Source organism: Pseudomonas sp. FW306-02-D09B, assembly GCF_058782685.1.
Window position 1 is genome coordinate 230,687 of sequence record NZ_JBYSXY010000004.1, and the last position, 57,671, is coordinate 288,357.

Genomic DNA, 57,671 nt, shown 5'->3' on the forward strand with positions numbered 1-57,671 from the left:
CTGGTGTCACCGACGGAAAAATCCGCGATGCGATCTATGAAGGTTGCTGCAGCTACCGCGAGGTACGCCAAGCTACCGGCGTTGCCGGCCAATGTGGAAAATGCGCCTGCCTTGCCAAACAAGTGGTGCGCGAAACCCTGGCCGAATTGCAATTAAGCCAGGCGGCGATCCCCTACCCTGTAGAATTTTCGGCAGCGTAAATAGAACATTTGAAAGAACCGGACTTAGCGTCCGGTTTTTTTATGCCTGTAATTCAATCGCTTAGCGCTAGGATGCGGAACACAAACATTCTTATTCCGATTAATTTTCATATAGTATTCAATAACTTAGGTTTGACACTAACAACTGCCCGGCTCAAACTTCGCCGCTTAATAGGGTAATTAAAGGGCAGGACCCCACATGAAAGGCGACATCACGGTTATCCAGCACCTCAACAAGATTCTTGGCAATGAGCTGGTCGCAATCAATCAGTATTTCCTGCATGCGCGCATGTATGAAGATTGGGGCCTGAACAAGCTCGGCAAGCACGAGTACCACGAATCCATCGACGAGATGAAACACGCGGACAAGCTGATCAAGCGCATCCTGTTCCTCGAAGGCCTGCCAAACGTCCAGGACCTGGGCAAGCTGCACATCGGCGAGCACACCAAGGAAATGCTTGAGTGCGACCTGAGCATCGAGCGTACCGGCCATGCCGACCTCAAAGTGGCTATCGCTCATTGCGAAACCGTCGGGGACTTCGGCAGCCGTGAACTGCTCGAAGATATTCTCGAATCCGAAGAAGAACATATCGACTGGCTGGAAACTCAACTGAGCCTGATCGATAAAGTCGGTCTTGAGAACTATCTGCAATCGCAGATGGGCGACGAATAACTTCTACAGCGCTAATCTCGACTCAATAAAAAGCCCCGCCCTCTTACGAGAGGCGGGGCTTTTTATTACCAGCAGGAGCGGCCGGACGGCCGCTTCTGCCTATAAATCAGGCTTCGGTCTTGCCAGCAGCAGCTTTGGCCGCAGCGTCTTTGATCAGGGCCTGCAACGAACCGTCAGCGGCCATTTCAGTCATGATGTCGCTACCACCGACCAGCTCACCAGCAACCCACAATTGCGGGAAGGTTGGCCAGTTGGCGTACTTTGGCAGGTTGGCACGGATTTCCGGGTTCTGCAGGATGTCCACGTAAGCGAACTTCTCACCACAGCCCATGACGGCCTGAGCGGCTTTCGCGGAGAAGCCACACTGTGGGGCATTCGGCGAGCCTTTCATGTAAAGCAGAATGGTGTTGTTAGCAATCTGCTCTTTAATAGTTTCGATGATATCCATGAAGCACCTCGGCTGAACTTTCCGACTCAGTTGTCGGCACGGTGACGCATTGTAACGGAAAGCCGAGCGCCATGCTCGGTCTCCCCGACAGACACTTACGCTGCCGCGACGGTCACCGGTACACCATTAAGCGCCGCGTTTCCTGACAACTCATCGAGCTGGCGCTCATCGGTCAGGTCATTGGCGCTGGAGCCTGGTTGGCCCATGGCAATGGTCATCTGCACGCCCGGCCGGGCATGGCCCCAACCGTGCGGCAGGCTGACCACGCCTTTCATCATCTCGACGCTGCTCAGCACTTCGACTTCAATCACCCCGACCCGCGAGCTGACCCGTACCCGCTGCCCATCGCTGAGCCCGCGACTGGAAAGATCGTCCGGGTGCATCAGCAACTGATGACGCGGTTTGCCTTTCACCAGACGGTGGTAGTTATGCATCCACGAGTTATTGCTGCGCACATGGCGGCGGCCGATCATCAATAGCTCATCGGCAACCGGTGCCTGCAATGCGGAAAATCGTGCAAGGTCGGCCAGGATCGCCGGTGGCGCCGCCTGCACGCGCTGGTTGGCGGTTTTCAGACGTGGCGCCAGGTTTGCCTGAAGAGCGCCCAGATCGACCCCGTGAGGATGATCGAACAAGGTCGCCACCGACAGTTTGTGCGGCGATGCATCACCAAAGCGCCCGGCTCGCAAACCGAGGTCGATCATCTTCGCCGGGGGCATCGTCGGCTTCAGCTCTTTGCCGGTTTTCGCCGCAAAGGCCTGGGCCAGGCCGACGAAAATCTCCCAATCGTGCAGCGCACCGTCGGGCTTGGGCAGGATTGCCCGGTTGAAACGGCTGACGTTGCGCACCGCGAACATATTGAACGTGGTGTCGTAGTGATCGTTTTCCAGCGCCGAGGTCGACGGCAGAATCAGGTCGGCATAACGCGTGGTCTCGTTGATATACAGGTCGATGCTGAGCATGAATTCCAGCCCGTCCAGCGCCTGCTCCAGTTGTCGGCCATTGGGTGTAGACAACACCGGGTTACCCGCCACGCTAATCAACGCCCGCACCTGCCCCTCACCTTCAGTGAGCATCTCTTCGGCCAGCGCCGAGACCGGCAACTCACCGGCGTATTCCGGACGGCCAGACACGCGGCTTTGCCAGCGATTGAAATGCCCGCCCGAGGTCGACGCTACCAGATCGACCGCAGGCTCGGTGCACAGCGCGCCGCCGACCCGATCCAGGTTGCCGGTAACCAGATTTAGCAGTTGCACCAGCCAATGACACAAAGTGCCGAACGCCTGGGTCGAAACACCCATACGGCCATAACACACGGCAGTTTTCGCGCTGGCGAAGTCTCGCGCCAACTGACGAATCTGCTCGGCCGGCACGGCGCACAGCGGGCTCATGGCCTCGGCACTAAAGGATGCGACGGCCTGACGAACCTCCTCCAGCCCGTCTACTGGCAAATGACTGTCGCGGCTCAAGCCTTCGGCGAACACGGTATTGAGCAACCCGAATAACAGCGCCGCATCACCGCCTGGACGGACAAATATATGTTGATCGGCAATCGCTGCCGTTTCGCTGCGACGCGGATCGACCACCACCACTTTGCCGCCCCGGGCCTGAATCGCCTTCAAGCGCTTTTCGACATCCGGTACGGTCATGATGCTGCCGTTGGAGGCCAATGGATTAGCGCCCAGGATCAGCATGAAATCGGTGTGATCGATGTCCGGAATCGGCAACAGCAAACCATGGCCGTACATCAAATGGCTGGTGAGATGCTGGGGTAACTGATCGACCGAGGTTGCAGAGAAACGGTTGCGGGTTTTCAGCAAGCCAAGGAAGTAATTGCTGTGGGTCATCAACCCATAGTTGTGCACGCTGGGATTGCCCTGATACACCGCGACGGCGTTCTGGCCATGGCGCTCCTGAATCGCCGACAGGCGCTCGGCCACCAGAGCGAAAGCCTCGTCCCAGGCAATCGCCTGCCACTCGCTGCCGACCCGCAGCATCGGCTGTCGCAGGCGGTCGGGATCGTTCTGGATATCTTGCAGCGCCACGGCCTTGGGGCAGATATGACCGCGACTGAAGCTGTCCTGCGGATCACCCTTGATCGAGGTGATTTGCACGCCAGCGTCTTCGGTTGCAGTGGTTTCGATGGTCAAGCCGCAAATGGCTTCACACAGGTGGCAGGCACGGTGATGAAGAGTCTTGGTCATGGCCATTCTCTGTTTTATTCGAGACAACCGGCATCCGGTTGCGGGAACAAAACTATGGGCTGTGACCGAGCGCTGCGCCAGCGACGTTCGTCTTGTGAATCGAGGCCCATCAGGCCCGCCGATATTAGCCTTGGGGAAGCCTGGAGGGCGCTTGAAGCTGGATTTCCTGGATGGTTTCGATCTGTTCCTGGGCAATGTGCACGCCCGTGAGTTCGCCAATCAGGCGCCAGTGCTCGTCGAGCCCGGCGCTGACGGTGGCCATGCGGTCGATCATCCGTCGACCTGCAGCCTTGGTCACCTCATCCTCGCTGCGCATCAACTCAAAGGACATTGAGGTCATGGAAGCGGTCAGGTGAGTCAGGGTGCGTGCCGTGAGGCCCAGCAGCTCTAACAATTGCTGTTCTTTCGATTCCATTCCATAGGCTTCCTGTGTCACTCGTGACTTAGTTATAACCCAGCACTTTGCATTAGCAAATGTTTCAAGCGGAGGCAGGCTGGATCCTGCCTGCAACTACCCTGTCCGACAGGTCAGAAACCGACCGAGACCGTACTTTGCCCGCCCCGCTTGATTGCCAAGGCGCGCGAGGGCAGTGTACAAAGGGGTTGCTACTGTCAGGAAACAGGCTTCAAAAGCGCTACCGCGGTTATCCCGTAGGCTCTCTTAAATCCCCTAAAAACCGTAGCCCTATTGGTAAGACGCGACATTTAATTATAAGATCGCGCCTTCCCCTATTTCGTCGCCTCGTGCGGCTTACGCCGCAGGTCTCGCCCGTTTTTCAGTTAAACAAGGCTTTGAGTATCTGCGGTCTGTTGCAAAAAGGTAGTCAATGATGAGCGCAAGGCACTTTCTCTCCCTGATGGATTGCACGCCCGAAGAGCTGGTCAGCGTGATCCGTCGAGGCATTGAGCTCAAAGACCTGCGTAACCGCGGCGTACTGTTCGAGCCGTTGAAAAATCGCGTACTCGGGATGATCTTCGAGAAATCCTCGACGCGCACCCGGCTGTCGTTTGAAGCCGGCATGATCCAGCTGGGCGGCCAGGCGATTTTCCTGTCACCCCGTGACACCCAACTGGGTCGCGGCGAACCGATCGGCGACTGCGCCATCGTCATGTCGCGCATGCTCGACGCGGTGATGATCCGTACCTTCGCCCACAGCACCCTGACCGAATTCGCCGCCAACTCGCGCGTGCCCGTCATCAACGGCCTGTCCGATGACCTGCACCCGTGCCAGTTGCTGGCCGACATGCAAACCTTCCTCGAACATCGCGGCTCGATCCAGGGCAAGACCGTGGCCTGGATCGGCGACGGCAACAACATGTGCAACAGCTATATAGAAGCCGCCATCCAGTTCGACTTCCAGTTGCGCATCGCCTGCCCTGAAGGCTATGAGCCAAACCCTGAGTTCGTGGCCAAGGCCGGTGATCGGGTGACTATCGTCCGCGATCCTCGGGAAGCGGTACGCGGCGCTCATCTGGTCAGCACCGACGTCTGGACCTCCATGGGCCAGGAAGAGGAAACCGCCAAGCGCCTCAAGCTGTTCGCACCGTTCCAGGTTAATCGTGCCCTGCTCGATCTGGCCGCCGCGGATGTGTTGTTCATGCACTGCCTGCCCGCGCACCGCGGTGAAGAAATCAGCCTCGATCTGCTCGACGACCCGCGTTCGGTTGCCTGGGATCAGGCCGAGAACCGTCTGCATGCGCAAAAAGCCTTGCTCGAGTTTCTCGTTCCGCCTTCATATCACCACGCATGAGTCATTCATTACTGCTGAACCTGCGTAATCTGGCCTGCGGCTATCAAGACCAGCGGGTCGTCCAGAACCTCAACCTGCACCTCAATGCCGGTGACATCGGTTGCCTGCTCGGCTCGTCCGGCTGCGGCAAGACCACCACTCTGCGGGCGATTGCAGGCTTTGAACCGATTCACGAAGGGGAAATCCAGCTGGCCGGTGAAACCATCTCCAGCGCCGGTTTCACCCTCGCGCCGGAAAAACGCCGAATCGGCATGGTGTTCCAGGACTATGCGCTGTTCCCGCACCTGAGCGTGGCCGAGAACATCGCCTTTGGCATTCGCAAGCATCCACAGAAGGATCGGGTCACCGAAGAGATGCTTGAACTGGTCAACCTGAAGCACCTCGGCAAGCGCTTCCCGCACGAGCTTTCCGGCGGCCAGCAACAGCGCGTGGCACTGGCCCGGGCGTTGGCACCGGAGCCGCAACTGCTGTTGCTCGACGAACCGTTCTCCAACCTCGATGGCGAATTACGCCGCAAGCTCAGCCATGAAGTCCGGGACATCCTCAAGGCTCGCGGCACCAGTGCGATTCTGGTGACTCACGACCAGGAAGAAGCCTTTGCCGTCAGCGATCAGGTTGGCGTGTTCAAGGAGGGTCGACTGGAGCAGTGGGACACGCCTTACAACCTCTACCACGAACCGCAAACACCGTTTGTGGCGAGTTTTATCGGTCAGGGTTATTTCATTCGCGGTCAGTTGCAGACCCCGGAATCAGTGCAGACCGAACTGGGTGTGCTGCGCGGTAATCGCGCGTACACCTGGCCTGCCGGTGGCGCGGTGGATGTGTTGCTGCGCCCCGACGATATCGTTTACGCGCCCAACAGCCCTCTGAAGGCACGGATCGTTGGCAAGACCTTCCTCGGTGCATCGACGTTGTATCGCCTGCAGTTACCGACCGGCTGCCAACTGGAATCGATCTTTCCGAGCCATGCCGATCATCTGGTCGGCGCCGATGTCGGCATTCGCGTGGCCGCCGAACACCTGGTGCTGTTCCAGGCCTCAGGCAGCACGGCAGCGCAGATTCCGGCGGTAGAGTCCGGGGTTCGTCGGTACAGCGCTGCCAGTTGAACACTGCGGACTAATGTGGGAGCGGGCTTGCTCGCGAAGACGGCATACCAGTCAACGATGATGTCGACTGACAGTCAGCTTTCGCGAGCAAGCCCGCTCCCACACTGGATTTTTGTTTAGCCGAGCATCAACGTTCCGCTGGCCACCAGCGTCGCGTGTCCCCCGATCTTCACCCGATCCCCTTCCAGGCGGCAAAACAACTCCCCGCCCCGCGCCGAACACTGATACGCCGTCAGGCTCGATTTATCCAAACGCTGCGCCCAGTACGGAATCAGGCTGCAATGAGTCGAGCCAGTGACCGGGTCTTCGTTGATACCGATGGCCGGTGCGAAGTACCGCGAAACGAAGTCATGCCGCGAACCCGGCGCAGTCACGATCGCGCCAGGCCAAGGCAGCTTCGCCAGCGCGGCCATGTCCGGCTGGCAATCGAGCACCGCCTGCTCCGACTCCAGCACCACGAACAATTCGTTGGAACCCAGCACATCAATTGCCTGCACGCCCAGCGCCCGCTGCACATCGAGGGTCACGCCGACTTCGCGCAGTTCAATCGCCGGAAAGTCCAGCCACAGCCGCTCGCCTTCCCGACGCACACTCAAGGGGCCGGACTTGCTGATGAAGTCCAGGCGCTCGACCGGTTCTTTATAGACCTCGAACAACACATAAGCACTGGCCAGCGTCGCATGGCCGCACAACGGTACTTCGGTGGTCGGCGTGAACCAGCGGATACGCCAGCCTTGCGCCTCACGCACCACAAACGCAGTTTCGGCAAGGTTGTGTTCAGCGGCTATTTTTTGCATCAGCTCATCAGCGAGCCAGGCGTCGAGCCGATAGACCATTGCCGGATTGCCACTGAACGGTTGGTCACTGAACGCGTCGACCTGATGAAACGCTAGCTGCATGAGTGTTCTCCTTCTTGTTAGGGCCTGTACGAAAACTCGCCGAACGGCGATCAGGCAAGGCAAAAACAGGCGAGGAACGGCTGGGGTCGCACGCGACTTTAGGCCCCTAAATGAGCATTCCGAGCCTGTTTTTAACGCAGCCTGGTCGACGTGCAGGCAGTTTTCGTACAGGGCCTAGGCGAAGGCGAGCATGCAGCGGCCATTACCCGGCTACCAGAGACAGAACCTGCCGATTTTCACCATACAGCGCGGTGGTCAGGCCCGACCGATATCGGCGAATTTGGCCTGGGTGTGCTCGGCCAGCACCGTCGCTGCCAACTCGACCTCAAGGCCACGCCGGCCAGCGCTGACGTAAATACTCGCGAAAGGCTGCGCACTGTTATCGATGAACGTGCGCAAACGCTTCTTCTGCCCTAACGGGCTGATGCCCCCCAGCAAGTAACCGGTGGCCCGTTGCGCGGCGGCGGGATCAGCCATTTCGAGTTTCTTCACCCCGGCGGCATGCGCCAGCGCTTTTAAGTCCAGACTTCCGACGACCGGTACGACGGCCACCAGCAACTCCCCCTTCTCACTCGCGGCCAACAGCGTTTTGAACACTTGCGCCGGATCCAGCCCGAGCTTTTCCGCTGCCTCCAGACCGTAGGACGCAGCCTTCGGATCATGTTCATAACTGTGCACGCGATGTTCGGCACGAACTTTTTTCAACAGATCCAATGCGGGGGTCATGGCAGCTCCAAGCCTGGCGATAGCAGAAAAATACTGCGCTGGATTCTAGGCCATCACCGAGCAAAAGGCTCTATTACCGGCCCCTACCCGCTCAGGAATAAGCAAACGCAGGACAAAATCCAGCCATCTCCCGAACCCATCCAAATGATCATTCAGCTGACCAATAGTTTAAATATGACCGATGGTTCACTTTCGACCTTTGACATCAGCATTTCTTGTCTATATTTTTTCGAATCTGAATAATGCATAAACGTTTCTGCGTAGTACCTGGCAGCAGACCGAGACCAGGATGGGGATCCTGCCTCGGTGAAAATCGCGCCCTGACCATTTCGAGAAGAGCGCCCAACAACAACAAAAACGAGGTTTTCAATGACAACTGCATCGCAACAACCATCGCTCTCGAGCCAATGCATGGCCGAGTTCCTGGGTACTGCCTTATTGATTTTTTTTGGTACTGGCTGTGTTGCCGCCCTCAAAGTCGCGGGTGCCAGCTTTGGACTTTGGGAAATCAGCATCATCTGGGGGATCGGCGTCAGCATGGCGATCTACCTGACCGCAGGTGTTTCCGGCGCTCACCTGAACCCGGCCGTCAGCATCGCGCTGTGCATATTCGCTGATTTCGAGAAGCGTAAACTGCCGCTCTACATCTTCTCCCAGGTCGCTGGTGCCTTCTGCGCAGCGTTGTTGGTTTACACGCTTTACAGCAACCTGTTCTTCGATTTCGAACAAACTCACCAGATGGTTCGTGGCACACAAGCCAGCCTCGAACTGGCCTCGGTGTTCTCCACCTTCCCGAACCCTGCCCTGTCGACAGCCCAGGCGTTTCTGGTGGAGGTGATCATCACCGCGATCCTGATGGGCGTGATCATGTCCCTGACCGACGACAACAATGGCCTGCCTAAAGGCCCGTTGGCGCCACTGTTGATCGGCTTGCTGATCGCCGTTATTGGTAGCTCGATGGGCCCGCTGACCGGTTTTGCAATGAACCCCGCGCGAGACTTCGGTCCTAAGCTGATGACTTTCTTCGCTGGCTGGGGTGAAATTTCCTTCACTGGCGGCCGTGATATTCCGTACTTCCTGATTCCGGTTTTTGCACCGATCCTGGGTGCCTGCCTCGGCGCTGCGGCCTATCGCGGGCTGATTGCCCGCCATCTACCGATCGCCATACCTGCTACAAAGGATGCAGAACCTGCCATTGACGGCAAAGCACGAATCTCCTGAAAGCGGCGACGCGCGATCCTGCCCACCATTGATCACGCGCCCCAACCCACTCCCTTATTTCGTCCAAGGCAATCGACATGACCGACATTCAGAATAAGAACTACATCATTGCCCTCGATCAGGGTACGACCAGCTCCCGGGCGATCATTTTCGACCGTGACGCCAACGTGGTCTGCACTGCGCAACGTGAATTCGCCCAGCATTACCCGCAGGCCGGCTGGGTCGAACACGACCCGATGGAAATCTTCGCGACCCAAAGCGCCGTGATGGTCGAAGCCCTGGCGCAAGCCGGCCTGCATCACGATCAGGTAGCGGCCATCGGCATCACCAACCAGCGTGAAACCACTGTGGTCTGGGACAAGACCACTGGCCGGCCGATCTACAACGCAATCGTCTGGCAGTGCCGCCGCAGCACCGAAATCTGCCAGCAACTCAAGCGCGACGGCTTTGAGCAGTACATCAGCGAAACCACTGGCCTGGTCACCGACCCGTACTTCTCCGGCACCAAACTCAAGTGGATCCTCGACAACGTCGAAGGCAGCCGCGAACGCGCACGCAAAGGCGAGCTGCTGTTCGGCACCGTCGACAGCTGGCTGATCTGGAAATTTACCGGCGGCAAGACCCACGTCACCGACTACACCAACGCCTCGCGCACCATGCTCTTCAACATCCACACCCTGGAGTGGGACGCGAAGATGCTCGAAGTGCTGGACATCCCGCGTGAGATGCTCCCGGAGGTCAAGTCGTCATCGGAAATCTATGGCCACACCAAAAGCGGCATCGCCATCGGCGGTATTGCCGGTGACCAACAGGCCGCGCTATTCGGCCAGATGTGCGTTGAACCGGGCCAGGCGAAAAACACCTACGGCACCGGCTGCTTCCTGCTGATGAACACCGGCGACAAAGCGGTTAAATCCCGGCACGGCATGCTCACCACCATCGCCTGCGGCCCACGCGGCGAAGTGGCCTACGCACTGGAAGGCGCGGTGTTCAACGGCGGCTCCACCGTTCAGTGGCTGCGCGACGAGCTGAAGATCATCAACGACGCTCACGACACCGAATACTTCGCCAACAAGGTCAAGGACAGCAACGGCGTGTACCTGGTACCCGCCTTCACCGGCCTCGGCGCCCCGTACTGGGACCCGTATGCCCGTGGCGCACTGTTCGGCCTGACTCGCGGCGTACGCGTCGATCACATCATTCGTGCCGCACTGGAGTCGATTGCCTACCAGACCCGCGACGTACTCGATGCCATGCAACACGACTCCGGCGAACGACTCAAGGCTCTGCGCGTAGACGGCGGTGCGGTCGCCAACAACTTCCTGATGCAATTCCAGGCGGACATCCTCGGCACCAAGGTCGAGCGCCCGCAAATGCGTGAAACTACTGCACTGGGCGCCGCCTACCTGGCCGGCCTGGCCTGCGGCTTCTGGGGCAGCCTGGACGAACTGCGCGGCAAGGCAGTGATCGAGCGTGAGTTCGACCCGCAACTGGACGAAACGGCGAAGGAAAAACTCTACGCCGGCTGGAAAAAAGCCGTCAGCCGCACCCGCGACTGGGAACCGCACGAAGGCGCTGAATAAGCCAAGTAGCGGATTCGTATCGGTATGTAACTGGTAGGGAGGTGATTCGTACGGCATCATGGGCAAATTTTGAACGGCAGCCCAAAGGAAGCCCTATGAATCTGCCTCCCCGTCAGCAGCAAATCCTCGAACTGGTCCGCGAACGCGGCTACGTCAGCATCGAGGAAATGGCTCAGCTATTTGTTGTTACACCACAGACCATCCGCCGCGACATCAATCAATTGGCGGAAGTGAATTTGCTGCGTCGCTATCATGGCGGCGCCGCTTACGATTCAAGTGTCGAAAACACCGCCTACGCCATGCGCGCCGATCAGATGCGCGATGAGAAACAGCGCATCGCCGAAGCCATCGCCGCACAAATCCCCGATCACGCCTCGCTGTTCATCAATATCGGTACCACCACCGAATCCATTGCCCGGGCGCTGCTCAATCACAGCCATCTCAAGGTGATCACCAATAACCTGCACGTCGCCTCGATCCTCAGCGCCAAGGATGACTTCGAAGTCCTGCTGGCCGGTGGCAACGTGCGCCGTGATGGCGGCGTAGTCGGTCAGGCCTGCGTCGACTTCATCAACCAGTTCAAGGTCGACTTTGCGCTGGTCGGCATCAGCGGTATCGATGAAGACGGCAGCCTGCTCGACTTTGACTACCAGGAAGTACGGGTCTCCCAGGCGATCATCGCCAACGCCCGGCAAGTCCTGCTGGCAGCAGACTCCAGCAAGTTCGGCCGCAACGCCATGGTCCGCCTGGGACCGATCAGCCTGATCGACTGCCTGGTGACCGACCACGCGCCGGTTCCGGCATTGGCGCAACTGCTGAGCCAGCACAAGATTCGGCTGGAAGTCGTTTAAACCGCGGAACGCGGTTAAACCACTGTAGGAGCACGGCTTGCCGGCGATGGCCTACTCAAGATCGCCATCGCCGGCAAGCCGTGCTCCTACAATATCTGCGACCCACTCCCCATCGCACCTGCTATCAATGTTCGAAAATTTTCCTTTCCCCTCTCTTCGATCAGAATTTTCAATCGAAGCCGACTGGTTGCGCCTGGATTTATGCGCTACTATTTTCGCAAATGAACATTAATGTTCGAATTCAAATATAGAAAGTACCCCGAGGCCAGCCGATGCCCACTTCAACCTTACCTATGCCCCCTCTTGCCGAGGTCTACGATATCGCCGTCATTGGTGGTGGGATAAACGGTGTGGGGATTGCAGCGGATGCCGCCGGTCGCGGTCTTTCGGTGTTCCTTTGCGAAAAGGACGATCTGGCCAGTCATACCTCGTCCGCCAGCAGCAAGCTGATCCACGGCGGCCTGCGCTACCTCGAACACTACGAATTCCGCCTCGTGCGTGAGGCCTTGGCCGAGCGTGAAGTGCTGTTGGCCAAGGCCCCGCACATCGTCAAGCCAATGCGCTTCGTGTTGCCACACCGTCCGCACCTGCGCCCGGCGTGGATGATCCGTGCAGGCCTGTTCCTTTATGACCATCTTGGCAAGCGGGAAAAACTCGCCGGCTCCAAAAGCCTGAAGTTCGGGGCCGACAGCGCGCTGAAAAGCGAAATCACCAAAGGCTTCGAATACTCCGATTGCTGGGTCGACGACGCCCGTCTGGTGGTGCTCAATGCCATGGCTGCCCGCGAAAAAGGCGCCCATGTTCACACCCAGACCCGCTGTGTCAGCGCCCGTCGCAGCAAAGGCCTGTGGGAGTTGAATCTGGAACGCACCGATGGCCGCCTGTTCTCGATCCGCGCCAAAGCACTGGTGAATGCCGCCGGTCCATGGGTCGCCAAGTTCATTCGTGATGACCTGAAGATGGAATCGCCTTACGGCATCCGTCTGATTCAGGGCAGCCATCTGATCGTGCCGAAGCTGTACGAAGGCGAACACGCGCATATCCTGCAGAACGAAGACCAACGCATCGTGTTCACCATTCCATACCTCAATCAATTCACCCTGATTGGTACCACGGACCGTGAGTACACCGGCGATCCAGCGAAAGTCGCCATCACCGAAGGCGAGACCGATTACCTGCTGAAAGTGGTCAACGCGCACTTCAAGAAACAAATCAGCCGCAGCGACATCCTGCACACCTATTCCGGCGTTCGTCCGCTGTGCAACGACGAATCCGACAATCCTTCGGCCGTGACCCGCGATTACACCCTGGCGCTGTCTGGCAGCGCAGAAGAAGCGCCGCTGCTGTCGGTGTTCGGTGGCAAACTGACCACCTACCGCAAACTGGCCGAGTCGGCCATGGCGCAGCTGGCACCGTACTTCAAGGGCATGAAGCCGAGCTGGACCGCGCAAGAGACCCTGCCAGGCGGCGAAGACATGACCACGCCACAGGCCTTGAGCGCGTTGATTCGCGACAAGTTCGACTGGCTGCCGACGGAAATTGCCCGACGCTGGGCCACCACCTATGGCAGCCGCACCTGGCGCCTGCTTGAAGGTGTACAGAGCCTGAAGGACATGGGCGAACACCTCGGTGGCGGTCTCTACACCCGCGAAGTCGATTACCTGTGCAGCGAAGAATGGGCCACCAGTGCTCAGGACATACTCTGGCGTCGCAGCAAATTGGGTTTGTTCACCACCCAGGCAGAGCAAGAGAACGTCCAGCTGTACTTGAACAAGCTCAAGCAGAACCGCAGCAAGATCGAAGCGGCCTGATCGGTAATCCGGCTAAACAAAAGCCCCTGAATCTCACGATTCAGGGGCTGTTTTTTTTAGAAGATGTCTCGACGACATTACAAAATGTTCGAGTAATCCGCTTCGATCCGGTCCAGGCTCAGGTGGTTGAGGAAGTTGGAGAAACACATCCAGGCCGACAAGGCGTTCATGTCACGGAACTGGTCCGGCAGGTACTTGGGTGGTTCCACCAGCCCCTCATCCACCAACTGACGCAGGGTGCGCATGTCTTCCAGGGTGGTCTTGCCGCAAAACAGCAAAGGGATCTGCTCAAGCTTGCCTTTACGCACGGCCAACTGAATGTAGTTGTAAACCATGATAAAGCCCTTGAGGTAGGACAAGTCTTTGGTGAATGGCAGGCCATTGGGTATCGAACCACGGAAAACCCGGCTGGCATTGCTATAGCTTTCAGCCATCTCGAAGCCTTGAGCGCGGAAGAACTCGAAGATCTGCAAGAAGTCCGCGCCCTCCTCGGCCATGTGAATCGCCCGGGTACGGTTGGTCAGTTTGCGCAAGCGACTCGGATAGGACGCAAAGGTGATGATTTCCATCAGGATCGCCAACCCCTCCTGGGTCACGGTCGACGACGGTGGACCTTTGGAAAGGAAAGTGCAGATCGGCTGATTCAGACCGTTAAGCGTGGTGCCGACATGCACCAGCCCTTCATGGACTTCCAGGGCGCGCACGTCACGTTCGTTGAACATCGCGTCAGCGCGGATCTTGATGTAGTCGGCACCAGCCGCCGCATCCGCGACAATACCGTCGGACTCGAACACCCGAATGGTTTCCTCGGCTTCGCCAAAGACTTTGTTCAAACGGGTTTGCAGCAAGTGCACGGCTTCCTTGGCGGTGAGGATCTTCGGTTCGTCCTTGAGGTCGCCCCGGCCATCGATGTTGTTCAGGTAGTCGGACATCATCAGGCCAAGGTCGGCCAGGGTCGGGTCACCGGCGTGGAATGCATCGGACGCCGCGCCGTAAAGCTCCTGGGAGATCAACCCGAAATCTTCGGTGCCACGCGCTTCGAGCATCCGCACCACCATGCGGTATTCCTTGCACATGCGACGCATGATCTGCCCGACCGGGTTGAACTGGCCGAGCTGACGGGTGATGTCGCGCTCGATGTTCTGGAATTCCAGCTTCACTTTGCTGGAGTCAAAGGACAGTGGCCGGTTGAGGTAGTAGTCGCGATCCACCGCCGGCATTTCCTTGCCTTTGGCCTTGAGGAAACCCTTGCGGATGTTGTCGTCCCACTTGACCGCATCGAGTACCCGAATCGGCGTCTGCGCCAGCACTATGCGATCGGACAACGTGCGTATCGTCTGCTGGTATTCGTCCACCCGGTGCTCCTGTTTAAAAGCGTTGGCACAGCAAAAAAAAATACACCAGCCCTGTGGGAGCGGGCTTGCTCGCGAAAGCGGACTGTCAGTCGCAAGTTTGTTGAATGGTACACCGCATTCGCGAGCAAGCCCGCTCCCACAGGGATGCTGCTGATCGTTAGACCGACGCCAGCACCAGGTGCATATATCGCGTCAGAATGCCGAGCATCTCTTGTTCAGCCTCGGGCTCTGCGTCGTTGAGCAGGCCCTGATATTCCATCCGGCCGATAATCGCCGTCAACACTTTGGCATCCTGCTGCGGCTCTCGCGAACCCAATACCTGGAAAAGCTGGCAAGTGCCCTGCAAGAGAATTTGCTGATGCGAGCGCACCAGCAGCGCCAGGCGCGGGTTGAGCAACGCTTCCTGGCGGAAGGCCTGCTCGGCCATCAGGTGCTCGCGGCGGTTGATCAATTGCCGGTGAACATAGTCCGCCATCAGCCGTGCGATGTCGTCAGCCAACTGTGAGCGGCACTCGGGGCTGCCGTCGCCGCTGATGACCATCTCGCGCAACAAGCCTTCGTTATTGGCCCACAACCTGGCCATGTAGGCGGCGCTACGTTCGACGTATTGAGCGAAGGTATCGGTGAGCAGGTCATCGATATCCTTGAAATAGTAAGTGGTCGCCGACAGCGGCACACCCGCTTCGGCGGCCACGGCGCGGTGACGTACCGCACGAACACCGTCGCGTACGACGATGCGCATCGCTGCATCGAGAATTTCCTGTCGACGCTGCTCGCTTCCCTGTCGGCTGGCTTTGCGTCCCTGATACTGAACGCTTTCAGCAACCGCAGTGGCGATGCCAGCTGCTCCTTCTTGAGCCAATGCACGATTCACGACAGATATTCCTCTCTAACGTCAAAAGTAACCAATTGATACGTTTGTACCAGACAGGCAATAAAAAGCCGCCTGTTATAGGCGGCTTTTTAATTGAAACATTTACGCTTGCGGCCGCATGTGCGGGAACAGGATCACATCGCGAATCGACGGTGAGTTGGTCAGCAGCATCACCAGTCGGTCAATACCGATACCTTCACCGGCAGTCGGCGGCATGCCGTACTCCAGCGCGCGTACGAAGTCAGCATCGTAGTGCATGGCTTCGTCGTCACCGGCGTCCTTGTCGGCCACCTGAGCCATGAAGCGCTCGGCCTGGTCTTCCGCGTCGTTCAACTCGGAGTAGGCGTTGGCGATTTCGCGGCCACCGATGAACAGCTCGAAACGGTCGGTGACGTTCGGGTTCTCGTCGTTGCGGCGGGCCAGCGGCGATACTTCAAACGGGTACTGGGTGATGAAGTGCGGCTGCTCCAGCTTGTGCTCGACCAGCTCTTCGAAAATCATTACCTGCAGCTTGCCCAGACCTTCGAAGCCCAGCACTTTGGCGCCGGCCTTCTTGGCGATGGCGCGGGCCTTGTCGATGTCAGTCAGGTCGTCAGCGGTCAGCTCGGGGTTGTACTTGAGGATCGAGTCGAACACCGAGAGACGCACGAACGGCTCGCCGAAGTGGAACACCTTGTCGCCGTACGGCACGTCGGTGCTGCCCAGAACCAGCTGCGCCAGTTCGCGGAACAGTTCTTCGGTCAGGTCCATGTTGTCTTCGTAGTCGGCGTGGGCCTGGTAGAACTCCAACATGGTGAATTCAGGGTTGTGACGAGTCGAAACACCTTCGTTACGGAAGTTGCGGTTGATCTCGAACACTTTCTCGAAACCACCTACCACCAGACGCTTGAGGTACAGCTCCGGCGCGATACGCAAGAACATCTGCATATCCAGCGCATTGTGGTGAGTCTCGAACGGCTTGGCCGCCGCACCGCCAGGGATGGTTTGCAGCATCGGCGTTTCGACTTCCAGGAAGTCACGCTTCATCAGGAAGCTGCGAATGTGCGCAATCACTTGCGAACGCACGCGGAAGGTCTGGCGCACGTCTTCGTTGACGATCAGGTCAACGTAACGCTGGCGGTAGCGCTGCTCGGTGTCGGACAGGCCATGGTGCTTGTCTGGCAACGGGCGCAGGGATTTGGTCAGCAGACGCACGTTGGTCATTTCAACGTACAGGTCGCCCTTGCCGGAACGGGCCAGGGTGCCTTCGGCGGCGATGATGTCGCCCAGGTCCCAGGTTTTCACGGCGGCCAGGGTTTCTTCGGACAGGGTTTTACGGTTGACGTAAACCTGAATGCGCCCGGACATGTCCTGGATCACCATGAACGAGCCACGGTTGAGCATGAGACGACCGGCAACCTTGACCGGAATCGCAGCCTCTGCCAGCTCTTCCTTAGTCTTGTCCGCGTACTGTTTCTGTAAATCTTCGCAGTAGGCGTCGCGGCGGAAGTCGTTGGGGAAGGCCTGGCCCTTGGCGCGCTCGGCAGCAAGCTTTTCCTTGCGCAGGGCGATCAGGGAGTTTTCTTCCTGTTGCAGGGCTTGCGGATCGAGTTCTAGGTCGCTCATGTCTTTAAAAATTCCATCACAGGTTCGTTGCCCCCACCGATGGCAGGGGACTTAAGGTCTTGGCTGGCGGCTTACAAGCCTTGTTTCAGGCTCGCCACCAGATATTCGTCGATGTCGCCGTCGAGCACCTTGTCGCAGTCGCTGCGTTCGACGTTAGTACGCAAATCCTTGATCCGCGACTGGTCGAGCACATACGAGCGAATCTGGTGACCCCAGCCGATGTCCGACTTGGTGTCTTCCAGGGCTTGGGAAGCAGCGTTGCGTTTCTGCACTTCCTGCTCGTACAAGCGCGCCCGCAACATTTTCATCGCGGTGTCTTTGTTGGCGTGCTGGGAACGTTCGTTCTGGCAGCTGACCACGGTGTTGGTCGGTACGTGGGTGATACGTACAGCCGAGTCAGTGGTGTTTACGTGCTGACCACCGGCGCCCGAGGAGCGGTAGGTGTCGATGCGCAGGTCCGACGGGTTGATGTCGATTTCGATGTTGTCATCGATTTCCGGCGACACGAACACGGCCGAGAACGAGGTATGGCGACGGTTACCGGAGTCGTACGGGCTCTTGCGCACCAGACGGTGTACGCCGATCTCGGTCCGCAGCCAGCCAAAGGCGTATTCACCCTTGATGTGCACGGTTGCGCCCTTGATCCCGGCGACTTCACCGGCGGAGAGCTCCATGATGGTCGCGTCGAAACCGCGTTTGTCCGCCCAGCGCAGGTACATGCGCAGCAGGATGTTGGCCCAGTCCTGGGCTTCGGTACCGCCGGAGCCGGCCTGGATATCCAGGTAGGCGTTGTTGGCGTCCATCTCACCGCTGAACATACGGCGGAATTCGAGTTTTTCCAGGGCCTCGCGCAGACGCTCGACTTCGGCAGCGACGTCATCGACGGCGGCCTGGTCTTCTTCCTCTGCGGACATCAGCAGCAGGTCTTTGGCGTCGGCAAGGCCGCTGTGCATCTGGTCGAGGGTTTCGACGATCTGCGCCAGCAGGGACCGCTCACGGCCCAGTTCCTGAGCGTACGACGGGTTGTTCCAGACATTCGGATCTTCAAGCTCGCGATTGACTTCGGTCAGACGCTCATGCTTTTGATCGTAGTCAAAGATACCCCCGAATAGTTTCGGAGCGCTCGGACAGGTCCTTGATACTGTTAAGGATCGGGTTGATTTCCATGGCGGGCAGCACTCGTTGGCGAACTTTTGAAAGCCGGCGAGTATAACGTAATCACGCTGTCACGGCAGCCCGCCTGGCGGCTTTAACGGCGAATGAACGTGCGGGTTCATTCGATGCCGACCTGATTGCGTCCATTGTTCTTCGCCAGGTACAACCCCTTGTCCGCCGCCGAGATCAATTGACGGTAATCACTGCCAGGCTGCGGGGTTATGGTCGAGAGGCCGATGCTGATGGTCAGGCTCGCACCTTCGACCGGAACAACATGCGGGATGTTCATTCCGGCCACGGTCTGCCGGAGTTTTTCCGCGACCAGCCGCGCCCCGCCCGGCGAGGTATTGGGCAATACCAGGACGAACTCTTCGCCGCCATAGCGCGCAGGCAGATCGGATGGACGGCTGCTGGCATCGCGGATCGCCGTGGCGACTTTGCGCAGGGCTTCGTCGCCCTCCAGATGGCCGAAGTTGTCGTTGTACAACTTGAAGTGGTCGACATCGATCATCAACAACGACAGTTGCGCCTGGTCACGCATGGCCCGGCGCCATTCCAGCTCGAGGTATTCATCAAAATGGCGGCGATTCGACAGGCCGGTCAGGCCGTCGGAGTTCATCAGGCGTTGCAGCACCAGGTTGGTGTCGAGCAACTGCTGTTGACTGACCCGCAGCGCCCGATAGGCCGCATCGCGCTGGATCAGGGTCATGTAGGAGCGCGAGTGATAACGAATGCGCGCGACCAGTTCGATGTTGTCCGGCAGCTTGACCAGGTAATCGTTGGCTCCCGCAGCAAACGCTGCGCTCTTGATCAGTGGGTCCTCCTTGGTCGACAGCACAATGATCGGAATGTCCTTGGTCGCCGGGTGGTTGCGGTATTCGCGCACCAGCGACAAGCCGTCCAGCCCCGGCATGACCAGGTCCTGGAGGATCACCGTCGGCTTGATGCGAATCGCCTGGGCGATGGCCTGGTGCGGATCGGCACAGAAATGGAAGTCGATGTTCTCCTCGTTCGCCAGCCCGCGGCGCACGGCTTCGCCAATCATCGCCTGGTCGTCGACCAGCAGCACCATCGCCGCGTTCTCATCGGTTTTAAAGGCGTCGAGCTGTAAATCATCCATGTGCGGGCACCTGAATAAGGCAAGTACAGCTGCAATGATGAGTCATTTTGCAAAGATCTCCAGCAATCGTGGCGCTATCTTGTCCAACGGGTGAATTTCTACAGCGGCGTCGATGGCGGCGGCCGCTTTCGGCATGCCATATACCGCACTGCTGCGCTGATCCTGAGCAATGGTCAAGTAGCCTTGCTGGCGCATCGATTTAAGTCCCTGGGCGCCATCGCGCCCCATGCCGGTCAGCAGCACACCGACTGCATCTCCGTTCCAGTAAGTGGCCACGCTTTCAAAAAAAACGTCGATCGAGGGTCGATAGATCTCGTTGACCGGCTCGGCGGTGTAGGCCAGCGTACCGTTCTTCAATAAACGAATGTGGTGATTGGTGCCCGCCAGCAACACCGTCCCGCTTTGCGGCGGCTCGCCTTCCTGAGCCAGGCGCACGTCCAGACCGCTGGCGCTGCCGAGCCATTCAGCCATACCGGCCGCGAACACCTGGTCAACGTGCTGGACCAGCACGATGGCCGGCGCAAAATCGCGTGGCAGGCCCTTGAGCAAGACTTCCAGCGCCGCCGGCCCGCCGGCAGAAGAACCGATCGCCACCAGGCTCTGGCGTTGCCCGAGAATACGGGGAGGAGCCGGTGCTGATTGCACCCGGTTACCGCGTTCGCCGATCAGCCAGCCGATATTCATGATCTTGCGCAGCAGTGGCGCTGCGGCTTCTTTCGGATCGCCCGCGCCGAGGGCCGGGGTATCGACCACATCCAGCGCGCCGTGGCCCATGGCCTCGAACACCCGATGGACATTCTGCTGCCGGTCCACCGTGACGATAACAATAGCGCACGGGGTCTCTGCCATGATCCGGCGTGTTGCTTCGACGCCATCCATGACCGGCATGATCAGGTCCATCAGGATCAGGTCGGGGGTGAACTCGGCGCAACGTTGCACCGCCTCGGCGCCATTGCGGGCGACCCAGACCACCTCGTGCGCCGGCTCGAATGCCAAGGCTCGACGCAGGGCCTCCACGGCCATGGGCATATCGTTGACGATAGCGATCTTCATGCCCGCGCTCCTCCTATGAGCTCAACCACTGCATCGAGCAGTGCATCGTCATGAAAGCTGGCCTTGGCTAGATAGTAGTCGGCTCCAGCGTCCAGTCCACGACGACGGTCTTCTTCACGATCCTTGTAAGACACCACCATCACCGGCAGCGATTGCAGCCGATTGTCACGGCGCAACAACGAAACCAGTTCGATCCCGTCCATACGCGGCATATCAATATCGGTAATCAGCAGGTCGAAATCCTCGGCACGCAGCGCGTTCCAGCCATCCATGCCGTCAACCGCTACGGCCACGTCATAACCCCGATTGAGCAACAGCTTGCGTTGCAACTCACGAACCGTCAGTGAGTCATCGACCACCAGAATACGTTTGCGTGCAGCGACGGCGGCCTGTTGGCTGTGTCGGGCGATCCGCTCCAGGCGACCGGTATTGAGCAGTTTGTCCACCGAGCGGAGCAGGTCTTCGACGTCGACGATCAACACCACCGACCCGTCATCGAGCAAGGCCCCGGCAGAAATGTCCTGAACCTTGCCCAGCCGCTCATCCAGCGGCAGCACCACCAACGTGCGCTCGCCAATAAACCGCTCGACGGCCACACCGTACACCGTATCGCGGTCACGGATGACCACGACTTTAAGAGTCGCCGGGCTGTTCTGACTCGCCGGGCGATTGAGCAGCTGGCTGGCCGCGACGAGGCCAACGTGTCGACCTTCGTGCCAGAAGTGCTGACGACCTTCAATCTGGACGATTTCGTCCGACGCCAAATCGCACATGCGCTCGATGTGCGCCAGTGGAAAGGCATACGCCTCCTCGCCCACTTCCACCACCAGACTGCGCACCACCGACAATGTCAACGGCACCTCAAGCTGGAAACGACTGCCCTCGCCGGCCTTCTGTTCCAGCACCACAGCGCCGCGTAACTGGCGGACCATGTGCTGAACCGCATCCAGGCCGACGCCACGACCGGACACCTCGGTAACTTTGTCGCGCAGGCTGAAGCCCGGCAGGAAGAGGAACGTCAGCAGCTCTTCTTCGCTCAACTGCGCCGCGGTCTCGGCCGGTGACAGTTGACGCTCGACGATACTGGCGCGCACTTGCTCCAGATCCACGCCATGGCCATCGTCGCTCAATTCCAGCAACAGCAGCCCGGCCTGGTTGGACGCGCGCAAGCGAATCAGCCCTTCGGCAGGCTTGCCGGCCAGCAGGCGTTGTTCGGGTGTTTCGATGCCGTGGTCTACCGCATTGCGCAACAAATGGGTCAGCGGCGCTTCGAGCTTCTCCAACACATCGCGGTCGACCTGGGTCTTTTCACCCTCGATTTCCAGCCGCACTTGCTTGCCCAGACTACGTCCCAGATCGCGAACCATCCGCGCCTGCCCGGTCAGCACATCGGCAAACGGCCGCATGCGACAGGCCAGCGCCGTGTCATACAGCACCTGAGCGCGCTGACTCGCCTGCCAGGCAAACTCATCAAGCTCAGCGGTTTTCTCAGCCAGCAACTGCTGCGATTCGGCCAACAGCCGCCGCGCATCGCCGAGCGCTTCCTGGGCCTCAAGGCTCAGGTCTTGCTCCTTGAGGTGAACATTGAGGTTTTCCAGAGCGCGCAGACTGTTGCTCTGCGTGCGTTTGAGACGCTGCATCGCCGCCAGGTAAGGCTTGAGACGCAGGGTTTCCACCAGCGATTTGCTCGACAGATCGAGCAGGCTATTCAAGCGCTCGGCGGTCACCCGCAACACCCGCTCGCCACCTTCGGTGACGCGTTTGGCTTTACGCGACGCCTCGACCGAAGCCGCCAGCGACGACTCGAGTTCCGACACCAGGTCCGGCGGCTCGACGTGCGGTGCCGGTGGCTCGGGCGGCAATGAGGGCTGTGCCACGGCAGGTGCTGCAACCGCCGCCAATGGATCGAGCAAACGCCCCATCAGCGCCACGTAGGCTTCGATATCGCCCGGCCCCACGTTGGCACTGCCTGGCGTGGCGATGCGCATCAGCAAGTCAGTGCCTTGCAGCAGCGCGTCAATGTGTTCGGGGCGCAGAAAAAGTCGCCCCTCCTGCGCGCTGACCAGGCAATCTTCCATCACATGAGAAACGCTGACTCCGGCATCCACACCAACGATCCGCGCCGCGCCCTTGAGCGAATGCGCGGCGCGCATGCAGGCTTCCAGCTGATCGGCCTGGGTCGGGTCACGTTCCAGCGCCAGCAACCCGGCGCTGAGCACCTGGGTCTGGGCCTCGGCTTCAAGACTGAAGAGCTCCAGCAATGACGCGTCGCGCATTTGATCGGGGGTCATGCCAGGCTCCGGGTCACGGCGGACAATACCTGTTCTTCATCCAGCCAGCGCAGGCTGCGACCTCTGAATTGCAGGACGCCACGGGTGTACTTGGCACTGGCCTGCTCACCTGAGCGGGACGCGGCGTCGAGAATCCGCTCATCAATGGCATGAATCCCGTCCACTTCATCCACCGGCACCACCACCGGGCCGCCGTGAGCAGCAATGATCAACATGCGCGGCATGATCCGCACGCCAGAGGCAACACCGGTGGTCGCTTCCAGCCCGAGCAATTCCACCAGCGACAGGCACGCCACCAGCGCGCCACGCACATTCGCCACCCCCAGCAGCGCTCGCGAACGCTGATGCGGCAGCGAATGAATCGCCTGCATCGGCGCCACTTCCACCAGGCTGCGGGTGGCCAGGGCGAGCCATTCTTCGCCGAGGCGGAACATCAACAGCGAGCGCGTGACCACGTCCGTTTCAACGGCAGTGGACACTTGCGCGCGGTCGTCCTGCTGCAAGGCATAGCGATCCAGCAAACGTGTCGCCGCCGCGGAATACACCGCGCAATTGCGACAGTGAATGTGCTCGATCAGCAGCGGGCAGGACTTGTCGCCGTGGATACCGATACGGTTCCAGCAGTCGTCGATAGCCTGGGCATCTGCATGGGTCACGTTCAGCGAAACAGAACCGGTCATCGTTTACGCTCACTGTCAGCGGTGCGCTCATTACGAGCGGCGCGTTGCTGCAATCGACGGGCGCCGGACGCATCCCCCTGGGACGCCAATAACACCGACAGGTGCATCAGTGCTTCGGGATGCTGCGGTTGCAAATACAGCGCCTTGCGATAAAAACCCTGGGCTTGCAGCACGTTGCCGGCGACATCACTGAGCAGCCCCAGCCAGTAAAACACCTGCGCCACCGGCTCATGGTTGCGCAGGTATTCCTCACAGGCGGCCTGTGCTTCGAGGCTTTTACCTTCGTTAGCCAGGGTTGCAATGCTTGCCAGCAGCGCAGCCGCATCGGTATTCGGTGCTTTCTCAAGGCTCGCACGCGGCGCCGGTGCAACAGCGGCAAAAGGTCGGCTGCGCACTGGCGGTGGTGAAACGCTGCGCAGCGGCAAACTCACCGGCAACGGCGGTGTACTAAACACGGAGGGCGGTGCGGGTTCTGGCTCGCTGTGACGGCTGAAGGCGAAGGATTGTGGGATACCGATCGAACGCATCCCCAGATGCCCCAGCAAACTGCCTTCGGCCGGGCCGATAAACAGCACGCCCTCTACGTGAGTCAGGCGCTTGAGCACCTGGAGAACCTGTTGCTGGGTAGGCTGATCGAAATAGATCAGCAGGTTGCGACAAAACACAAAGTCATAGGCTGGCTCATTGGCCAGCAAGGTCGGGTCCAGCAGGTTGCCCACCTGCAAACGCACCTGTTCGCGCACCCGCTCGCTGACGCGATAGCCGTCGTCTTCGGTGCTGAAGTAGCGCTCGCGGAAATCGGTTTGCTGCCCACGAAAGGAGTTCTTGCCGTACAGCGCACGCTTGGCTCGCTCGACCGACAGCGGACTGACGTCCACCCCGTCGACCTTGAACTGGTGCGGCGCAAGCCCACCATCGAATAACGCCATGGCAATCGAATACGGTTCTTCGCCAGTCGAGCACGGCAGGCTGAGAATCCGCAGCGCGCGCATACCCTTGATCTCCGCCAGGCGCTTGAGCGCCAGCCTGGCCAGCGTGGCAAAGGATTCCGGGTAACGGAAAAACCAGGTTTCCGGGACGATCACGCCTTCGATCAATGCCTGTTGCTCGTCTGCCGAGCCTCGCAGTCGCAGCCAGTACTCATCGGCCGTTTCCACCTGCTGCGCGGTCATGCGCTGGCGCACGGCCCGCTCGATGATCGCCGGGCCGACGGAGTTCACGTCCAGACCGATACGTTCTTTGAGGAAGTCGAAAAAGCGCTGGTCGCTGCTCATGGGCGCTCCTCAAGCATCGCCAGGTCCAGCGGCGGCGACGGGAACAGCAGCGCCCGCACCTGGGCATCCAGCAAGTCTGCGACACGCACCCATTGCAGCAGGCCTTGGGCGTCTTCACGCACCGGCCCCAAATACGGCGCCTGACGGTTATCCAGGCCATAGGGCTGGAAGTCCGCCGGGTTGCAACGCAGGGTGTCGGTCGCCTGCTCAAGAATCAGCCCGAGCAATTGCCCGGGCGTGGCGTCATCCGGCTGATAATGCACCAGCACCAATCGGGTGCTGGTGCGCGCCTGGGCCGGCTGACCGAACGCCAGCTCGCCGACATCGATTACCGGCACCACCGCGCCGCGATAGGCAAACACCCCCGCGACCCATGAAGGCGTCCCGGCAATCGGTTTGAGCGGCAGGCGCGGCAGCACTTCGGCCACTTCAATGGCTTGCAATGCATAACGCTCGTCACCGATACGAAACACCAGAAACAATGACTGCCTGGGCGCCATGCCTGCGCCGCGTTTCGCCACGAGTTCGCTCATCAGACTTTAAATCGCGAGACGCCGCTGCGTAGCCCAACGGCCACCTGGCTCAGCTCGTCGATGGCGGAACTGGCCTGACGCAAGGACTCGACCGTCTGGCTGCTGGCATCACCCAACTGCACCAGCGCATGGTTGATCTGTTCGGCGCCCGTGGCCTGGGCCTGCATGCCCTCGTTAACCATCAACACCCGCGGCGCCAGCGCCTGAACCTGGTGGATGATCTGCGACAGCTGCTCACCGACCTGCTGCACTTCGGACATGCCACGGCGGACTTCTTCAGAGAATTTGTCCATGCCCATGACGCCGGCCGACACCGCCGACTGGATCTCGCGAACCATCTGCTCGATGTCGTAGGTGGCGACGGCGGTCTGGTCTGCCAGACGTCGAACTTCGGTGGCGACCACGGCAAAACCGCGACCGTATTCACCGGCCTTTTCCGCTTCGATGGCGGCGTTCAGCGACAGCAGGTTGGTCTGGTCCGCGACCTTGACGATGGTCACCACCACCTGATTGATGTTGCCGGCCTTCTCGTTGAGGATCGCCAGTTTGGCATTGACCAGGTCAGCCGCGCCCATCACCGAGTGCATGGTCTCTTCCATCCGCGCCAGCCCCTGCTGACCGGAACCGGCCAGCACCGAGGCCTGATCGGCGGCGGTGGAGACTTCGGTCATGGTCCGCACCAGATCCCGCGAGGTGGCGGCGATTTCACGCGAGGTGGCGCCGATTTCGGTGGTAGTGGCCGCCGTTTCAGTGGCGGTCGCCTGCTGCTGTTTGGAGGTGGCGGCGATTTCGGTCACCGAGGTGGTGACCTGTACCGAGGAACGCTGCGCCTGGGACACCAGCGAGGTCAGCTCGGTCATCATGTCGTTGAAGCCGGTTTCCACCGCGCCGAATTCGTCTTTGCGATCGAGGTTCAAACGGCTGCTGAGATCGCCGGTGCGCATGATGTCGAGGATCTGCACGATGCGGTTCATCGGCGCCATGATCGCGCGCATCAACAGCAGGCCACAGAGGCCGGCAGCGATGACCGCCACCAGCAAAGACACGCCCATGCTGGCTTTTGCCGCAGTAACTGCTTGGCGGATGGCTTCAGTGGCGGCATTGGACTGATCACGATTGCTATCAATCACAACATTCAACTGCTTGCGGCCATCGACCCACGCGGGCGTCAACTCCTGCTCCAGCGCCAGACGAGCCTGTTCGTATTGTTTTTGCTGATACAGACCGACGACTTTAGCCAACGTCTGATTGTACGTTTGATAACGAGCCTCGAATGCTTCGAAATCGACCCGATCCTCGGTGGTGAAGATCGTTTTCCGATAGTTGGCCATCTCGTCTTTCAGGTGCGCCTCGGCGCCCTTGTACAGCTCCAGGTCAGCGGCACTCATGTCGCGATGTTCCGAGAGGCCAACGATCCGTTGGGTCAAGACGTAGCTGTCGACCCAGGCGCCACGAATCATCGAGCTGTAATACAACCCCGGAACGGCATCCGTCTGAACCGTTTCCTCGCTGGATTCAATCTTCAGCAGACTCGAGAACGAGACCATGACCATCAGCAGCATGATGGCGATAATTACCGCAAAGCTCGCCAAAATGCGTTGGCGCAACGTCCAGTTCTTCACAGTCAGTCCTCGGGGCCGTTCAAATGGAGGGGAGTATAGCCGAGGGTACGTTGCGTTTTATAAGCAGTGCATCTCAAGTAGCAACGAAACACCTGTGGCGAGGGAGCTTGCTCCCGCTGGAGCGCGTAGCGCTCCCAATACTGGCGATGACAATTTTTCAGATGGATCTCATTCGCCGGTTTTGGGGCTGCTACGCAGCCCAGCGGGAGCAAGCTCCCTCGCCACACCGTGGTGCTGCTAAGTCTCTGGTTGATCGAAGTTATCCAGTGCGCGATTCACGGCCAACTCGGCCAGCGAGATCATCTGCTGAATTGCCAACGCGGTATTGCGTTTGGGGCCTTCAAGTTCGAACGCCAGATCGCTGGCCATGACATTGACCGACGCGAGCGTCTCGCAGGCATGGGCCAGCAGGGTTTCGCTGTCGATGTCGGGGGCAATGACGAAAATACAGCCGGGGCGGCGGTCGGCCAACAACTGCTTGGTCTCGGGCAGCACCAGGTAATGATCGAGCGCACGGTGCGCGGCGGCGTGGAGTTCTTTCGAGTCGATAGAGGCGTAGGGAGAAACCGGATCGGTTTCGGGTGGATTGGGCGTGGCTTTGAACATGGTGATGCTCCTTTTGCGTTGAGGAGCTGCCGTTTTCGTTTCCAGGCGAAAGGGTGGCAGCTGTACGCGGGCTGGAAAACCGAGGCAAAAGGTACCCGGCAGACCCGAAGGTCTCCCACGCACAGCAGCCATAACGCAGAACTGCGAGCACAAAAAAGCGCCGCAGTATGTCATGTGGCGCGCTGTTGCGCCCTTTTGCTCACGGGTTTCCAGGCCCGGCCGCTGAATAAGCAGCGACCCGGAAACAATAGAGATGGGCAACAAAGCGTACAAGCCGGGGAGTTCTGGTGAAGTTGTAGGCAGCGACGCAAGGCAACGTAGCCTCCGACCGAGGCTTTGGGGAAAGAATAAACAGATCAGAAATTGCGCACTGGTTTGTGGCGAGCGGAGCGTGCCCTCCGTTGGGCTGCGTAACGGTCCAAAAAGATCTTTTCACTTCAAAACCACATCATGCCGCACGGCGGACGACCAGAGGCTTACCGAGAGGTAGGCCTTTTTTGTGCAAAAAATCACCTAATGAAACGTATCAGCTAGCAACAAAAAACCCATAGATTCAAAAAAATGGAATTTTTCCTTGATCTTGAAAATCCACTGACCTACAGTGAAATCACTGTATGGATATACAGTCACTAACGAAGATTCATTTAAATATATTCATGGATGAGGTTCTCCCTATGAAAAGCAACACTGAAAAACTTGGTCAGCTTCCCCACCAACCCAGCTTGTGGACCCGCGCCGACGCGCTAAAAGTTCACGCGGATGATCCGACCACTACCCAGCCTCTGGTCAGTGCGGATTTCCCGGTATTGAGCAACGAGGTGTTCATCTGGGACACCATGCCGCTGCGCGATATCGACGGTAACGTGGCTTCTGTCGACGGCTGGTCGGTCATTTTCACCTTGACGGCAGATCGTCACCCGAATGATCCGGAGTACATCGACGAGAACGGTAATTACGACATCGTCCGAGACTGGAACGATCGTCATGGTCGGGCAAAGATGTACTACTGGTTTTCCCGCACCGGTAAAGACTGGCAGTTTGGTGGTCGCGTGATGGCGCAAGGTGTGTCTCCAACCACGCGTGAATGGGCTGGCTCCCCGATTCTGTTGAACGACCAGGGCGACGTGGATTTGTATTACACCGCCGTCACGCCGGGCGCCACGATCGTCAAGGTGCGTGGCCGCGTGGTCACCACCGAGCATGGCGTCGAGATGGTGGGCTTCAAAAAGGTTACGTCGCTGTTCGAGGCTGACGGCGAGATCTATCAGACCGAAGCGCAGAATCCGTACTGGGGCTTCCGTGATCCATGGCCGTTCCGCGATCCGAAAGACGGCAAGTTGTACATGCTGTTTGAGGGCAACGTGGCCGGTGAGCGTGGTTCGCACAAGGTCGGCGAAGCTGAAATCGGCGACGTACCGCCGGGCTATGAAGATGTCGGTAACTCGCGCTTCCAAACCGCCTGTGTCGGTATCGCCGTAGCGAATGACGAAGATGGCGACGACTGGGAAATGTTGCCGCCACTGCTGACTGCAGTGGGCGTCAATGACCAGACCGAACGTCCACACTTCCTGTTTCAGGACGGCAAATACTATTTGTTCACCATCAGCCATAAATTCACTTATGCCGACGGTGTGACCGGTCCGGACGGGGTGTACGGTTTCGTCGCGGATTCGCTCTTCGGCCCTTACGTGCCACTGAACGGTTCCGGTCTGGTGCTGGGCAACCCCTCTTCCCAGCCATTTCAAACCTATTCACATTACGTGATGCCTAACGGCCTGGTGACTTCGTTCATCGACACCGTACCCACAAAGGAAAGCGACACCGGAATGCAGTACCGGGTCGGCGGCACTGAAGCGCCGACAGTGGGCATCAAGGTGAAAGGGCAGCAGACTTTCGTGGTGGCCGAATATGACTATGGTTACATTCCCCCGATGATTGATGTAACGCTGAAATAGTATCGAAGCAATATAGGGCCTTCAGGCACCGGGTTTGAGTTCGATAACAAACACGTTGGGATATGATCGAGATATCCGCGCCTGACTCACTGCGACTTGATCGGGAGCCGCATTGAACAATGCGTAACATCGACCCTTCGGAACTGGCTGCATGGATGCAGCCAGTAACGGGTCTTCTCCCTCCCCTATCTCTCCCTATCTCTCCCCAACCAAGCCCATGCGAAGGCTGAAGAGAGCCGCACTGACCGAGCAATTTGAGAGTGACTTAAACATCATCCACGAACATTATTGCGTACTGACAAGCGCTTGATTGGATCAACATCCTCTTTGACTCTCCTCGCAAGGACGCGTGAATGCCCCGTCGTACCGTTTTTTCCATTTTCGGCTTGTTTGCCCTGCTGGCACTCACTGCCAACACCTGTATCGCCATGACCCTGGAAGAGCAATTCCTGGGCATGACCAGCTGTAACATCCAAGATGTCTACCTCGATCAAAACACTCAACAACCCGTTGGGTTCGATGATCTATTGCGATCAAGACAGTCAGTCACTTCCCGTTTAAGAGCGATGGATCCTCAATGAACAGTCACGCCTTTCTCAAATACCTGTCACTCACCCTTCTGTGCTTATGGTGCTCGTGGGTGAATGCAAACAACGCCGTTGAACCAACCTGCCCATCCGAGGATTTGCCGACCTTCGTCAAAGCCTTTTCCGTCAGCCCCGAGCTGCAAAAAACCTACACTGCCACGCCAGTGACGGAGCAACTCCCTGCTTACGACGAAAAGTCCTATCCGGTCGTGATCCGCCGCAAGTTATTCGATTTGAAACCCGATGCCCTGGCACTGCTCGATCCCCAAGCGCAGGCCAAGGCCGGCTTGAAAACCTTCTGGGTCGATGAAGTCACGTTGGCGGTCCACGACGAACTGGGCAATGTCTTGCAGGCCTTCGTATTCGAGAAAAACACCTGCTGGAACTTGATGAAAATCGAACAGTGGTCGGTCGAAGGCTTGCTCAATGAGCATGTGCCTGCCAACGAAACACCGCTGGAACGGGAAGTACGCAAAGCCTCGATCTATGAACGCTACGGCTCGCGGGAGGAGTTTCCACTGACCCAGTACTTCTTCGTCCTGGCCCAGCAAATCGACTTGCATGCCGCCGAACAAGGTTCCGTCGCAGGGGCGACTCGGGCCATTGCCTTGAGCTACTCCGAAATGTCACCGGAGATGGAGCCAGCGCTGATCGAAAAGCTGCTGCTGACACACGCAGACAACGATGAGCTGGCAACTATGTTGCTCGCGTCGTTCTATTGTGATCGTGGCGACCCATCGTACAGCGGTCCTTGCCAGGATCTACCAAAGGCTAAAGAAACGCTGGTTCGGGGCGTCAGGAAACTCGACTCGGCGCAACTCTACGCACTCCTGGGTTCCCACTACACCGGCGACACCTGGGGCAAACCCGACATGCCTCGGGGGCTGGCGTGTTATCAGGAAGCCGCAACCAGGCAAGATGCTGAAAGCCTCGGTGTGCTGGCGCGCCTGGCCCAACGTGGAGAAGTGCCGCAACCGGGTGCGACCTGCCTCTGACTGACACCTTCAGCAATGACTCCAGTGGTGGGCATCGGCCCACCTGCTGGAGACACCAACGTATCAAAACTGCGAAACACGGTGCATCGCATCCGCCAGATAGCGCATTGCAATGCGGTCGCTCTCCGATAACTGCCGATACTGCTCGACGAGTTTCGCCTCCTCTGAATTCAGCCGCCGCGACCTTCGCGAGAGGCTCAAGCCAGAGAAAACCCCTAAAAACCCGATGAAGCTTTGCGCTTTTTCCATGGACGATGTCCCTCTGCACGTGAACTGAAACTTCAGATACCTCATCGCCCTGCTCCTTCTTCAGCAGCGACCGGCACCTGCCAGACAGCTGCTGAACGTTCACCGGCCTCAAGGGCAAAGGCCGGTCATGAGCCTAAGAATAGGGACAAAAAAACGTTTGCGAGCTGTTTTTAGAGTAATTAGTCAAATAAATGAAAACGCTTATTTGAAACACCAAGTCGGCTTGAACGACAGCTGAATATCCTCGGGGGGCCAGCTCATGCAATTGCACGCCTGGCGTTGCGAGTAACACGCAGGCCTGGCACGGCCTGTGGGAATTTTCCAGGAAGCGTGCACTATTCATTTTCGAGTTATTTCGAACGCTTTATCTTATTGGGCATCTGTTTAGAATCCGACGCGTTTGGCCGAAGGCTTGTCCGAACCACACATTTTGATCCGTATCGCAGCCAGGAACGCCGCGGGATCGTCCACCACAGGTTGTCCTATGCACCGCAGGAATTTGCTCAAAGCCTCCATTGCCATCGCTGCCTACACCGGCCTTTCGGCCACCGGATTGCTGGCCGCACGGGCCTGGGCCGGGACGGTCGATGGCGAGGCCCAGACCTTCGACTTCGAGGCGTTGCAGGCACAAGCCAAGCAACTGGCCAGCAGTGGTTATGCCGACACCAAGCAGGTGTTGCCACCGACGCTGGCGAACATGACGCCGCAGCAGTTCAACGCGATTCAGTACGACGCCAGACATTCGCTGTGGAATGACCTGAACGGGCAACTCGACGTGCAGTTCTTCCATGTCGGCATGGGCTTTAAGCAACCGGTGCGCATGTACAGCGTAGACCCCAAGACCCGTCAAGCGCGGGAGGTGCATTTCCACCCGTCCCTGTTCAATTACCAGAACAGCGGCGTCGATACCGCGCAGCTCAAGGGTGACCTGGGTTTTGCCGGGTTCAAGCTGTTCAAGGCCCCGGAGCTGGATAAACACGACGTGGTGTCGTTCCTTGGCGCCAGCTACTTCCGTGCGGTGGATAACACTGGCCAGTACGGTTTGTCGGCCCGTGGCCTAGCGATCGACACCTACGCGAAGAAGCGCGAAGAATTTCCGGACTTCACCAAGTTCTGGTTCGAAACCCCGGACAAGGACAGCACCCGTTTCGTAGTCTATGCCCTGCTCGACTCACCGAGTGCCACCGGTGCCTACCGCTTTGACATCGACTGCCAGGCCAATCAGGTGGTGATGGCCATCGATGCACACGTCAATGCGCGCACAGCCATTGAGCAACTCGGCATCGCGCCGATGACCAGCATGTTCAGCTGCGGCACTCACGAGCGGCGCATGTGCGACACCCTTCATCCGCAGATCCACGACTCGGATCGGCTGGCGATGTGGCGTGGCAATGGCGAGTGGATCTGCCGCCCGCTGAATAACCCGGCGACCCTGCAATTCAACGCCTTTGCCGACACGGACCCGAAAGGCTTCGGACTGGTGCAGACCGACCATGAATTCGACAGCTATCAGGACACCGTCGATTGGTACAGCAAGCGCCCGAGCCTGTGGGTCGAGCCGACTACCGCCTGGGGCGAAGGCTCTGTCGACCTGTTGGAAATCCCGACTACAGGCGAAACCCTGGACAACATCGTGGCCTTCTGGACCCCGAAAAAACCGGTGGCCGCAGGCGACTCGCTGAGCTACGGCTACAAGCTCTACTGGAGCGCCCTGCCGCCGGTGGGCACGCCGTTGGCGCGGGTCAATGCCACGCGTTCGGGCATGGGCGGTTTCGTCGAAGGCTGGGCCCCCGGCGAGCACTATCCGAAAGTCTGGGCGCGGCGTTTTGCGGTCGACTTCACCGGCGGCGGACTGGATCGCTTGCCTGAAGGCACCGGCATCGAACCGGTGGTTACGGCGTCGAGCGGTCAGGTCAAGGATTTCAACGTGCTGGCGCTGGATGACATCAAAGGCTATCGAATCACCTTTGACTGGGTCCCGACCGATGACAGCGTGGCGCCGGTGGAACTGCGCTTGTTCATCCGCACCCATGACCGGACGTTGAGCGAAACCTGGCTGTACCAGTATTTCCCGCCTGCGCCGGACAAGCGCAAGTACCCGGATTGGGCGGCGTCATAAGATAAGTGGCGTCTGGACGGGCCCCATCGCGGGCAAGCCTTGCTCCTACGGAATCTACCTCGTCGACCCCGCTCCCCCGTAGGAGCTGAGCTTGCTCGCGATGAGGCCAGTAAAGCCGATAAAAATTTCCGCCAGACAAGCAAGCCCCGGCCAAACAGCCGGGGCTTTTGGTTTTTGCAGCTTCACTCAGTCCCGCAAATCCGACTCATGAATCGGCTGATCGCGGCTCGTCGCCCGTTGATACTGCGCTGGCCAGATGGCTTTGCGTCCGCCCAGGTCATCGTCGGCGTGCAGTGGCCAATAGGGATCGCGCAACAGTTCGCGAGCCAGCAGGATGATGTCGGCCTGACAGGTGCGCAGAATGTGTTCGGCTTGCGCAGGTTCGGTAATCAATCCGACGGTGCCGGTGGCAATCCCTGACTCCTTGCGCACACGCTCGGCAAACCGCGTCTGATAACCCGGCCCAGTCGGGATCTCCGCATTCGCCGCAGTGCCGCCTGATGACACGTCGATCAGATCGACCCCCAACGCTTTCAAGCGCCGCGCCAGTTCCACGGTTTCATCCGGGTTCCAGCCGTCTTCGACCCAATCGGTGGCCGATACCCGAACGAACAAGGGCAACTCTTCAGGCCAGACCGCGCGTACCGCCTCGGTCACTTGCAGCACCAGACGAATGCGGTTTTCGAAAGACCCGCCGTACTGATCACGGCGCTGATTGCTCAACGGCGACAGAAATTGATGCAGCAGATAGCCATGAGCCGCGTGCACTTCGACCACTTTGAAGCCTGCGGTCAGTGCACGCTTGGCCGACTCGACGAACGCCTGAATCACCTCGACGATCTGCGCCTCGGTCAGTGGTGTGGGGGGCGTGTGTTGAGGGTCGAAGGCGATCGGCGAGGGGCCGACCGGGGTCCAGCCGCCATCCGCCGGTTTGACACTGCCATGTTTGCCCAGCCACGGCCGATGGGTGCTGGCCTTGCGTCCGGCGTGGGCCAGTTGAATACCGGCAACGGCGCCTTGGGCGGTGATAAAGCGGGTGATGCGTTGCAGTGGTTCGATCTGTTCATCGTTCCACAGGCCCAGGTCCTGAGCGGTGATCCGTCCCTCGGCGGTGACTGCCGTGGCTTCGGTAAATATCAGGCCGGCCCCACCCACGGCACGGCTACCGAGGTGGACCAGGTGCCAGTCATTGGCCAGTCCATCGACACTGGAGTATTGGCACATCGGCGACACCGCGATGCGGTTGAGCAGGGTCAATTGACGAAGGGTATACGGTTCAAGCAGCAGACTCATGGGGCACCTCTCAAATCAGTGGGCAGGCTCCAGGGTTCTGTTTGAATAGTCGACGAGTGACAGGAAAGGATGCGGCACCCGCCCCCGCGGGTAAAAAATGGACAAAACGTCACAAGGCCAATCAAGCAGTGATTAGAGCCTAGACGACATCGGCGGATCAGGGAGGGTTCAAGAAATGAAAGCGCATAGTCTGAGTACAACATCAAACCTGTGGCGAGGGAGCTTGCTCCCGTCGGCCGGTCCGCGTTCGCGCGCAGCAGTCGTAAAACTATTCACCGACATGCGTCAGACAAAACGCACTTAGGGCCGCTCCGCGCCCCAGCGGGAGCAAGCTCCCTCGCCACAAAGGCCCCATTGAAATTTCTGCTGGAACCGGGCTCAGCGCGGTTCGATGTGGGCAATCATCAGCTGGACGGTTTCCTGGCCGCGGAACTCGTTGACGTCGAGCTTGTAGGCCAGCTCGACCCAGCGAATGGTCGGGTTCGGCCAGACGTCGCGGTCGATGCCAAACGCAATACCGTCGAGCTTCACCGAACCACATTCGCTTTTCAGCACTACCTTGAGGTGGCGTTCACCGACCACTCGCTGCTCGACCAACTGGAACACCCCGTGAAACAGCGGCTCCGGGAAGTGTTGGCCCCAAGGACCGGCATGGCGCAAGGCGCGGGCCAGTTCCAGGTGAAACTCTTCGACTGCCAGGGTGCCATCCGACAGCAAACGCCCGGTCAGGTCCTCTTCACGCATTTGCCGGCGAACTTCAGCGTCGAAGGCTTCGGCAAACAATGGAAAGTTCGCTTCCGGTAACGTCAGACCCGCCGCCATGGCGTGACCACCGTACTTGCTGATCAGTGTCGGATGTTGCGCCGCCACCACACTCAAGGCATCACGAATGTGAAAGCCCTGCACGGAACGTCCCGAGCCCTTGAGCATGCCGTCGCCTGCATCGGCAAAGGCGATGGTCGGACGGAAATAGCGCTCTTTCATACGCGAAGCAAGGATTCCGATGACACCCTGGTGCCACTCGGGATCGAACAGGCACAAGCCAAAAGGCATCGACTCCAGCGGCAAGTCCTTGAGCTGGGCCAACGCTTCGCGCTGCATGCCTTGCTCGATGGACTTGCGGTCCTGATTCATCCCGTCGAGTTGCGCGGCCATTTCCCGGGCCAGCGCCACGTCTTCGGTGAGCAGGCATTCGATGCCCAGGCTCATGTCGTCCAGACGCCCCGCCGCGTTCAGGCGCGGGCCGAGGATGAACCCCAGATCGGTCGAGGTGATACGCGAGTGATCACGCTTGGCCACTTCGAGAATGGCCTTGATGCCCGGCCGAGCCCGACCGGCGCGAATCCGCTCCAGGCCCTGATGCACCAGGATCCGGTTGTTGGCATCCAGTGGCACCACGTCGGCGACGCTGCCCAGCGCCACCAGATCCAGCAATTCTCCGATGTTCGGCTGCGGCCTGCTCTCGTACCAGCCCAGGCTGCGCAAGCGTGCACGCAACGCCATCAGCACATAAAAAATCACCCCGACCCCGGCCAGCGCCTTGCTTGGGAACTCACAACCGGGCTGGTTCGGATTGACGATGGCATCGGCCAACGGCAGCTCGTCACCGGGCAAGTGGTGATCGGTGACCAGGACCTTGAGCCCGGCCTGTTTCGCCGCCGCCACGCCCTCGACGCTGGAAATGCCGTTGTCCACGGTGATCAGCAGTTGTGGCTGGCGCTGCAACGCCACCGCGACGATTTCCGGGGTCAGGCCGTAGCCGTACTCGAAGCGGTTGGGCACCAGATAATCGACGTGAGCCGCGCCCAGCAGGCGCAGTCCCAACAGGCCAACGGTGCTCGCAGTGGCGCCATCGGCATCGAAGTCGCCAACGATCAGAATCCGCTGACGCTGCTCCAGCGCCACCACCAGCAAGTCCACCGCCGCCTCGATACCCTTAAGCTGTTGATACGGGATCAAGCGCGCCAGGCTCTTGTCCAGTTCCGCCTCAGACTGCACACCCCGCGCCGCGTATAAACGGGTCAGCAGGGGTGGAATATCACCGAGGAATGGCAGGGTGTCAGGCAATAGGCGAGGTTCGATGCGCATGGGGTGACAGGTGCTTCTCTTGAATACGTAGGATAAAACCGGGTGATGCGATCCTGCGGCGAAAAATCAGCCGCGCTCGCCGGCCAACCATTGCAGCTGGACTTCGTGTTGACCACGGTCGTCGGTGACGAAGATCGTCCCTTCGCTGATCATCACGTCCCACTTGATAACGCGGGGCATGTCCTTGGCCAGGGTTTCCAGGACTTCCTGAGGCACCGCGGCAATGTTGACGTTTTTCAGGTTTTTGACTGCTGGCACCACTTTGCCTTCCCAAACGCGCAGGCTGCCGTAAGCCAACAGGCTGGTGCGTTCGGTACGACGCGAGCACCAGGTCAGGCGATCGGCATCTGGCTGGCCGACTTCGATCCAGTGCAGAACGCGGTCATCCAGGCTCTTTTCCCACAGGGCCGGCTCGTCCACTTCCGACAGACCACGACCAAAGGACAGCTGCTCGTTGTACCAGAGGGCGTAGGCCAACAGCCGCACGGTCATGCGCTCTTCGGTTTCCGAAGGGTGGCGGGCGATGGTCTGCTTGACGCTCTCGTACACACTGCGGTCGAGGTCGGTAAGGTTCAGTTCAAACTTGTAGGTCGTGGACGGCTGGGCCATGAACGGGCTTCTTGATACGAGGAAAGGCGGCAAGTCTAACCGATGCCGGGGTCAATCAACGAATCATGACGGCCATCAAGCGTGGGCGATGAGCTCCGGCCTATGATAAAACGATCTACTCGCTCAGCCTTTGTCCTACAGGATTGACCATGCCGCTCACCACCAAACCCCTTGCCGGCCTGAAAATCATCGAACTCGGCACTTTGATCGCCGGCCCTTTCGCCTCGCGTATTTGTGCCGAGTTTGGCGCCGAAGTGATCAAGATCGAATCTCCGGACGGCGGCGACCCGTTGCGCAAGTGGCGCAAACTCTACGAGGGCACTTCGCTGTGGTGGTTCGTCCAGGCGCGCAACAAGAAGTCCCTGACGCTGAACCTCAAGCACCCCGACGGCCTGGCAATCCTCAAGCAGTTGCTCGGCGAAGCCGACATCCTGATCGAAAACTTCCGCCCCGGCGTGCTGGAAAAACTCGGCCTGGGCTGGGAGGTGCTGCATGCGCTGAACCCAAAACTGGTGATGGTCCGTCTGTCCGGCTTTGGCCAAACCGGGCCGATGAAGGATCAACCGGGCTTCGGCGCAGTGGGCGAGTCCATGGGCGGTTTGCGTTATATCACCGGGTTCGAGGATCGACCGCCGGTGCGTACCGGGATTTCCATCGGTGACTCGATTGCCGCGCTCTGGGGCGTGATCGGCGCGCTGATGGCCTTGCGTCACCGTGAGGTCAACGGTGGTCTGGGGCAAGTGGTGGACGTGGCGTTGTACGAAGCGATCTTCGCCATGATGGAAAGCATGGTCCCGGAATTCGATGTGTTCGGGTTTATCCGCGAGCGCACCGGCAACATCATGCCCGGCATCACGCCCTCCTCCATCCACACCAGCGCCGACGGCAAACACGTGCAGATCGGCGCCAACGGTGATGCGATCTTCAAGCGCTTCATGCAGACCATTGGCCGCGACGACCTGGCCAACGATCCAGCGCTTGCCAGCAACGATGGCCGCGATAGCCGTCGCGATGAACTGTATGGGGTCATTGATCGCTGGGTCAGTTCGTTGCCGCTGGATGCGGTGATCGAGCAGTTGAACCAGGCCGAAGTGCCGGCCAGCCGGATCTTCAGCGCCGAAGACATGTTCAGCGACCCGCAATTTCTTGCCCGGGAAATGTTCCTGCAAGCCAAGCTGCCCGATGGAAAAGACTTCAAGATGCCGGGCATCGTGCCGAAACTCTCGGAAACACCGGGCGCTTGCGAATGGGTTGGCGCGCAGCTCGGTGAACATAACGTGCAGGTGTTGAGCGAGCTTGGCTATGACGTGGAACAGATCGCGCAACTGCGTGCAGATGGGGCTATCTAAACTGCAAGGGTTGTCAGCCATTCGCAGAGGCGCGGCGCAGTACCTGCGTGTGCTGGGTTTCGGCACAACGCTAGCATGCCTGCTGGCAATCCCCTCGGCCGCTCAAGCCAAGGACACGTTGATCTGGTTGCTGCGCGATCTGCCGCCGCTGACGATTGTCGACGGGCCGCAAAAAAACCAGGGCGTGATCGATCGGTATTTACCGCAATTGATCGCCAGCATGCCCGAGTACCAACACACAACCTTTCAGGTCAACCGTGCGCGCGGCATGCAAATGCTCCTGGAACCCAGCTTCACCTGCGACCCTTCGCTGCTGTGGAGCGCGGAACGGGCGAAACGGATCGTCTATTCCATCGCGGCCTATCGAGTCCCTGGCAACGGCATTGTGATACGCCATGCGGACCGCGAAGCCCTTGCGCCCTTCATCATCGGCAACAGCGTCGATCTGGAGCGCTTGTTGGCTCATCAGGACAAGAAACTGGGAGTGATCGCCGAACGCAGTTACGGTCAGGTCGTTGACCGCCTGCTGCAACAGGCACCGAGCAACAGCCTGGCAGCCCATTACGGTAACGATGCCCTTGGCAGCCTGCTGCAAATGCAGCGCCTGGGTCGTTTGACCGCCCTGCTGGGGTACTGGTCGGAAATTCGTTATCAGGCCCGACAGCAAGGCATTTCGCCCGACGAACTGGAGTTCTTCCCGATTCGCGGCACGGACAAGTACCAGTCGATTCATATTGCTTGCTCGGATACCGAGCAGGGCCGTCAGGCCATCACTCACATCAACAAAATATTGCGCGGACCGGGGCAGATCAGGCTGGTCGAGCTTTACGCACAATGGCTCGACCCGAAAATGCGCAACGAGTATCTGGAAAACGCCAAACAGTTTTTCCAGAATGAGGCACCCTGACCAAACGCCAGGCAAAAGAAACCCCGAGAAGTGGGGAGACGACTCGGGGTTAAACGTGGCCTACAAAGACCCGCCCAACAAGCGACAAGCACCGGAGCACAATGCTCGCTCTTGTTGATACAGGGTCTGACTAACCTGATTGCGCGAAGGTTCCCGCAAAAAACAAATCAGCTTCTGCCAGCCAGATGCTTGTCTTGCGCAACATTGCGCAGAGCCGCAATCACGCTGGGCTCAAGCCGTCCCTCGGCGATCAACAAGTCGCGGTGCAAACCGTCGACAACGTCTGTCAGCAGCCGTTTGTCCGTGAACTGCGCCTGATTGAACTCACGCTCGACCACGATAGCGCCAGCGGTACTCTTCAATGTCACCAGGCATTCGCCATGGGCACCTGACGGGGTCAGTGTTACCTGATACGGGCTCAATGCCTCACCCAGCAATAGGCTGATACTTTCCATCTCGATCACCATTCAATAGTCCGAAAACAAAGTGCCAAGGGCGTGGTAAATGACCACTGGCCCGAGAAGAAAGTTCTGAACTCGACTGACGGTATGTCGCTTTTACCCTGAGTCTTCAGAGCATGCATGGGAAAGATGACAAGAAAAAAACAGCAGGTTAACAGCGTCAGTCAGGCGCATATCGCTACCGACCATGGGTATCGGTCCAGCCGCCCACGACACCTCGCAGCAAACCTTCGGCGCTATAAAACGGCACCGTCCACTGATAAACATCCCTTACACCACTGTTGAACGTCAGTTGACGCTCGGTAAACCGGTTTTTCCGACTGCTGAGTTGATCCATGATTTCCGCGTGCAGAAGCTCGGCCGTCGAGGCAGGCAAAACGTCGACCTCTGTCAGGCGTTTTCCCTGCATCTGGTCGAAGCGGGTCGACAAATGCTCTTCATAGCTCTTGTTGCACATGATCAACCGCCCCTCCAGATCCCGTACAAACACCGGATCGGGCATGGCATCCATCAAGGCATGCTGGAACGCCAATTGATCACCAAGCCCTTGCTCGGCTTTCAGTCGCTGCTTGATCTGCATGCTCAGCCGCTGGTTCCACAGCAGTGAAATCAGCCCGAACAGACTCGCGAAAAATACTCCCCAGCAACCCCACTGATAAAACCGCTGCCACAGCGAGGGTGGCTGACTGGGCACTACGCCGCTGAGCCACTTGGAACGAATGGCTCGCAACTCTGCCGGAGGAAAAGCCTCGAGCGCCTTGTTGAGAATGCTCAACAGCTGTGGCTGCCCTTTGCGCAGGGCGAGATGGTCGGCCTCCCACATACCTTCGATACTGGGGCCGATCGCCAGCCGGCCTGCAGGGTACAGGTGGGCGCCCGTTTCATTTTCAATGGTGACGTCGGCTTCGCCGCTTTCGACCAGGGCGCGTGCCTCGGCGTAGGTTTTCACCGAGCGCAGCTCGATCTGTGGATAGTCACGGCGGATGCCGGCCTCCAGCGCATGCCTGGCCGGTAGCGCCAGAACCTTGCCCGAAAGGTCCTCTAACGAATCGACCGAAGCAGCTCCGGCCCGCCCGACGAACACCCAGCCAGCCCCGCCAAAGGCATGGCTGAAATCCAGAAAGCCTTTGCGTTCATCGTTCACCGACAGTGTCGTGTTCATGTCTGCCTTGCCACTTTCCAGCAGTCCGAGCAGGTGTTCGGTCGAGAACGACTCTTCATGAACAAACTCCAGCCCGGTCATCCGCGAAAGACGTTGGAGAATGTCGTTGTTCAGACCGCTCCATTGACCGTGCTCATCCTTGAACAAGTACAACGGGAACTGCACCGACCCGACGATCACTCGCCGGTGCTCGGCTATCCATTTGAGCTCGTGAGCCTCAAGCTTGAGACCGTCATGACTGTCGGCAGACCTTACGTCCAAAGCACCGAGTTGAGCCGCCAATGCACAATGCCCAAGCCCCATGGCACTCAATAAAAACACCCAGCACAAAGCCGGCTTTAATCCATTAAAAAACCACATGCCTACTTCCTTCACGTCCACTCACCCATCCTTGAGGGGCGAAACGACGACAAGTGTGCCATGCAGAAATGAGAAAGCCCGTCAGGAGACGGGCTTCAAAATGTGACAGGTAAATCCTGTCAGAGTGGCTTACCGCGGTTGCCATGCTGACTGACAAAGGCCTGCACGGCTTTCAGGTCGTTTGGCAAAACTGTGCAGCGCTCATCTCGCTCAAACAAATCAGAAAGATGGGCAGGCAGTTCAAGCGCTTTTCCTACGCCGGCTTTTTCGACGGCTTCAGGGAATTTGACCGGATGGGCCGTTCCCAGAATCACCATCGGAATATCCAGGCTACGACGGCACTCACGCGCAGCCTTGACGCCGATGGCGGTATGCGGATCAAGCAGCTCACCGGTTTGTTCGAAGACTTCAGCGATGGTCTCGCAGGTTTGCGCGTCATCCACGGCCAGCGAGTCGAACAGTTTGCGCGCTTCGGTCCAGCGCTCTTGCTCGACGCTGAAACCGCCACCTTGCTTGAAGGTGTCCATCAGGCCGGCAATCGCCGCACCATTGCGACCGTGCAGGTCGAACAGCAGGCGCTCGAAGTTCGACGAGACCATGATGTCCATCGATGGCGACAGTGTCGCGTGCAGGGTTTCCTTGACGTACTGGTTGCCGCTCATGAAGCGGTGCAGGATGTCGTTGCGGTTGGTGGCGACGATCAACTGGTTGATCGGCAGGCCCATGTTGCGTGCCAGGTAACCGGCGAAGATGTCGCCGAAGTTGCCGGTTGGCACCGAGAACGATACCGAGCGCGCCGGGCCGCCCAACTGCAGGGCTGCGTGGAAGTAGTAGACGATCTGGGCCATGATCCGCGCCCAGTTGATCGAGTTCACCGCCACCAGGCGCGTGCCTTTGAGGAAGCTCTGGTCGGCGAAGCTCGCCTTGACCATTTCCTGGCAGTCATCGAAGTTGCCTTCGATGGCGATGTTGTGGATGTTCTCGCCGAAGATCGTGGTCATCTGCCGACGCTGCACTTCGGACACGCGGTTGTGCGGGTGCAGGATGAAGATGTCGACGTTTTCGCAGTGCTTGCAGCCTTCGATGGCGGCCGAACCGGTATCGCCCGAAGTGGCGCCGACAATCACTACGCGCTCACCGCGTTTTTCCAGCACGTAGTCGAGCAGACGACCGAGCAATTGCAGGGCGAAGTCCTTGAACGCCAGGGTCGGGCCGTGAAACAGCTCCAGCACCCATTCGTTGCTGTTCAGCTGACGCAACGGTGCCACGGCGCTGTGAGAGAACACGCCGTACGTTTCTTCGAGGATTTTCTTGAAGTCGGCATCCGGAATGCTGCCGGTAACAAACGGGCGCATCACCCGGAAAGCCAGCTCGTGATACGGCAGGCCGGCCCAGGAAGCAATTTCCTCCTGGGTGAAACGTGGCAGGTTTTCCGGCACGTACAGGCCGCCGTCACTGGCCAGACCGGCCAGCAGCACGTCTTCGAAATTCAGGGCCGGTGCCTGGCCGCGGGTACTGATATAACGCATGACTGGCTCCACTATTCAGAGTTCGCAAACCCGGGCTCGCGCACGAGCCCGGTGAACAATAACGACTTAGTTCAGGTGCTCGACGCGGATCCGCACCACCGGACCGACCACGTCCGCCAGGGCCTCGAGGGCGGCGATCGCATCGTTCATGCGCTGTTCCTGCACACGGTGGGTCAGCAGGATCATTGGCACCAGGCCGTCGTGTTCTTCGACTTCCTTTTGCATGATCGATTCGATGTTGATACCACGCTGCGACAGAATGCTCGCGACCTGAGCCAGCACGCCCGGATGATCCTTGGCCTGGATGCGCAGGTAGTAAGCGCTTTCGCAGGCTTCGATCGGCAGGATCGGGTGGGCCGACAGCGAATCCGGCTGGAAAGCCAGGTGCGGTACGCGGTTTTCCGGGTCGCTGGTCATGGCGCGAACCACATCCACCAGGTCGGCGATGACCGACGAAGCGGTCGGTTCCATACCGGCGCCCGCACCGTAGAACAGGGTCGAACCGGCAGCGTCGCCGTTGACCATCACCGCGTTCATCACGCCGTTGACGTTGGCGATCAGGCGATCGGCCGGGATCAGCGTCGGGTGCACACGCAGTTCGATGCCGGCAGCGGTGCTACGCGCCACGCCCAGGTGCTTGATGCGATAGCCCAGCGCTTCGGCATAGTTCACGTCAGCGGTGGTCAGCTTGGTGATGCCTTCGGTGTAGGCCTTGTCGAATTGCAGCGGGATACCGAACGCGATGGACGCCAGGATCGTCAGCTTGTGCGCCGCATCGATGCCTTCAACGTCGAACGTCGGATCGGCTTCTGCGTAACCCAGCGCTTGCGCCTCGGCGAGCACATCTTCGAAAGTCCGGCCCTTCTCACGCATTTCGGTGAGGATGAAGTTGCCGGTGCCGTTGATGATCCCGGCGACCCAGTTGATGCGGTTGGCCGACAGGCCTTCACGAATCGCCTTGATCACCGGAATGCCGCCGGCTACCGCTGCCTCGAACGCCACGATCACGCCTTTCTCGCGGGCCTTGGCGAAAATTTCATTACCGTGAACGGCGATCAGTGCCTTGTTCGCGGTGACCACATGCTTGCCATTCTCGATGGCTTTGAGTACCAGCTCGCGGGCAACGGTATAGCCGCCCATCAGCTCTATAACGATGTCGATCTCAGGGTTCGTGGCCACTTCGAAGACATCGTTGGTAATCGCAATACCGGTCGTCTGGAACTGAGGCTTTGGCGTGCGCATGGCAATTTGTGCCACTTCGATTCCACGCCCGGCACGACGAGCAATTTCCTCGGCGTTGCGCTGAAGTACGTTGAAGGTACCGCCACCGACGGTCCCTAACCCACAGATGCCTACTTTGACCGGTTTCACTGTGAACTCCCCATAAAACGGCCGACTCAAGGCCGGCCGTGGAAAACAGCCGCACAGCGTGCGGCTCTCTATTAATGGAGCGTCGACTGCTGCCGCCGCTCCATGATCGTCAAAGGCTTACCGTGACGACGCAGGATTATTTCGCACTCAGCGCCAGTTTGGCGACTTGTGGTGCTGGCTGGTAGCCCGGAATCACTTGGCCATCGGCCAAAACGATAGCCGGTGTACCGTTCACGCCGATCGACTGGCCCAGGGCGAACTGCTTGGAAACCGGGTTGGCGCACTTGGCAGCCTTGATTTCCTTGCCATCGACCATTTTGTCCATCGCCGCTTTTTTGTCAGCAGAGCACCACACGGCTTGCAGTTGCTCATCACCCGGCGAGCCGAGGCCCTGGCGCGGGAAAGCAACATAACGCACTTCGATGCCCATTTTGTTCAATGCAGGCACTTCGGCGTGCAATTTGTGGCAGTACGGGCAGGTGGTGTCGGTGAATACGGTGATGTGGGTCTTGGTTTCGCCAATCGCCGGGTAAACCACGGTTTCAGCAACCGGAATGCCGTTGATCAGTTTGGAGATCCCCAGACGCTCGGCCTTCTCGGTCAGGTTGACCGGTTTGCCGTCCTTGAGCTGGAACACATAGCCCTGAACGATGTACTGGCCGTCGGCGCTCGCGTACAGCACGCGGCTACCCTTGAGTTTGACTTCATAGAGACCGGCCAGCGGACTGGCACTGATGGACTCGATCGGGGTGTCGAGCTGGAGGGTTTCCAGGCTTTTACGAATGGCTTTATCAGCCGCATCATCGGCGATGGCAAAGGTGCTGACCAACGCAATGGCTGCGGCGGCGAAAATCTGGGTCAGACGCATGAGAACTCCTGAAGGCGGGCAAATGGGTCGGCTAGAACACCGGTACTGAAACACCGGGTCATAACCGCCCATCGTGCAAACCCGCAAAGCCTACCACATAAGGCCCGCGTGGCCGAATGCGCCTGACGCAAGTCACTATGCGAAACCTGACTGACGACCATTGTGGCGAGGGGGCTTGCCCCCGTCGGCCGGTCCGCGCTCGGGCGCAGCAGTCGTAAACCGGCTGCTGCGGTTTGTCTGAATAACCGTAGCACTCAGTTTTGGGGCCGCTTCGCGACCCAACGGGGGCAAGCTCCCTCGCCACAAAAGGCGCCCTCAACCACCGGTGTTCCGCTAGCCGCGTGGGTGGTGTTTGGCGTGCAGGTCTTGCAAACGGGCACGCGCAACGTGGGTGTAGATCTGGGTGGTCGAGAGGTCGCTATGGCCGAGCAACATCTGCACCACCCGCAAATCGGCGCCGTGGTTGAGCAGATGTGTGGCGAAAGCGTGGCGCAAGGTGTGCGGCGACAGGGACTTGCCGATCCCGGCGACTTTGGCCTGATGCTTGATGCGATGCCAGAAGGTCTGGCGGGTCATCTGCTCGCCACGCAGGCTCGGAAACAGCACATCGCTGGGCCGTCCCCCCAACAACTCGCTACGCCCGTCACGCAGGTAGCGCTCGACCCAGACAATCGCCTCCTCGCCCATCGGCACCAGTCGCTCCTTGCTGCCCTTGCCCATGACGCGAAGTACGCCTTGGCGCAGATTGATCTGCTCCAGCGTCAGACTGATCAGCTCGGTAACCCGCAAGCCGCAGGCATACAGCACTTCCAGCATGGCGCGATCGCGCTGGCCGATCGCTTCGCTCAGGTCCGGTGCGGCGAGCAAGGCTTCCACATCCGCTTCCGACAACGACTTGGGCAATGGCCGGCCGAGTTGCGGCATGTCGACGCGCAATGTCGGGTCGACGGCAATCAGCTTTTCACGCAGCAAATAGCGATAGAACCCACGCACACCCGAAAGAAACCGCGCAGTAGACCGGGGCTTGTAGTTTTGCTCGAGGCGCCAGGACAGATGATCGAGGATCAGCTCGCGCCCGGCATTGAGCAGTTCCAGGCCCTTCTCCTGCAACCAGCCGTTGAACAGGGCCAGGTCGCTGCGATAGGCGTCACGGGTGTTATCGGACAGGCCCTTCTCCAACCACAGGGCGTCGAGAAACTGGTCTATCAGTGGGTGATCAATGGCAGGCATAAAGGCTCAAGCAAGACAGAAAACAACGAACAGTCTTTCATAGCACGACCGCTCGCGAAACCACTGCACTTTCAGGGAGAGGAATAAATGACGGGCAACAAAAAAGCAGCCCGTAGGCTGCTTTTTTCTGCATCGGAAGCTGGACTTAAACCAGTTTTTCCTTGATGCGAGCTGCTTTACCCGACAGGTCACGCAGGTAGTACAGCTTGGCTTTACGTACGTCACCGCGACGCTTGACAGCCATGCTGTCGATTTGCGGGCTGTAGGTCTGGAAAGTACGTTCTACGCCAACACCGTTAGAGATTTTACGAACAGTGAAAGCACTGTTCACACCACGGTTACGCTTGGCGATTACTACGCCTTCGAACGCTTGCAGACGCGAACGGTCGCCTTCCTTCACTTTCACCTGAACGACAATGGTGTCGCCCGGGGCAAAGGTAGGGATCTCTTTGGTCATCTGCTCTGCTTCGAGTGCAAGGATGATTTTGTTAGTCATGCTGTGCTCCTAAGGTAAATCGTCGGATCTACCATCGATACGTTGTTAACTATCGTCCCGCTCGCGGATGTATTCCTCGAGCAGCTTCTTCTCTTCTCCAGAAAGCGAGCGGCTTTCCAGAAGATCGGCGCGTCGTTCAAAGGTCCTACCAAGGGACTGCTGTAAACGCCAACGCCGGATATGCGCGTGATTGCCACTCAGCAACACGTCGGGAACACGCTGATCCGCATACACCTCAGGTCGGGTGTAGTGCGGGCAATCCAGCAAACCATCCGTAAAGGAATCTTCCTCGGCGGAGTCCGCATGCCCTAAAGCTCCAGGCAGCAGTCGTGTAACCGCATCGATCAGGACCATCGCCGGCAGCTCGCCGCCAGACAGTACATAGTCGCCAATCGACCACTCTTCATCGACATGAGCGTCAATAAAACGCTCGTCAATGCCTTCATAGCGGCCGGCAATCAGGATTAATGCTTCCTCATTCGCCAACTCGCGTACCGCCGACTGAGTCAGTTGACGGCCTTGGGGCGACAGGTAAATTACCTTCGCCGCCTCCCCGGCTGCTGCCTTGGCCTGAACCAGAGCATCTTCCAGGGGCTTGATCTTCATCACCATGCCCGGACCACCGCCAAATGGGCGATCATCCACAGTGTGATGTCGATCCGTTGTGTAGTCTCGCGGATTCCAACAGGTCAGCTGCAAGAGCCCCTGTTTCACCGCACGACTGGTGATGCCGTAGTCGCTGATGGCGGAAAACATCTCGGGAAACAAACTGATCACTTCGACGCGCAAGTTAGCCACGCTTAGAAGTCCGCGTCCCAATCCACCTTCATCTCGCCCGCTGCGAGGTCGACGGCCAACACGCATTGCTCCGTATAGGGCAACAGGCGTTCGCGATCATCCAGGCTGCCAGCGCAAGGCTTGACCACCATGACATCGTTCGAGCCAGTCTCCAGCAGGTGATCGATCTTCCCGAGCAATTGCCCGAGGTGGTCGATGACCTTCAGACCTTCCAGCTGGTACCAGTAGTACTCGCCGTCGGTCAGATCAGGAAACAGGTTACGCGGCACGCAGATTTCAAAACCGGCCAGAAGACGAGCTTCTTCGCGGTCATCGAGACCTTTGAGCTTTGTGACCAGAAACTTGCCGCCTTGTACGCGGCCGCTGACCAGCTCTACCTGCCGTACATCGCCTTCGCGCTTGAGCGTCCAGGTTTTGTAGTCCAACAGGTTTCCAATCGGATCAGTAAAGGAAAAGACCTTCACTTCGCCGCGAACGCCATGAATAGAATAAATCTTGCCGATAACGATCAAATCATCAGCGATTGCTGGCGTCGCGTTCATATCGCTCAGGCCGCAGCCTTAGAAGCGTCCTTCAGCAACTGAGCAACGCGCTCAGAAGGTTGTGCACCAACGCTCAGCCAGTAGGCTACGCGCTCTTGGTTCACGGACAGGCGGACTTCTTGACCACGAGCGATCGGGTTGAAGAAACCAACTTGTTCTTTGTGCGAACCGTCGCGTGGGTTGCGGCTGTCGGTCACGGTCAAGTGGTAAAACGGGCGCTTTTTGGAGCCGCCAAGGGCAAGACGGATTGTTAGCATGTGAACATAGTTCCTGTAGTCGGTGCTGCAAATCTAAATGCACAGCGGGCATAGGTGCCCGAAAGGCCGCATATTCTAAGGAATATCCGGACTTTTGCAAATGTCTTTTTCCGGCACCTGTCAGTGTGCCATCCAGATTTGCTATAGAGCCGTTGCGAACAACGGCGAGTCAGCTCCCGCCAATGCGGGCTTGCTGTGGGTCCCACGTCCGTGTGGGGCCGCGCCGACATGAATGCCGACGCGAATTCTTTACATTTTCGGCATGCCGCCGCCGGGCAACATACCGCCCATGCCGCGCATCATTTTGGCCATTCCGCCTTTGGCGGAGAACTTCTTCATCATCTTCTGCATCTGCTTGTGCTGCTTGATCAAGCGCCCGATGTCCTGCACCTGGGTGCCGGAACCCATGGCGATCCGACGCTTGCGCGAACCGCTGATCAGCTCAGGGTCGCGGCGCTCGGCCGGGGTCATGGAGTTGATGATGGCTTCCATCTGCTTGAATTGCTTCTCTGCCGCACCCTGGGCATTGCCCATTTGCGCCAGATTCACTCCGCCGATGTTCGGCAGTTTGTCCATGAGCCCGCCGAGGCCGCCCATGTTCTTCATCTGTTGCAACTGATCGCGGAAGTCTTCGAGGTCGAAGCCTTTGCCCTTCTTCAGCTTTTTGGCCAGTTTGTCGGCCTTGTCTTTGTCGAGGGTTGCTTCGGCCTGCTCGATCAGGCTGAGCACGTCGCCCATGCCGAGGATACGCGACGCAATACGCTCTGGATGGAACGGTTCGAGGGCTTCGGTCTTCTCGCCCATACCGATGAACTTGATCGGCTTGCCGGTGATCGCACGCACCGACAGCGCGGCACCGCCACGGGCGTCACCGTCGACCTTGGTCAGGATCACACCGGTCAGCGGCAGCGCGTCGCCAAAGGCCTTGGCCGTGATGGCGGCGTCCTGGCCGGTCATGGCGTCGACCACGAACAGCGTTTCGACCGGTTTGATCGCCGCGTGCAGGGCCTTGATCTCGCCCATCATCTCTTCGTCGATGTGCAGGCGACCGGCGGTATCGACGATGACCACGTCGATGAATTTCAGTCTGGCTTCTTTAATAGCCGCTTCGGCGATGTCGACCGGCTTCTGGCTCAGGTCGGACGGGAAGAACGTCACGCCGATGTCGTTGGCCAGGGTTTCCAGCTGCTTGATCGCGGCCGGGCGGTAAACGTCCGCCGACACCACCATGACCGACTTCTTCTTGCGCTCTTTAAGGAAGCGCGCCAGTTTGCCAGCGGTGGTGGTTTTACCGGCACCTTGCAGACCGGCCATCAAAATGACGGCAGGCGGCACGGCGCTCAGGTTCAAATCTTCGTTGGCCGCGCCCATCAGGCTTTCGAGTTCGGCCTGGACGATCTTCACGAAGGCCTGGCCCGGCGTCAGGCTGCGCGACACCTCGGTGCCGACAGCGCGCTCCTTGACCGAGTTGACGAAGTCTTTGACCACCGGCAAGGCGACGTCGGCTTCGAGCAACGCCATACGCACTTCGCGCAGGGTGTCTTTGATATTGTCCTCGGTCAGCTTGGCCTTGCCGGTGACATGGCGCAGCGTCTGCGAGAGACGGTCGGTTAAGTTTTCAAACATGCGCGATCCTTTCAGGCCCTATGGAGACCGAGGTAATGGCGGCCCAGACCGTGAAAAACATGTGCTCGGCGAGCCTGCGGCGTGGGCAGGTCGCGGATTATAGCGAAGACTGCGTCTGGCGCACACCCGCCGTCTGGTTGAGTGGTCTTTCGTGTCATGTCGGTTGTATGCCAAACTCAGCCTCTTTCGGGCTTGCCTAACAGGATTTATGCTCCCTTTGTCACCCAGTTTGCTCAGCACCCTCGCCGCCGCCTGCTTATACGCCGCTGCGACTCTCTATCAAGGCACTCGTCTGGCCCAAGGCGCCAAGGCGAACAAACGCCTGCTGGTCTCGCTCGGCATCCTTGCCGTGCTGGCCCACAGCGCGAGCCTCCTCACCCACCTGATGATGCCGACTGGCCTGGGCCTGGACTTTTTCAGTGCCGCCAGCCTGATCGCCGCGGCCGTTATCGCGCTGACACTGCTGGCCTGCTCACGGATCCCGGTGGAAAACCTGCTGGTGTTGTTGTTCCCGCTGGGGATGACCACGGTGCTGCTGGCGCAGTTCGCGCCTTCGGGCACGGTGCAGGTGATCGACGAAGAACCGGGGATTCTGGCGCATATCCTGCTGTCGATCCTCGCCTACGGCATGTTCACCATCGCGGTGTTCCAGGCCTTGCTGCTGTTGGTCCAGGACCACCAGCTCAAGCACAAGCACCCGTCCGGGCTGATCAAGAACTTCCCGCCGCTGCAAACCATGGAAAGCCTGCTGTTCGGTTTCCTCTGGGCCGGCTGGACCCTGCTGTCACTGTCGCTGATCTCCGGCTGGCTGTTCGTCGAAAACCTGTTCGCCCAGCATCTGGTGCACAAAACCCTGCTGGCATGCCTGGCCTGGATCGTGTTCAGCGTGTTGCTGTGGGGCCGCAATCGTCTTGGCTGGCGCGGCCACAAGGCCATTCGCTGGACCCTCGCCGGTTTCTGCCTGCTGATGCTGGCCTATTTCGGCAGCAAGCTGGTCCGCGAATTCATCCTGCACATCTGACGGGCGCTCGTTATGGATAACCTGCCCATAGGGCCGCTGCTCGCCGTGCTAGCCCTGCTGATCTTGTGGTCAGGGCTGTTCACCGCCATCGAAGCCGCACAGCAACATCTATTGACCCAGCGGACCGCCTCGCGCTCTGGCGACAAGCCGGTGGCGAAACTCAACTTCCCGCTCAACAGCCTGATCTTCTGCAATACCCTGTGCCGCGCACTGGTGGTAGTCATCAGCACGCTGCTGGCGATTTTCGGCTGGGCTGAAAAAGGCCCATGGCTCGCCTGCCTGAGCGCCACTGCTGCGTTACTGGTATTTGCCGATTACCTGCCACGCACCCTTGCCAGCCGTTATCCGGACGCCATTCTGGCGCTGGGCAACACCCTGCTCGGCGTGCCGCTGAAAATAATTTACCCGGCCGCCTGGCTGCTCGGCGGCATCAGCCAATTGCTGCTCAAGCCGTTCGCACGCAAGATCAAGGTCGTCCAGCAAAGCGAAGACGAACCACCGGCCCCACAGAACGACGGCACCGACCACGAACACCCGGCCTGCCGCCCACACGCGCTGTCGGGCATTCATGCGCTGGATAACATCACCGTCAACGACATCCTGGTGCCGCGCAGCGAAGTCGACGGGATCAATCTGGACGACTCGATCGAGGAAATCATCGAACAGCTGCGCGCTAACAAACGCACGCGCCTGCCGGTGTTTCACAGTGATATCAACCAGGTCGAAGCGGTGCTCAATACCCGGCAGATCCGCCATTTGCTGCCCGACGCCAGCCTGACCAAAGACGCCTTGCTGGCGGCGTGCCACGAACCTTACTTCGTCCCGGAAAGCACCCCGCTGCAACTGCAATTGCTGAACTTTCACAAGCAGCAGCGCCGCTTGGGCATGGTGGTCGACGAATACGGTGAAGTAGAAGGCATCGTCACCCTGGAAGACATTCTCGAAGAAATCGTCGGCGAATTCGAAAGCCAGCACAGCCTCGACAACCCGCACATTCACCCGCAGGCCGACGGCCGGTTGGTGATCGAGGGCGCGGCCTCGATTCGTGAGCTGAACAAGAGTCTTGGCTGGCACCTGCCGAGCGACGGCCCGAAAACCCTCAACGGGCTGGTCACCGAAGCGCTGGAAACCATTCCAGACAGCGCGGTGTGCCTGAAAATCGGGCGGTATCGCCTGGAAATCCTCGAAACCGAAGACAACCGCGTCAGCCGGGTCTTGATCTGGCACGTAGCCGCTGGCGAGGCCACAAGCCTGCGCTCGATGGCAAAACCGCTGTAGAACCCACATCCCTGGGTGTTCGACCATAATAATTCGCTCCACAGGAGCACTTGACTGTCAGGGATTACCGCATGACTACCAGCACCACTTACAGCGACGCCGTGCCTGCCCAACCGACGAACTCCACCACGCGGGTCGCAACGGCCAGTTTCATTGGCACCGCCATCGAGTTCTACGACTTCTACGTCTACGCCACCGCCGCCGCACTGGTGATCGGCCCGGTGTTCTTTCCGCAGACCTCTGGCACCGCCCAGATGCTTTCGGCCTTCCTGACCTTCGGTATCGCGTTCCTGGCCCGCCCTTTAGGCTCGGCGCTGTTCGGCCACTTCGGCGACCGTATCGGGCGCAAATCCACCCTGGTCGCTTCCTTGTTGCTGATGGGCGTGTGCACCACGCTGATCGGCGTGCTGCCGGGTTACGAGAGCATTGGCGCCTGGGCACCGATCCTGCTTTGCGTGTTGCGCTTCGGCCAGGGCCTTGGGCTGGGCGGCGAATGGGGCGGTGCAGCATTGCTCGCCACCGAAAACGCACCAAAGGGCAAACGCGCCTGGTTCGGCATGTTCCCGCAACTCGGCCCGTCTATCGGTTTTCTTGCGGCGAACGGGCTGTTCCTGACCCTGGCGATGACCCTGAACGACGAGCAGTTTCGCTCCTGGGGCTGGCGGATTCCGTTCCTGCTCAGCGCCGTGCTGGTGATGGTCGGCCTGTACGTGCGCCTGAAACTGCATGAAACACCGGTCTTCGCCAACGCGATGGCGCGTCAGGAACGGGTGAAGATCCCGCTGGTCGAGCTGTTCAGCCAATACTGGGCGCCGATGCTGTTGGGTGCGGCGGCGATGGTGGTCTGCTACGCGCTGTTTTACATCTCGACGGTGTTTTCCCTGAGTTACGGTGTTTCGACCCTGGGTTACAGCCGCGAAACCTTTCTCGGCCTGCTGTGCTTCGCCGTGCTGTTCATGGCTGCAGCCACACCACTGTCGGCCTGGGCCAGTGACCGTTTCGGGCGCAAACCGGTGCTGATCATCGGTGGCGTGCTGGCAATTCTCTCGGGCTTCACCATGGAACCGCTGCTGACCCACGGCACGACCTGGGGCGTGGCGCTGTTCCTGTGCATCGAGCTGTTTCTGATGGGCGTGACGTTCGCCCCGATGGGCGCGCTGCTGCCAGAGCTGTTCCCCACCCGCGTGCGTTATACCGGCGCGTCGGCGGCCTACAACCTGGGTGGCATTGTTGGCGCTTCGGCAGCACCGTTCTTCGCACAGAAGCTGGTGGCAATGGGCGGTTTGAGCTGGGTTGGCGGGTATGTGTCAGCAGCAGCGGTGATCAGCTTGATCGCGGTGCTGTGCCTGAAAGAGACGCGGCATAACGACCTGAATCAGGTTGCCTGAAGTAAAAGCAAAAGCTTCGCGAGCAAGCCCGCTCCCACATTTGACCGATGTGAACACAGATTTTGTGTACCACTGAAATCCAATGTGGGAGCGGGCTTGCTCGCGAATGCCGCGACGCGGTTAGAGCTCTACAACGACAGCCTGAGAGGCACGGGTCGCTTTGGCGCGGGCGGCCTCGATCGACTCGTCACGGGCCAGGGCAACGCCCATGCGGCGCTGACCGTTGACTTCCGGCTTGCCAAACAGGCGCAGCGCCGTATCCGGCTCTGCCAGTGCGGCACCCAGGTTGGCGAAAGCGGTCTGGGTCGACTGCCCTTCCACCAGAATCACTGCCGACGCCGATGGGCCGAACTGACGGATCAACGGGATCGGCAAGCCGAGAATCGCCCGTGCATGCAAGGCGAACTGCGACAGGTCCTGAGAAATCAGGGTCACCAGACCGGTGTCGTGCGGGCGCGGAGAAACTTCGCTGAACCACACCTGATCACCCTTGATGAACAGCTCAACGCCAAACAGACCACGGCCACCCAGGGCTTCGGTCACGGCTTTGGCCACGCGCTCGGACTCCGCCAGCGCAATCGGGCTCATCGCTTGCGGCTGCCAGGATTCTTGATAGTCGCCCTTCTCCTGACGATGGCCGACCGGCGCACAGAACGTGGTGCCGCCGATGTGGCGAACGGTGAGCAAGGTGATTTCGTAGTCGAAGTCGATAAAACCTTCGATGATCACCCGACCTTTACCGGCACGACCGCCTTCCTGCGCGTAATCCCAGGCTTTCTGCACGTCATCGACGCTGCGCAGCAGGCTCTGGCCTTTGCCCGAGGAACTCATGACCGGCTTGACCACGCACGGGAAGCCCAGGTCGTCGACCGCCTTGCGGTAGTCTTCGAAGGTATCGGCGAAGTGGTACGGCGAGGTCGGCAGGTCCAGCTCTTCAGCCGCCAGACGACGGATGCCTTCACGGTTCATGGTCAACTGCGCAGCGCGAGCGGTCGGGATCACGGTGAAGCCTTCGGCTTCCAGCTCAACCAGCGTGGCGGTGGCGATGGCTTCGATTTCCGGCACGATGAAGTGCGGCTTCTCGGCTTCGATCACGGCACGCAGGGCCGCGCCGTCGAGCATGTTGATCACGTGGCTGCGATGCGCCACCTGCATCGCCGGCGCGTTGGCGTAACGATCCACGGCAATCACTTCAACGCCCAGGCGTTGCAGCTCGATCACCACTTCCTTGCCCAACTCACCACAGCCACACATCAATACGCGGGTCGCGGTTGGCGACAATGGAGTTCCGATACGGGTCATCTCAGGTCCTCAAAGGAGCGGATCATCGAGGGATGCGGCGCCAGGCGCGCATCCCTTAGGGAGAAAGCGCGGCATTTTACATGAACCTGAGGGTTTGGCTCAGCTTGCCAGCGCGTTCTTGCGCAAACGCCAGGCCATGGCCAGCCAGACGATGGTCACGCCGGCGAATTTCGAGCCCAGGGCGGTGAGGATCACGCCCGGCGTCAGGGCATCGATCATGCCGAAGAAGATGAAGGTATCCAGCGGAATGCTCAGCGCCGAACTTATCCACAGACGGTCGTGCAACGGACGCTTGGTAATGCTGAATACCAGCCAGTCAATACACTCCGAAACGGCAAAGGCAATGGCGCTGGCCAAGGCGATGGAGGGGTCGGAGGTGAGGTAGGACAACGCCAGCGCCGCCAGCATCGCGACGAGCGCGCCGTGACCGAAACGGGTTTGCACCATGTCGCGCAGCACAAATATCAGGCCACCCCAGGCCGACCAGATGATGTCCAGGTGCGGGGCAGTGGAAAAGGCGTAGTTGATCAGCACGACACTGCTGATGTAAGCAATCAGGAAGAACATGGCGCGCTGGGATACCTGTCAATTTTGTGCACAGGGTACTTCAGGCAAAGAACTCGGCCAAGTTCAGTTCATGAGGTGTACACATCACCTGTGGCGAGGGGGCTTGTCGGAACGCCGCACCACCCCGTTCGGTTGCGCAGCAGCCGCAAAATCAGTAAATGGGTGTGCCTGACAGAGCGCAGTTGCAAGTTTTTGCGCCGCTTCGCAACGCAACGGGGGCAAGCCCCCTCGCCACAAAAGCCCCGGACTCAGGAGCTGGACTTGGAAGGCAACATCCAAAGCACTCCGCTCGATTTGGCCCGCTCATGACACAACCCCAGCACCTTGCGGCGTTCGTCGTTGTCCATGCGGCTCCAGCGGGTAATCTCCTCCACCGTGCGTTGGCAGCCGGTGCAGATGTCGTCCTCATCCAGTGCGCAAATGTTCACGCACGGTGAGCGTACGGGTTTTTCGGTGGCGTTCATTGTTCCTGCTCGACCAGATCGCGGGCATAGCGCTGCGAGTTATGCACATAGTGCGCGGCGCTGGCTTCGAGCATTTTCTTCTGCGGCTCGGTCAGTTCACGTACTACTTTGCCCGGCGAGCCCATGACCAGCGAACCGTCAGGAATTTCCTTGCCTTCGCCGATCAGCGAGTTGGCGCCGATGATGCAGTTCTTGCCGATTTTCGCGCCGTTGAGGATCACCGCGTTGATGCCGATCAGGCTGTAATCGCCCACCGTGCAGCCGTGCAACATGGCGTTATGACCAATGGTTACTCCGGTGCCGATGGTCAACGGATAGCCCATGTCGGTGTGCATCACCGTGCCGTCCTGCACATTACTGTTCTTGCCGATCAGGATCAGCTCGTTGTCGCCGCGCAACACGGCGTTGAACCAGACGTTGGCGCCCTCTTCCAGTTTGACCTTGCCCACCAGCACGGCGTTAGGTGCGACCCAGCTCTGCGGGTGAGTTTCGACGCGGGCGTCGCCCAGGCGGTATTTCATCTTATTGTCCTCAAGGCCAGGCAGGCTCACTTGCAAAGCAGGCTTCACGCCATACGCGCGACGGTTTCAAATATTAATAAAGCTTTTCGGTGGTTGATGCAGGCTGATCTGCGCGTCATAGAGCAGGTTGATCAGCTCGACGATCATGATTGCGGTCAGGCCCCAGATCTTGTATTCGCCGAAACGGTAGCTCGGCACATACCAGCTGCGGCCCTGATAATCGATGCGGTGCGTGTGTTCACGCGGGTCCTTGCGGAAGAACTCCAGCGGTACGCTGAACACTGCGGCAATTTCAGCATCGTTGGCCCGGTACTCGACGAAGTCCGGAATCACCCCGACGTAAGGCGTGACCTTGATCCCGTGCAGGGAGATCAACGGACTCAACGGGCCGATGACTTCCACCAGACCGGGTGGCAGGCCGATTTCTTCTTCGGCTTCGCGCAATGCGGTGAAAATCAGGTCCGGGTCTTCCGGATCGCGTCGCCCGCCGGGGAAGGCCACTTCACCGCCGTGGGTCGAGAGCCCGCTGGCACGCAGGGTCAGAACCAGCTCCGGTTCATCACTGCGGGTGATAGGCACCAGGACCGCGGCCTCCGGAAAACGCAGGTCGGTTTCCAGCGTGCGCGGCGTGTGGTTGC

The 57,671-nt window shown here is 59.3% G+C and carries 54 protein-coding genes (2 of these 54 running past the window's edge); 17 read left to right on the plus strand and 37 right to left on the minus strand.

The window, feature by feature from the left end; genetic code table 11:
* Together AC3WK5_RS09590 and bfr are read left to right on the plus strand one after the other, a co-directional pair.
* Positions 1-200, plus strand: partial view of a bacterioferritin-associated ferredoxin gene (locus tag AC3WK5_RS09590; protein ID WP_019693359.1) — the 3' portion only. It extends 19 nt beyond the left edge of the window; 200 of the gene's 219 nt are visible here — the last part of the coding sequence; the start codon falls outside the window, past its left edge; its stop codon occupies positions 198-200.
* Positions 201-399: 199 nt separating this feature from the next.
* Positions 400-873, plus strand: a complete 474-nt coding sequence (gene bfr, locus AC3WK5_RS09595; RefSeq protein ID WP_054593808.1) for a bacterioferritin — start codon at positions 400-402, stop codon at positions 871-873.
* A 106-nt stretch (positions 874-979) separates the two neighbouring features.
* Here bfr and grxD read toward each other — a convergent pair whose 3' ends face one another.
* The 3 genes from grxD to plzR all read right to left on the minus strand — a co-directional run bounded on the left by grxD (position 980) and on the right by plzR (position 3,940).
* Positions 980-1,321 (minus strand): Grx4 family monothiol glutaredoxin, encoded by a 342-nt coding sequence (gene grxD, locus AC3WK5_RS09600; RefSeq protein WP_019693361.1) that lies wholly within the window; start codon positions 1,319-1,321, stop codon positions 980-982.
* Positions 1,322-1,416: 95 nt separating this feature from the next.
* A complete protein-coding gene (locus tag AC3WK5_RS09605) occupies positions 1,417-3,525 on the minus strand; it encodes a molybdopterin oxidoreductase family protein (RefSeq protein WP_103315098.1) in 2,109 nt (702 codons plus the stop codon).
* Between the two features lie 124 nt (positions 3,526-3,649).
* A complete protein-coding gene (plzR, locus tag AC3WK5_RS09610) occupies positions 3,650-3,940 on the minus strand; it encodes a PlzR type 4 pili assembly inhibitor (RefSeq protein ID WP_054593810.1) in 291 nt (96 codons plus the stop codon).
* A gap of 415 nt (positions 3,941-4,355) precedes the next feature.
* Between plzR and argF the strand changes: the two genes are divergently transcribed.
* Both argF and AC3WK5_RS09620 read left to right on the plus strand, forming a co-directional pair.
* The gene (argF, locus tag AC3WK5_RS09615) at positions 4,356-5,276 is read left to right on the plus strand and encodes an ornithine carbamoyltransferase (protein ID WP_054593811.1); all 921 of its coding nucleotides are present in this window, start codon (positions 4,356-4,358) and stop codon (positions 5,274-5,276) included.
* A complete protein-coding gene (locus tag AC3WK5_RS09620; protein WP_103315099.1) occupies positions 5,273-6,382 on the plus strand; it encodes an ABC transporter ATP-binding protein in 1,110 nt (369 codons plus the stop codon). The genes argF and AC3WK5_RS09620 overlap by 4 nt, the downstream gene beginning before the upstream one ends.
* A 116-nt stretch (positions 6,383-6,498) precedes the next feature.
* On the opposite strand, the gene AC3WK5_RS09625 is transcribed toward AC3WK5_RS09620, so the two are convergent.
* Together AC3WK5_RS09625 and ybaK are read right to left on the minus strand one after the other, a co-directional pair.
* On the minus strand, positions 6,499-7,281 hold the full coding sequence (locus tag AC3WK5_RS09625; protein ID WP_103315100.1) for a PhzF family phenazine biosynthesis protein: 783 nt from the start codon (positions 7,279-7,281) through the stop codon (positions 6,499-6,501).
* 255 nt (positions 7,282-7,536) lie between these two features.
* On the minus strand, positions 7,537-8,007 hold the full coding sequence (ybaK, locus tag AC3WK5_RS09630) for a Cys-tRNA(Pro) deacylase (protein ID WP_103315101.1): 471 nt from the start codon (positions 8,005-8,007) through the stop codon (positions 7,537-7,539).
* Positions 8,008-8,376: 369 nt separating this feature from the next.
* Between ybaK and AC3WK5_RS09635 the strand changes: the two genes are divergently transcribed.
* The 4 genes from AC3WK5_RS09635 (at position 8,377) to glpD (ending at position 13,473) form a co-directional block, all read left to right on the plus strand.
* Entirely contained in the window at positions 8,377-9,228 is an 852-nt protein-coding gene (locus AC3WK5_RS09635) for an MIP/aquaporin family protein (RefSeq protein ID WP_103315102.1), read from the plus strand.
* A gap of 77 nt (positions 9,229-9,305) precedes the next feature.
* Positions 9,306-10,811: a glycerol kinase GlpK gene (gene glpK, locus AC3WK5_RS09640; protein WP_054593816.1), complete on the plus strand. Its 1,506-nt coding sequence runs from the start codon at positions 9,306-9,308 to the stop codon at positions 10,809-10,811.
* A gap of 95 nt (positions 10,812-10,906) precedes the next feature.
* Positions 10,907-11,662: a DeoR/GlpR family transcriptional regulator gene (locus AC3WK5_RS09645; RefSeq protein WP_054593817.1), complete on the plus strand. Its 756-nt coding sequence runs from the start codon at positions 10,907-10,909 to the stop codon at positions 11,660-11,662.
* Between the two features lie 272 nt (positions 11,663-11,934).
* The gene (glpD, locus tag AC3WK5_RS09650; protein WP_103319562.1) at positions 11,935-13,473 is read left to right on the plus strand and encodes a glycerol-3-phosphate dehydrogenase; all 1,539 of its coding nucleotides are present in this window, start codon (positions 11,935-11,937) and stop codon (positions 13,471-13,473) included.
* 77 nt (positions 13,474-13,550) lie between these two features.
* On the opposite strand, the gene AC3WK5_RS09655 is transcribed toward glpD, so the two are convergent.
* From AC3WK5_RS09655 to AC3WK5_RS09710, 12 genes are all read right to left on the minus strand, one after another.
* Positions 13,551-14,828 (minus strand): flavohemoglobin expression-modulating QEGLA motif protein, encoded by a 1,278-nt coding sequence (locus tag AC3WK5_RS09655; RefSeq protein ID WP_019692051.1) that lies wholly within the window; start codon positions 14,826-14,828, stop codon positions 13,551-13,553.
* Between the two features lie 157 nt (positions 14,829-14,985).
* Positions 14,986-15,690, minus strand: a complete 705-nt coding sequence (locus tag AC3WK5_RS09660; RefSeq protein WP_103319614.1) for a TetR/AcrR family transcriptional regulator — start codon at positions 15,688-15,690, stop codon at positions 14,986-14,988.
* Positions 15,691-15,804: 114 nt separating this feature from the next.
* Entirely contained in the window at positions 15,805-17,307 is a 1,503-nt protein-coding gene (lysS, locus tag AC3WK5_RS09665; RefSeq protein ID WP_103319564.1) for a lysine--tRNA ligase, read from the minus strand.
* Positions 17,308-17,378: 71 nt separating this feature from the next.
* A protein-coding gene (gene prfB, locus AC3WK5_RS09670; RefSeq protein WP_102667242.1) for a peptide chain release factor 2 occupies positions 17,379-18,474 on the minus strand; the annotation gives its coding sequence in 2 pieces (ribosomal slippage) (positions 17,379-18,401 and positions 18,403-18,474; 1,095 coding nt in all).
* A gap of 106 nt (positions 18,475-18,580) precedes the next feature.
* Positions 18,581-19,582, minus strand: a complete 1,002-nt coding sequence (locus AC3WK5_RS09675) for a response regulator (protein ID WP_103319566.1) — start codon at positions 19,580-19,582, stop codon at positions 18,581-18,583.
* 42 nt (positions 19,583-19,624) lie between these two features.
* Complete coding sequence (locus tag AC3WK5_RS09680; RefSeq protein ID WP_103319568.1) at positions 19,625-20,635, minus strand: chemotaxis response regulator protein-glutamate methylesterase; 1,011 nt, start codon at positions 20,633-20,635, stop codon at positions 19,625-19,627.
* Positions 20,632-22,926, minus strand: coding sequence for a hybrid sensor histidine kinase/response regulator (locus AC3WK5_RS09685; RefSeq protein WP_103319570.1), 2,295 nt, complete (start codon positions 22,924-22,926; stop codon positions 20,632-20,634). The genes AC3WK5_RS09680 and AC3WK5_RS09685 overlap by 4 nt, the downstream gene beginning before the upstream one ends.
* Positions 22,923-23,606, minus strand: a complete 684-nt coding sequence (locus AC3WK5_RS09690; protein ID WP_103319572.1) for a chemotaxis protein CheW — start codon at positions 23,604-23,606, stop codon at positions 22,923-22,925. The genes AC3WK5_RS09685 and AC3WK5_RS09690 overlap by 4 nt, the downstream gene beginning before the upstream one ends.
* Positions 23,603-24,880 (minus strand): CheR family methyltransferase, encoded by a 1,278-nt coding sequence (locus AC3WK5_RS09695; protein ID WP_103319574.1) that lies wholly within the window; start codon positions 24,878-24,880, stop codon positions 23,603-23,605. Before AC3WK5_RS09695 ends, AC3WK5_RS09690 begins: the two co-directional genes overlap by 4 nt.
* Complete coding sequence (locus tag AC3WK5_RS09700; protein ID WP_103319577.1) at positions 24,877-25,413, minus strand: chemotaxis protein CheW; 537 nt, start codon at positions 25,411-25,413, stop codon at positions 24,877-24,879. The genes AC3WK5_RS09695 and AC3WK5_RS09700 overlap by 4 nt, the downstream gene beginning before the upstream one ends.
* Entirely contained in the window at positions 25,413-27,035 is a 1,623-nt protein-coding gene (locus AC3WK5_RS09705) for a methyl-accepting chemotaxis protein (protein ID WP_103319579.1), read from the minus strand. Before AC3WK5_RS09705 ends, AC3WK5_RS09700 begins: the two co-directional genes overlap by 1 nt.
* A gap of 237 nt (positions 27,036-27,272) precedes the next feature.
* Positions 27,273-27,641 carry a DUF6124 family protein gene (locus AC3WK5_RS09710; protein WP_103319581.1) on the minus strand — a complete coding sequence of 123 codons (369 nt, stop codon included), beginning with the start codon at positions 27,639-27,641 and terminating at the stop codon, positions 27,273-27,275.
* A 674-nt stretch (positions 27,642-28,315) separates the two neighbouring features.
* Between AC3WK5_RS09710 and AC3WK5_RS09715 the strand changes: the two genes are divergently transcribed.
* From AC3WK5_RS09715 to AC3WK5_RS09725, 3 genes are all read left to right on the plus strand, one after another.
* Positions 28,316-29,596, plus strand: coding sequence for a glycoside hydrolase family 68 protein (locus AC3WK5_RS09715; protein ID WP_103319583.1), 1,281 nt, complete (start codon positions 28,316-28,318; stop codon positions 29,594-29,596).
* Positions 29,597-29,949: 353 nt separating this feature from the next.
* The gene (locus AC3WK5_RS09720) at positions 29,950-30,177 is read left to right on the plus strand and encodes a hypothetical protein (protein ID WP_103319585.1); all 228 of its coding nucleotides are present in this window, start codon (positions 29,950-29,952) and stop codon (positions 30,175-30,177) included.
* Positions 30,178-30,236: 59 nt separating this feature from the next.
* The gene (locus tag AC3WK5_RS09725) at positions 30,237-31,178 is read left to right on the plus strand and encodes a hypothetical protein (RefSeq protein WP_146039838.1); all 942 of its coding nucleotides are present in this window, start codon (positions 30,237-30,239) and stop codon (positions 31,176-31,178) included.
* Positions 31,179-31,241: 63 nt separating this feature from the next.
* On the opposite strand, the gene AC3WK5_RS09730 is transcribed toward AC3WK5_RS09725, so the two are convergent.
* Complete coding sequence (locus AC3WK5_RS09730) at positions 31,242-31,427, minus strand: hypothetical protein (protein ID WP_103319617.1); 186 nt, start codon at positions 31,425-31,427, stop codon at positions 31,242-31,244.
* Between the two features lie 484 nt (positions 31,428-31,911).
* On the opposite strand from AC3WK5_RS09730, the gene AC3WK5_RS09735 reads away from it, so the two are divergent.
* The gene (locus AC3WK5_RS09735; RefSeq protein WP_103319590.1) at positions 31,912-33,546 is read left to right on the plus strand and encodes a glucan biosynthesis protein D; all 1,635 of its coding nucleotides are present in this window, start codon (positions 31,912-31,914) and stop codon (positions 33,544-33,546) included.
* 186 nt (positions 33,547-33,732) lie between these two features.
* Here AC3WK5_RS09735 and AC3WK5_RS09740 read toward each other — a convergent pair whose 3' ends face one another.
* From AC3WK5_RS09740 to AC3WK5_RS09750, 3 genes are all read right to left on the minus strand, one after another.
* The gene (locus AC3WK5_RS09740) at positions 33,733-34,839 is read right to left on the minus strand and encodes an NADH:flavin oxidoreductase/NADH oxidase (protein WP_103319592.1); all 1,107 of its coding nucleotides are present in this window, start codon (positions 34,837-34,839) and stop codon (positions 33,733-33,735) included.
* Between the two features lie 378 nt (positions 34,840-35,217).
* Entirely contained in the window at positions 35,218-36,927 is a 1,710-nt protein-coding gene (recJ, locus tag AC3WK5_RS09745; RefSeq protein WP_103319594.1) for a single-stranded-DNA-specific exonuclease RecJ, read from the minus strand.
* 66 nt (positions 36,928-36,993) lie between these two features.
* Positions 36,994-37,536, minus strand: coding sequence for a YaeQ family protein (locus tag AC3WK5_RS09750; protein WP_054593842.1), 543 nt, complete (start codon positions 37,534-37,536; stop codon positions 36,994-36,996).
* Between the two features lie 149 nt (positions 37,537-37,685).
* On the opposite strand from AC3WK5_RS09750, the gene AC3WK5_RS09755 reads away from it, so the two are divergent.
* Both AC3WK5_RS09755 and AC3WK5_RS09760 read left to right on the plus strand, forming a co-directional pair.
* On the plus strand, positions 37,686-38,885 hold the full coding sequence (locus AC3WK5_RS09755; RefSeq protein WP_103319596.1) for a CaiB/BaiF CoA transferase family protein: 1,200 nt from the start codon (positions 37,686-37,688) through the stop codon (positions 38,883-38,885).
* A complete protein-coding gene (locus AC3WK5_RS09760) occupies positions 38,839-39,792 on the plus strand; it encodes a TIGR02285 family protein (protein WP_103319599.1) in 954 nt (317 codons plus the stop codon). The genes AC3WK5_RS09755 and AC3WK5_RS09760 overlap by 47 nt, the downstream gene beginning before the upstream one ends.
* A 167-nt stretch (positions 39,793-39,959) precedes the next feature.
* Here AC3WK5_RS09760 and AC3WK5_RS09765 read toward each other — a convergent pair whose 3' ends face one another.
* From AC3WK5_RS09765 to ffh, 11 genes are all read right to left on the minus strand, one after another.
* Positions 39,960-40,247, minus strand: a complete 288-nt coding sequence (locus AC3WK5_RS09765) for a DUF3509 domain-containing protein (RefSeq protein ID WP_103319619.1) — start codon at positions 40,245-40,247, stop codon at positions 39,960-39,962.
* 184 nt (positions 40,248-40,431) lie between these two features.
* A complete protein-coding gene (locus tag AC3WK5_RS09770; RefSeq protein WP_103319601.1) occupies positions 40,432-41,775 on the minus strand; it encodes a transporter substrate-binding domain-containing protein in 1,344 nt (447 codons plus the stop codon).
* A 119-nt stretch (positions 41,776-41,894) separates the two neighbouring features.
* The gene (gene thrC, locus AC3WK5_RS09775) at positions 41,895-43,304 is read right to left on the minus strand and encodes a threonine synthase (protein ID WP_103319603.1); all 1,410 of its coding nucleotides are present in this window, start codon (positions 43,302-43,304) and stop codon (positions 41,895-41,897) included.
* Between the two features lie 66 nt (positions 43,305-43,370).
* Entirely contained in the window at positions 43,371-44,675 is a 1,305-nt protein-coding gene (locus AC3WK5_RS09780; RefSeq protein WP_054593847.1) for a homoserine dehydrogenase, read from the minus strand.
* Between the two features lie 136 nt (positions 44,676-44,811).
* Complete coding sequence (locus AC3WK5_RS09785; protein WP_054593848.1) at positions 44,812-45,543, minus strand: DsbC family protein; 732 nt, start codon at positions 45,541-45,543, stop codon at positions 44,812-44,814.
* Between the two features lie 333 nt (positions 45,544-45,876).
* The gene (gene xerD, locus AC3WK5_RS09790; RefSeq protein WP_054593849.1) at positions 45,877-46,773 is read right to left on the minus strand and encodes a site-specific tyrosine recombinase XerD; all 897 of its coding nucleotides are present in this window, start codon (positions 46,771-46,773) and stop codon (positions 45,877-45,879) included.
* A 145-nt stretch (positions 46,774-46,918) separates the two neighbouring features.
* Positions 46,919-47,269, minus strand: coding sequence for a 50S ribosomal protein L19 (rplS, locus tag AC3WK5_RS09795; protein ID WP_054593850.1), 351 nt, complete (start codon positions 47,267-47,269; stop codon positions 46,919-46,921).
* A gap of 45 nt (positions 47,270-47,314) precedes the next feature.
* Positions 47,315-48,067, minus strand: a complete 753-nt coding sequence (gene trmD, locus AC3WK5_RS09800; RefSeq protein ID WP_019692017.1) for a tRNA (guanosine(37)-N1)-methyltransferase TrmD — start codon at positions 48,065-48,067, stop codon at positions 47,315-47,317.
* 2 nt (positions 48,068-48,069) lie between these two features.
* Complete coding sequence (rimM, locus tag AC3WK5_RS09805; RefSeq protein WP_054593851.1) at positions 48,070-48,609, minus strand: ribosome maturation factor RimM; 540 nt, start codon at positions 48,607-48,609, stop codon at positions 48,070-48,072.
* 5 nt (positions 48,610-48,614) lie between these two features.
* Positions 48,615-48,866, minus strand: coding sequence for a 30S ribosomal protein S16 (rpsP, locus tag AC3WK5_RS09810; protein WP_003209587.1), 252 nt, complete (start codon positions 48,864-48,866; stop codon positions 48,615-48,617).
* Between the two features lie 249 nt (positions 48,867-49,115).
* Positions 49,116-50,492, minus strand: coding sequence for a signal recognition particle protein (gene ffh, locus AC3WK5_RS09815; RefSeq protein ID WP_019692014.1), 1,377 nt, complete (start codon positions 50,490-50,492; stop codon positions 49,116-49,118).
* A 208-nt stretch (positions 50,493-50,700) separates the two neighbouring features.
* Here ffh and AC3WK5_RS09820 point away from each other — a divergent pair, with 208 nt between their 5' ends.
* The 3 genes from AC3WK5_RS09820 (at position 50,701) to AC3WK5_RS09830 (ending at position 54,179) form a co-directional block, all read left to right on the plus strand.
* The gene (locus tag AC3WK5_RS09820; protein ID WP_054593852.1) at positions 50,701-51,513 is read left to right on the plus strand and encodes a cytochrome C assembly family protein; all 813 of its coding nucleotides are present in this window, start codon (positions 50,701-50,703) and stop codon (positions 51,511-51,513) included.
* 12 nt (positions 51,514-51,525) lie between these two features.
* Positions 51,526-52,791: a transporter associated domain-containing protein gene (locus AC3WK5_RS09825; RefSeq protein WP_103319606.1), complete on the plus strand. Its 1,266-nt coding sequence runs from the start codon at positions 51,526-51,528 to the stop codon at positions 52,789-52,791.
* Positions 52,792-52,862: 71 nt separating this feature from the next.
* Positions 52,863-54,179, plus strand: a complete 1,317-nt coding sequence (locus AC3WK5_RS09830) for an MFS transporter (protein ID WP_054593854.1) — start codon at positions 52,863-52,865, stop codon at positions 54,177-54,179.
* A gap of 120 nt (positions 54,180-54,299) precedes the next feature.
* On the opposite strand, the gene purT is transcribed toward AC3WK5_RS09830, so the two are convergent.
* From purT to AC3WK5_RS09855, 5 genes are all read right to left on the minus strand, one after another.
* A complete protein-coding gene (gene purT, locus AC3WK5_RS09835) occupies positions 54,300-55,481 on the minus strand; it encodes a formate-dependent phosphoribosylglycinamide formyltransferase (RefSeq protein WP_054593855.1) in 1,182 nt (393 codons plus the stop codon).
* Between the two features lie 99 nt (positions 55,482-55,580).
* Positions 55,581-56,048, minus strand: a complete 468-nt coding sequence (locus tag AC3WK5_RS09840) for a VUT family protein (RefSeq protein ID WP_103319608.1) — start codon at positions 56,046-56,048, stop codon at positions 55,581-55,583.
* Between the two features lie 248 nt (positions 56,049-56,296).
* Positions 56,297-56,512, minus strand: coding sequence for a DUF1289 domain-containing protein (locus tag AC3WK5_RS09845; RefSeq protein ID WP_103319610.1), 216 nt, complete (start codon positions 56,510-56,512; stop codon positions 56,297-56,299).
* Entirely contained in the window at positions 56,509-57,033 is a 525-nt protein-coding gene (locus tag AC3WK5_RS09850) for a gamma carbonic anhydrase family protein (protein ID WP_007936184.1), read from the minus strand. Before AC3WK5_RS09850 ends, AC3WK5_RS09845 begins: the two co-directional genes overlap by 4 nt.
* 66 nt (positions 57,034-57,099) lie before the next feature.
* A protein-coding gene (locus AC3WK5_RS09855; protein ID WP_103319612.1) for a CoA pyrophosphatase crosses the window boundary here: on the minus strand, positions 57,100-57,671 show its 3' portion. 28 nt of this gene lie beyond the right edge of the window; the window shows 572 of its 600 coding nt (coding positions 29-600); its start codon lies off the right edge, out of view; the stop codon is at positions 57,100-57,102.

Bases quoted from the DNA above. Each gene is read 5' to 3' on its own strand.
- grxD (WP_019693361.1), bottom strand. From the start codon at position 1,321: ATGGATATCATCGAAACTATTAAAGAGCAGATTGCTAACAACACCATT.
- AC3WK5_RS09755 (WP_103319596.1), top strand. From the start codon at position 37,686: ATGCCGCTCACCACCAAACCCCTTGCCGGCCTGAAAATCATCGAACTC.
- AC3WK5_RS09735 (WP_103319590.1), top strand. From the start codon at position 31,912: ATGCACCGCAGGAATTTGCTCAAAGCCTCCATTGCCATCGCTGCCTAC.
- recJ (WP_103319594.1), bottom strand. From the start codon at position 36,927: ATGCGCATCGAACCTCGCCTATTGCCTGACACCCTGCCATTCCTCGGT.
- argF (WP_054593811.1), top strand. From the start codon at position 4,356: ATGAGCGCAAGGCACTTTCTCTCCCTGATGGATTGCACGCCCGAAGAG.
- AC3WK5_RS09740 (WP_103319592.1), bottom strand. From the start codon at position 34,839: ATGAGTCTGCTGCTTGAACCGTATACCCTTCGTCAATTGACCCTGCTC.
- AC3WK5_RS09820 (WP_054593852.1), top strand. From the start codon at position 50,701: ATGCTCCCTTTGTCACCCAGTTTGCTCAGCACCCTCGCCGCCGCCTGC.
- AC3WK5_RS09710 (WP_103319581.1), bottom strand. From the start codon at position 27,641: ATGTTCAAAGCCACGCCCAATCCACCCGAAACCGATCCGGTTTCTCCC.
- rimM (WP_054593851.1), bottom strand. From the start codon at position 48,609: ATGAACGCGACGCCAGCAATCGCTGATGATTTGATCGTTATCGGCAAG.
- AC3WK5_RS09770 (WP_103319601.1), bottom strand. From the start codon at position 41,775: ATGTGGTTTTTTAATGGATTAAAGCCGGCTTTGTGCTGGGTGTTTTTA.
- AC3WK5_RS09785 (WP_054593848.1), bottom strand. From the start codon at position 45,543: ATGCGTCTGACCCAGATTTTCGCCGCCGCAGCCATTGCGTTGGTCAGC.
- AC3WK5_RS09695 (WP_103319574.1), bottom strand. From the start codon at position 24,880: ATGAGCAGCGACCAGCGCTTTTTCGACTTCCTCAAAGAACGTATCGGT.
- ffh (WP_019692014.1), bottom strand. From the start codon at position 50,492: ATGTTTGAAAACTTAACCGACCGTCTCTCGCAGACGCTGCGCCATGTC.
- AC3WK5_RS09645 (WP_054593817.1), top strand. From the start codon at position 10,907: ATGAATCTGCCTCCCCGTCAGCAGCAAATCCTCGAACTGGTCCGCGAA.
- AC3WK5_RS09830 (WP_054593854.1), top strand. From the start codon at position 52,863: ATGACTACCAGCACCACTTACAGCGACGCCGTGCCTGCCCAACCGACG.
- AC3WK5_RS09840 (WP_103319608.1), bottom strand. From the start codon at position 56,048: ATGTTCTTCCTGATTGCTTACATCAGCAGTGTCGTGCTGATCAACTAC.
- AC3WK5_RS09620 (WP_103315099.1), top strand. From the start codon at position 5,273: ATGAGTCATTCATTACTGCTGAACCTGCGTAATCTGGCCTGCGGCTAT.
- AC3WK5_RS09765 (WP_103319619.1), bottom strand. From the start codon at position 40,247: ATGGAAAGTATCAGCCTATTGCTGGGTGAGGCATTGAGCCCGTATCAG.
- rpsP (WP_003209587.1), bottom strand. From the start codon at position 48,866: ATGCTAACAATCCGTCTTGCCCTTGGCGGCTCCAAAAAGCGCCCGTTT.
- thrC (WP_103319603.1), bottom strand. From the start codon at position 43,304: ATGCGTTATATCAGTACCCGCGGCCAGGCACCGGCCCTGAATTTCGAA.
- AC3WK5_RS09825 (WP_103319606.1), top strand. From the start codon at position 51,526: ATGGATAACCTGCCCATAGGGCCGCTGCTCGCCGTGCTAGCCCTGCTG.
- lysS (WP_103319564.1), bottom strand. From the start codon at position 17,307: ATGAGCGACCTAGAACTCGATCCGCAAGCCCTGCAACAGGAAGAAAAC.
- AC3WK5_RS09760 (WP_103319599.1), top strand. From the start codon at position 38,839: ATGACGTGGAACAGATCGCGCAACTGCGTGCAGATGGGGCTATCTAAA.
- AC3WK5_RS09625 (WP_103315100.1), bottom strand. From the start codon at position 7,281: ATGCAGCTAGCGTTTCATCAGGTCGACGCGTTCAGTGACCAACCGTTC.
- AC3WK5_RS09715 (WP_103319583.1), top strand. From the start codon at position 28,316: ATGAAAAGCAACACTGAAAAACTTGGTCAGCTTCCCCACCAACCCAGC.
- bfr (WP_054593808.1), top strand. From the start codon at position 400: ATGAAAGGCGACATCACGGTTATCCAGCACCTCAACAAGATTCTTGGC.
- AC3WK5_RS09635 (WP_103315102.1), top strand. From the start codon at position 8,377: ATGACAACTGCATCGCAACAACCATCGCTCTCGAGCCAATGCATGGCC.
- glpD (WP_103319562.1), top strand. From the start codon at position 11,935: ATGCCCACTTCAACCTTACCTATGCCCCCTCTTGCCGAGGTCTACGAT.
- AC3WK5_RS09730 (WP_103319617.1), bottom strand. From the start codon at position 31,427: ATGGAAAAAGCGCAAAGCTTCATCGGGTTTTTAGGGGTTTTCTCTGGC.
- glpK (WP_054593816.1), top strand. From the start codon at position 9,306: ATGACCGACATTCAGAATAAGAACTACATCATTGCCCTCGATCAGGGT.
- AC3WK5_RS09720 (WP_103319585.1), top strand. From the start codon at position 29,950: ATGCCCCGTCGTACCGTTTTTTCCATTTTCGGCTTGTTTGCCCTGCTG.
- AC3WK5_RS09685 (WP_103319570.1), bottom strand. From the start codon at position 22,926: ATGACCCCCGATCAAATGCGCGACGCGTCATTGCTGGAGCTCTTCAGT.
- rplS (WP_054593850.1), bottom strand. From the start codon at position 47,269: ATGACTAACAAAATCATCCTTGCACTCGAAGCAGAGCAGATGACCAAA.
- AC3WK5_RS09850 (WP_007936184.1), bottom strand. From the start codon at position 57,033: ATGAAATACCGCCTGGGCGACGCCCGCGTCGAAACTCACCCGCAGAGC.
- purT (WP_054593855.1), bottom strand. From the start codon at position 55,481: ATGACCCGTATCGGAACTCCATTGTCGCCAACCGCGACCCGCGTATTG.
- AC3WK5_RS09605 (WP_103315098.1), bottom strand. From the start codon at position 3,525: ATGACCAAGACTCTTCATCACCGTGCCTGCCACCTGTGTGAAGCCATT.
- AC3WK5_RS09690 (WP_103319572.1), bottom strand. From the start codon at position 23,606: ATGACCGGTTCTGTTTCGCTGAACGTGACCCATGCAGATGCCCAGGCT.
- AC3WK5_RS09750 (WP_054593842.1), bottom strand. From the start codon at position 37,536: ATGGCCCAGCCGTCCACGACCTACAAGTTTGAACTGAACCTTACCGAC.
- plzR (WP_054593810.1), bottom strand. From the start codon at position 3,940: ATGGAATCGAAAGAACAGCAATTGTTAGAGCTGCTGGGCCTCACGGCA.
- xerD (WP_054593849.1), bottom strand. From the start codon at position 46,773: ATGCCTGCCATTGATCACCCACTGATAGACCAGTTTCTCGACGCCCTG.
- AC3WK5_RS09675 (WP_103319566.1), bottom strand. From the start codon at position 19,582: ATGGATGATTTACAGCTCGACGCCTTTAAAACCGATGAGAACGCGGCG.
- ybaK (WP_103315101.1), bottom strand. From the start codon at position 8,007: ATGACCCCCGCATTGGATCTGTTGAAAAAAGTTCGTGCCGAACATCGC.
- AC3WK5_RS09700 (WP_103319577.1), bottom strand. From the start codon at position 25,413: ATGAGCGAACTCGTGGCGAAACGCGGCGCAGGCATGGCGCCCAGGCAG.
- AC3WK5_RS09680 (WP_103319568.1), bottom strand. From the start codon at position 20,635: ATGAAGATCGCTATCGTCAACGATATGCCCATGGCCGTGGAGGCCCTG.
- AC3WK5_RS09845 (WP_103319610.1), bottom strand. From the start codon at position 56,512: ATGAACGCCACCGAAAAACCCGTACGCTCACCGTGCGTGAACATTTGC.